The organism is Shinella sp. BE166 (assembly GCF_051201095.1).
Taxonomy (GTDB): Bacteria; Pseudomonadota; Alphaproteobacteria; order Rhizobiales; family Rhizobiaceae; genus Shinella; species Shinella lacus.
Window position 1 is genome coordinate 796,186 of sequence record NZ_JBPEHL010000001.1, and the last position, 56,725, is coordinate 852,910.

Annotated in this window: 51 protein-coding genes and 2 pseudogenes (2 of these 53 running past the window's edge); 25 read left to right on the plus strand and 28 right to left on the minus strand. The window is 64.9% G+C overall.

What is annotated here, in order from left to right; translation table 11 throughout:
* The 16 genes from J2Y63_RS03625 to J2Y63_RS03700 all read right to left on the minus strand — a co-directional run.
* Positions 1-2,205: the beginning of a glutamate synthase-related protein gene (locus tag J2Y63_RS03625; RefSeq protein WP_435264966.1), read on the minus strand. Its footprint begins 3,279 nt before the window's first position; only the first 2,205 of its 5,484 coding nucleotides appear in the window; it begins with the start codon at positions 2,203-2,205; its stop codon lies beyond the left edge, outside the window.
* Positions 2,206-2,361: 156 nt separating this feature from the next.
* Positions 2,362-2,643 carry a cupin domain-containing protein gene (locus J2Y63_RS03630; RefSeq protein ID WP_435264967.1) on the minus strand — a complete coding sequence of 94 codons (282 nt, stop codon included), beginning with the start codon at positions 2,641-2,643 and terminating at the stop codon, positions 2,362-2,364.
* Positions 2,636-3,271, minus strand: a complete 636-nt coding sequence (locus J2Y63_RS03635; RefSeq protein ID WP_435264968.1) for a class I SAM-dependent methyltransferase — start codon at positions 3,269-3,271, stop codon at positions 2,636-2,638. The genes J2Y63_RS03630 and J2Y63_RS03635 overlap by 8 nt, the downstream gene beginning before the upstream one ends.
* A 16-nt stretch (positions 3,272-3,287) precedes the next feature.
* On the minus strand, positions 3,288-4,544 hold the full coding sequence (locus J2Y63_RS03640; protein ID WP_435264969.1) for an MFS transporter: 1,257 nt from the start codon (positions 4,542-4,544) through the stop codon (positions 3,288-3,290).
* Positions 4,544-6,649, minus strand: a complete 2,106-nt coding sequence (locus J2Y63_RS03645) for a TonB-dependent receptor (RefSeq protein ID WP_435264970.1) — start codon at positions 6,647-6,649, stop codon at positions 4,544-4,546. Before J2Y63_RS03645 ends, J2Y63_RS03640 begins: the two co-directional genes overlap by 1 nt.
* A gap of 99 nt (positions 6,650-6,748) precedes the next feature.
* Positions 6,749-7,576 carry a helix-turn-helix transcriptional regulator gene (locus J2Y63_RS03650; protein WP_435264971.1) on the minus strand — a complete coding sequence of 276 codons (828 nt, stop codon included), beginning with the start codon at positions 7,574-7,576 and terminating at the stop codon, positions 6,749-6,751.
* 170 nt (positions 7,577-7,746) lie between these two features.
* Positions 7,747-9,348, minus strand: a complete 1,602-nt coding sequence (locus J2Y63_RS03655) for a 5-guanidino-2-oxopentanoate decarboxylase (protein ID WP_435264972.1) — start codon at positions 9,346-9,348, stop codon at positions 7,747-7,749.
* Between the two features lie 20 nt (positions 9,349-9,368).
* A complete protein-coding gene (locus tag J2Y63_RS03660; RefSeq protein WP_435264973.1) occupies positions 9,369-10,091 on the minus strand; it encodes an HpcH/HpaI aldolase family protein in 723 nt (240 codons plus the stop codon).
* Complete coding sequence (locus tag J2Y63_RS03665; protein WP_256114489.1) at positions 10,084-10,779, minus strand: RraA family protein; 696 nt, start codon at positions 10,777-10,779, stop codon at positions 10,084-10,086. Before J2Y63_RS03665 ends, J2Y63_RS03660 begins: the two co-directional genes overlap by 8 nt.
* Before the next feature lie 14 nt (positions 10,780-10,793).
* Positions 10,794-11,912, minus strand: coding sequence for an ABC transporter ATP-binding protein (locus tag J2Y63_RS03670; RefSeq protein ID WP_435264974.1), 1,119 nt, complete (start codon positions 11,910-11,912; stop codon positions 10,794-10,796).
* Between the two features lie 67 nt (positions 11,913-11,979).
* Complete coding sequence (locus J2Y63_RS03675; RefSeq protein WP_435264975.1) at positions 11,980-13,008, minus strand: ABC transporter substrate-binding protein; 1,029 nt, start codon at positions 13,006-13,008, stop codon at positions 11,980-11,982.
* Between the two features lie 31 nt (positions 13,009-13,039).
* Positions 13,040-13,828, minus strand: a complete 789-nt coding sequence (locus tag J2Y63_RS03680; protein WP_435264976.1) for an ABC transporter permease — start codon at positions 13,826-13,828, stop codon at positions 13,040-13,042.
* Complete coding sequence (locus tag J2Y63_RS03685) at positions 13,825-14,685, minus strand: ABC transporter permease (protein WP_435264977.1); 861 nt, start codon at positions 14,683-14,685, stop codon at positions 13,825-13,827. Before J2Y63_RS03685 ends, J2Y63_RS03680 begins: the two co-directional genes overlap by 4 nt.
* Positions 14,682-15,374: a GntR family transcriptional regulator gene (locus J2Y63_RS03690; RefSeq protein WP_256114483.1), complete on the minus strand. Its 693-nt coding sequence runs from the start codon at positions 15,372-15,374 to the stop codon at positions 14,682-14,684. Before J2Y63_RS03690 ends, J2Y63_RS03685 begins: the two co-directional genes overlap by 4 nt.
* A gap of 181 nt (positions 15,375-15,555) precedes the next feature.
* Positions 15,556-16,788 carry a DUF2325 domain-containing protein gene (locus J2Y63_RS03695; protein ID WP_435264978.1) on the minus strand — a complete coding sequence of 411 codons (1,233 nt, stop codon included), beginning with the start codon at positions 16,786-16,788 and terminating at the stop codon, positions 15,556-15,558.
* A 15-nt stretch (positions 16,789-16,803) separates the two neighbouring features.
* Positions 16,804-17,274: an NUDIX hydrolase gene (locus tag J2Y63_RS03700; RefSeq protein WP_435264979.1), complete on the minus strand. Its 471-nt coding sequence runs from the start codon at positions 17,272-17,274 to the stop codon at positions 16,804-16,806.
* Positions 17,275-17,414: 140 nt separating this feature from the next.
* Between J2Y63_RS03700 and J2Y63_RS03705 the strand changes: the two genes are divergently transcribed.
* The 4 genes from J2Y63_RS03705 (at position 17,415) to J2Y63_RS03720 (ending at position 20,810) form a co-directional block, all read left to right on the plus strand.
* Entirely contained in the window at positions 17,415-18,452 is a 1,038-nt protein-coding gene (locus J2Y63_RS03705) for an ABC transporter substrate-binding protein (RefSeq protein ID WP_435264980.1), read from the plus strand.
* A complete protein-coding gene (locus J2Y63_RS03710) occupies positions 18,453-19,481 on the plus strand; it encodes a FecCD family ABC transporter permease (protein ID WP_435264981.1) in 1,029 nt (342 codons plus the stop codon).
* Positions 19,478-20,248 carry an ABC transporter ATP-binding protein gene (locus tag J2Y63_RS03715; RefSeq protein WP_435264982.1) on the plus strand — a complete coding sequence of 257 codons (771 nt, stop codon included), beginning with the start codon at positions 19,478-19,480 and terminating at the stop codon, positions 20,246-20,248. Before J2Y63_RS03710 ends, J2Y63_RS03715 begins: the two co-directional genes overlap by 4 nt.
* A 70-nt stretch (positions 20,249-20,318) precedes the next feature.
* Entirely contained in the window at positions 20,319-20,810 is a 492-nt protein-coding gene (locus J2Y63_RS03720; RefSeq protein WP_435264983.1) for a GAF domain-containing protein, read from the plus strand.
* Positions 20,811-20,819: 9 nt separating this feature from the next.
* On the opposite strand, the gene J2Y63_RS03725 is transcribed toward J2Y63_RS03720, so the two are convergent.
* The 3 genes and pseudogenes from J2Y63_RS03725 to J2Y63_RS03735 form a co-directional block, all read right to left on the minus strand.
* Positions 20,820-22,172, minus strand: coding sequence for an aminotransferase class III-fold pyridoxal phosphate-dependent enzyme (locus J2Y63_RS03725; RefSeq protein ID WP_435264984.1), 1,353 nt, complete (start codon positions 22,170-22,172; stop codon positions 20,820-20,822).
* A gap of 3 nt (positions 22,173-22,175) precedes the next feature.
* Positions 22,176-22,855 (minus strand): annotated as a pseudogene (locus J2Y63_RS03730) (HAD family hydrolase).
* Positions 22,855-24,105 (minus strand): Tm-1-like ATP-binding domain-containing protein, encoded by a 1,251-nt coding sequence (locus tag J2Y63_RS03735; protein ID WP_435264985.1) that lies wholly within the window; start codon positions 24,103-24,105, stop codon positions 22,855-22,857. Before J2Y63_RS03735 ends, J2Y63_RS03730 begins: the two are co-directional and overlap by 1 nt.
* Before the next feature lie 154 nt (positions 24,106-24,259).
* Here J2Y63_RS03735 and J2Y63_RS03740 point away from each other — a divergent pair, with 154 nt between their 5' ends.
* From J2Y63_RS03740 to J2Y63_RS03755, 4 genes are read left to right on the plus strand one after another with little or no spacing between them, the layout of a single operon-like run.
* On the plus strand, positions 24,260-25,198 hold the full coding sequence (locus J2Y63_RS03740) for a tripartite tricarboxylate transporter substrate binding protein (RefSeq protein WP_435264986.1): 939 nt from the start codon (positions 24,260-24,262) through the stop codon (positions 25,196-25,198).
* Between the two features lie 44 nt (positions 25,199-25,242).
* Positions 25,243-25,800, plus strand: a complete 558-nt coding sequence (locus J2Y63_RS03745; RefSeq protein ID WP_435264987.1) for a tripartite tricarboxylate transporter TctB family protein — start codon at positions 25,243-25,245, stop codon at positions 25,798-25,800.
* 12 nt (positions 25,801-25,812) lie between these two features.
* Positions 25,813-27,315, plus strand: a complete 1,503-nt coding sequence (locus J2Y63_RS03750) for a tripartite tricarboxylate transporter permease (protein WP_435264988.1) — start codon at positions 25,813-25,815, stop codon at positions 27,313-27,315.
* Positions 27,316-27,325: 10 nt separating this feature from the next.
* Positions 27,326-28,813 (plus strand): aldehyde dehydrogenase, encoded by a 1,488-nt coding sequence (locus J2Y63_RS03755; protein WP_435264989.1) that lies wholly within the window; start codon positions 27,326-27,328, stop codon positions 28,811-28,813.
* On the opposite strand, the gene J2Y63_RS03760 is transcribed toward J2Y63_RS03755, so the two are convergent.
* Complete coding sequence (locus J2Y63_RS03760) at positions 28,785-29,558, minus strand: IclR family transcriptional regulator (RefSeq protein WP_435264990.1); 774 nt, start codon at positions 29,556-29,558, stop codon at positions 28,785-28,787. The genes J2Y63_RS03755 and J2Y63_RS03760 overlap by 29 nt on opposite strands.
* Before the next feature lie 155 nt (positions 29,559-29,713).
* Between J2Y63_RS03760 and J2Y63_RS03765 the strand changes: the two genes are divergently transcribed.
* The 3 genes from J2Y63_RS03765 to J2Y63_RS03775 are packed head-to-tail and all read left to right on the plus strand — an operon-like array spanning position 29,714 to position 32,648.
* Entirely contained in the window at positions 29,714-31,078 is a 1,365-nt protein-coding gene (locus J2Y63_RS03765) for a transaminase (RefSeq protein WP_435264991.1), read from the plus strand.
* A gap of 2 nt (positions 31,079-31,080) precedes the next feature.
* Positions 31,081-31,878, plus strand: a complete 798-nt coding sequence (locus J2Y63_RS03770; RefSeq protein WP_435264992.1) for an SDR family NAD(P)-dependent oxidoreductase — start codon at positions 31,081-31,083, stop codon at positions 31,876-31,878.
* Entirely contained in the window at positions 31,875-32,648 is a 774-nt protein-coding gene (locus J2Y63_RS03775; protein ID WP_435264993.1) for an SDR family NAD(P)-dependent oxidoreductase, read from the plus strand. Before J2Y63_RS03770 ends, J2Y63_RS03775 begins: the two co-directional genes overlap by 4 nt.
* Before the next feature lie 92 nt (positions 32,649-32,740).
* On the opposite strand, the gene J2Y63_RS03780 is transcribed toward J2Y63_RS03775, so the two are convergent.
* From J2Y63_RS03780 to J2Y63_RS03795, 4 genes are all read right to left on the minus strand, one after another.
* Positions 32,741-33,022, minus strand: coding sequence for an amphi-Trp domain-containing protein (locus tag J2Y63_RS03780; protein WP_435264994.1), 282 nt, complete (start codon positions 33,020-33,022; stop codon positions 32,741-32,743).
* A 135-nt stretch (positions 33,023-33,157) separates the two neighbouring features.
* Complete coding sequence (locus tag J2Y63_RS03785) at positions 33,158-34,330, minus strand: patatin-like phospholipase family protein (RefSeq protein WP_435265037.1); 1,173 nt, start codon at positions 34,328-34,330, stop codon at positions 33,158-33,160.
* Between the two features lie 11 nt (positions 34,331-34,341).
* Positions 34,342-35,085 (minus strand): acetoacetate decarboxylase, encoded by a 744-nt coding sequence (locus tag J2Y63_RS03790; RefSeq protein ID WP_435264995.1) that lies wholly within the window; start codon positions 35,083-35,085, stop codon positions 34,342-34,344.
* A gap of 43 nt (positions 35,086-35,128) precedes the next feature.
* Positions 35,129-35,935, minus strand: a complete 807-nt coding sequence (locus J2Y63_RS03795) for a 3-hydroxybutyrate dehydrogenase (RefSeq protein WP_435264996.1) — start codon at positions 35,933-35,935, stop codon at positions 35,129-35,131.
* Between the two features lie 293 nt (positions 35,936-36,228).
* On the opposite strand from J2Y63_RS03795, the gene pstS reads away from it, so the two are divergent.
* From pstS to J2Y63_RS03855, 12 genes are all read left to right on the plus strand, one after another.
* Entirely contained in the window at positions 36,229-37,305 is a 1,077-nt protein-coding gene (pstS, locus tag J2Y63_RS03800; RefSeq protein ID WP_435264997.1) for a phosphate ABC transporter substrate-binding protein PstS, read from the plus strand.
* A 43-nt stretch (positions 37,306-37,348) separates the two neighbouring features.
* Positions 37,349-39,079, plus strand: coding sequence for a Na/Pi cotransporter family protein (locus tag J2Y63_RS03805; RefSeq protein WP_435264998.1), 1,731 nt, complete (start codon positions 37,349-37,351; stop codon positions 39,077-39,079).
* Positions 39,080-39,201: 122 nt separating this feature from the next.
* Positions 39,202-40,659, plus strand: coding sequence for a CHAD domain-containing protein (locus J2Y63_RS03810; RefSeq protein WP_435264999.1), 1,458 nt, complete (start codon positions 39,202-39,204; stop codon positions 40,657-40,659).
* 32 nt (positions 40,660-40,691) lie between these two features.
* On the plus strand, positions 40,692-41,657 hold the full coding sequence (locus J2Y63_RS03815) for a magnesium and cobalt transport protein CorA (protein WP_435265000.1): 966 nt from the start codon (positions 40,692-40,694) through the stop codon (positions 41,655-41,657).
* Between the two features lie 66 nt (positions 41,658-41,723).
* Entirely contained in the window at positions 41,724-42,701 is a 978-nt protein-coding gene (locus tag J2Y63_RS03820) for an ABC transporter substrate-binding protein (protein ID WP_435265001.1), read from the plus strand.
* A gap of 19 nt (positions 42,702-42,720) precedes the next feature.
* Positions 42,721-44,415: an ABC transporter permease gene (locus J2Y63_RS03825; protein ID WP_435265002.1), complete on the plus strand. Its 1,695-nt coding sequence runs from the start codon at positions 42,721-42,723 to the stop codon at positions 44,413-44,415.
* The gene (locus tag J2Y63_RS03830; protein ID WP_435265003.1) at positions 44,403-45,428 is read left to right on the plus strand and encodes an ABC transporter ATP-binding protein; all 1,026 of its coding nucleotides are present in this window, start codon (positions 44,403-44,405) and stop codon (positions 45,426-45,428) included. Before J2Y63_RS03825 ends, J2Y63_RS03830 begins: the two co-directional genes overlap by 13 nt.
* Before the next feature lie 193 nt (positions 45,429-45,621).
* Positions 45,622-48,309: an ATP-binding protein gene (locus tag J2Y63_RS03835; protein WP_435265038.1), complete on the plus strand. Its 2,688-nt coding sequence runs from the start codon at positions 45,622-45,624 to the stop codon at positions 48,307-48,309.
* An 81-nt stretch (positions 48,310-48,390) separates the two neighbouring features.
* Entirely contained in the window at positions 48,391-48,933 is a 543-nt protein-coding gene (locus J2Y63_RS03840; RefSeq protein WP_435265004.1) for a transporter, read from the plus strand.
* Positions 48,934-49,227: 294 nt separating this feature from the next.
* Entirely contained in the window at positions 49,228-50,058 is an 831-nt protein-coding gene (locus J2Y63_RS03845) for an alpha/beta fold hydrolase (RefSeq protein WP_435265039.1), read from the plus strand.
* Between the two features lie 76 nt (positions 50,059-50,134).
* Positions 50,135-50,935, plus strand: coding sequence for an SDR family NAD(P)-dependent oxidoreductase (locus J2Y63_RS03850; protein WP_435265005.1), 801 nt, complete (start codon positions 50,135-50,137; stop codon positions 50,933-50,935).
* Between the two features lie 45 nt (positions 50,936-50,980).
* The gene (locus J2Y63_RS03855; RefSeq protein WP_435265006.1) at positions 50,981-51,922 is read left to right on the plus strand and encodes an MBL fold metallo-hydrolase; all 942 of its coding nucleotides are present in this window, start codon (positions 50,981-50,983) and stop codon (positions 51,920-51,922) included.
* 10 nt (positions 51,923-51,932) lie between these two features.
* On the opposite strand, the gene J2Y63_RS03860 is transcribed toward J2Y63_RS03855, so the two are convergent.
* From J2Y63_RS03860 to J2Y63_RS03870, 3 genes are all read right to left on the minus strand, one after another.
* Entirely contained in the window at positions 51,933-52,637 is a 705-nt protein-coding gene (locus J2Y63_RS03860; RefSeq protein WP_435265040.1) for a DUF599 domain-containing protein, read from the minus strand.
* A gap of 106 nt (positions 52,638-52,743) precedes the next feature.
* A complete protein-coding gene (locus J2Y63_RS03865) occupies positions 52,744-53,463 on the minus strand; it encodes a 2OG-Fe(II) oxygenase (RefSeq protein WP_435265007.1) in 720 nt (239 codons plus the stop codon).
* A complete protein-coding gene (locus J2Y63_RS03870) occupies positions 53,460-54,014 on the minus strand; it encodes a methylated-DNA--[protein]-cysteine S-methyltransferase (RefSeq protein WP_435265008.1) in 555 nt (184 codons plus the stop codon). Before J2Y63_RS03870 ends, J2Y63_RS03865 begins: the two co-directional genes overlap by 4 nt.
* A gap of 275 nt (positions 54,015-54,289) precedes the next feature.
* On the opposite strand from J2Y63_RS03870, the pseudogene J2Y63_RS03875 reads away from it, so the two are divergent.
* Positions 54,290-55,503 (plus strand): annotated as a pseudogene (locus tag J2Y63_RS03875) (multidrug effflux MFS transporter).
* 52 nt (positions 55,504-55,555) lie between these two features.
* Here the strand turns inward: J2Y63_RS03875 and J2Y63_RS03880 are convergent.
* The gene (locus J2Y63_RS03880) at positions 55,556-56,158 is read right to left on the minus strand and encodes a LuxR C-terminal-related transcriptional regulator (RefSeq protein WP_435265009.1); all 603 of its coding nucleotides are present in this window, start codon (positions 56,156-56,158) and stop codon (positions 55,556-55,558) included.
* 77 nt (positions 56,159-56,235) lie between these two features.
* Here J2Y63_RS03880 and J2Y63_RS03885 point away from each other — a divergent pair, with 77 nt between their 5' ends.
* Positions 56,236-56,725, plus strand: partial view of a CoA transferase subunit A gene (locus J2Y63_RS03885; RefSeq protein ID WP_256114438.1) — the 5' portion only. 227 nt of this gene lie beyond the right edge of the window; the window shows 490 of its 717 coding nt (coding positions 1-490); its start codon is at positions 56,236-56,238; its stop codon lies beyond the right edge, outside the window.

The window sequence follows — 56,725 nt, forward strand, 5'->3', positions numbered from 1 at the left end:
GAAGTTCGGCTCGAAGAACTCGCCGCCGATATAGCTTTCGGCGGTGCAGAGGCCGACCTTGCCCATGGTCTTCATCAGCGCCTTTTCGGCCGCCTTGGCGAAGCGCTTGAAGGCCTTGTCGGCCTCCGCCCCGAACTTTTCCTCAGCGCGGAACTGCACGCCGAGCGGATAGACCGCGGAGGCGCCGAAGCCAAGCACGGCAGCGACATGGTGCGAGGAGCAGATCTGCCCGCTTTCGACGACCAGCGAGAGCCGCAGCCGCAAGCCTTCCTCGATGAGCTTCTGGTTGACGGCGGAGACGACGAGGATCATCGGCAAGGCCGCACGGCCCTTTGCCACATGCCGGTCGGTGACGACGGCGATGCCGCCTTCCTCGCGGGCAAAGCCGGCAATCGCCTTGCAGAGGGTAGTGATCGCCTGTTCGAGTGCCTGCTCGTTTACCGCCGCTTCTTCGAGATCGGGCGTGAACAGCATTTCGAAGCGCCGGACCGGCGTTTCCGCCTGCTCGCGGATGCGCAGCATGTCGAGATGGGTGAGGATCGGCGAGGGCACGACGATCTGGCGGGCGGCCTTCGCGCCGATGTTCGGCTTGGCGCCGAGCGCCACGCGCAGCGTCATGCCGTCCGCCTCGCGGATCGAATCGAGCGGCGGGTTCGTCACCTGCGCAAAGCGCTGCGAGAAGTATTTTGCGACGCCGCCTTCCTGGTCGGAGAGCGCGTTGATGGCGTTGCCGTAGCCCATGGCGGAGATCTTCTCCGCCCCGGTCTGGAGCATCGGGTCCATCAGGAACTTGAAGCTTTCCTGGTTGAACGAATAGGCGACGTAGCGCTGCTGGCGTTCGAGATCGCCATTGTAGCGCAGCGGCGAGCCCTGCGCGTCGGCCGGGATTTCCGGCAGGTCGGCGAGATTCACGCGTGCATCGCGCAACAAGTCGCGATAGGGGCGGCGGGCGGCCAGCATTTCCAGCGCCTCGTTGGTGCCGAAGGCACGCTTGGCGGTGTGATCGTAGCAGAGCATGCCGCCGGCCTCGATACGGCCACGGCGCAGCACGGCTTCCGGCGGAAAGGCGATCTGGCCCGCTTCCGACATGACGCAGAGATAGTCCGCCGTCTCGACCGTGCGCAGCGGGCGCAGGCCCAGCCGGTCGAGCCGTGCACCGATAATGTCGCCGTCGCCGAAGATGAGGGCGGCGGGGCCGTCATTCTTCTCCTCGTAGAGCGAGAAGTATTCGAGCATCGCCACGACCTCGGGCGACAGCGTGTCGTCGTTCTCCCAGGCCGGCGGCATCATCGAGACGACGGCGGTGACGAGATCGAGCCCGTCTTCCAGCACGCGCGTCTGCAGCGTCTGGTCGAGGCGGCAACTATCCGACTGGCCCTTCGGCCGGATGATCGAGGCGTTTTTCGCCAGCGCGATCGCGGCCTCGGAGAGGCGGTTTTTGCGGTCGGTGTTGAGCTCGCCATTGTGCGCCATCAGCCGGAAAGGCTGGGCCATCGAGGGGTGCGGGTCGGTGTTGGTCGAAAACCGCGTGTGGAAATACATAGTGTTGACCGTGTGGTCCGGATCGACCAGGTCGCGGAAATAGGGCATCACCTCGTTGGAGTTCAACCGGCCCTTGAGCACTTGGGTCCTGGCGCTCATCGAGAGCGGATAGAGCCCGGCAAGGTGCGGCTCTATATAGGCGCGGGCCTCGATCGCCAGCAGGGCCTTGTGGATGCGGAAATCGAATTCCGCCTCGCTTGCCGTGGCGTCATGGCAGGCGAAGACCCATTGGCGGATCGGCAGCTGATAGCGCACCGCCGCCGGCCGGATGGCGCGTTCGTTGACCGGAACGGCGCGCTCCAGCAGCAGGGCAAAACCTTGCTCGGCGAGCGCATCGCCGATGATCTGCTCCGCTTCCGCGCGGCAGGCGGGGTCGCTCGGCAGGAAGAAGTTGCCGACGCCGAAGCGGCGCGGCTGGAGGTCGGGGCGTGCGGTCAGCTTGCGGAAGAAGCCGAGCGACAGATCGACCGAAACGCCGGCGCCATCGCCCACGCCTTCCGCCGACATGCCGCCGCGATGCGGCACGGCGCACAGCGCCTCGTGGCCCCTTTTGAGCACGTCATGCGTCTGGATGCCGTCTTTTCGCGTGATGAAGCCAACGCCGCAACTGCTCTTCTCTTGCGAGGGATCGTAAAGGCCGGTGGTGTCGCCACGGTGCTCCAAGTCGCATCCTCCTATATCGAATGTGTCAGTGATGCTGACCTATCTTAATAAGAGTAAGGGAGTCAAGTTTTTGCTAGAAAAATTCGCACAGACGCCACAGCGCGTAATTTATTGACGCGGATGCCGCGTTGCCGGCAAGTTTCCGCCGAGCGGTCGCTACATCCTGCCGATCAGCACGAGACGCCCGGGCTCGATGACGCGGATGGCGTGTTCCATGCCGGCTTCGACGACGAGGTGATCACCCGGGCCACAGGGCAGCGTTTTGCCGTTCATCGTCACCTCGAATCGGCCAGAGACGACGATTGCGAATTCCTCAGTGTCGGCGGCGTGCGCTGGGATATCCGCCTCCACCTCGGCGTCGATGACGAGCATGTCGCCGAGCCTGCCGGTGATGCGGCCGCGAAAGCCGGGGCCTTCGATGATCTGCGGATCACGCATGCGCCGCCTCCTTGCTGGCAATGAACACGAAACCCGCGGTCGCGACCTCGCGCGTCTCGATCGGCTTCAGGCCGGCGTCCTTCGCCCATTCGGCGAGCGTCTCCGGTGCGTCGAAGCGCATGTTTTCCGCCATACTTGGGGAGAACCGCGCGATCTGCTGGCGAAACGCAGGCGGCGAGGTGATCAACGCCAGCCGGCCGCCGGGTTTCAAGACGCGGGCCATTTCGCGCAGGCTTTCGGCCGGTTGCGGGAAGAAGAAGAAGGCGTTGAGGCAGTAGACCTTGTCGACCGCGCCTTCCGCCACCGGCAGGGCTGCGGCATCCGCCTGGTGCAGCACCAGCCGCCCTTCGGTGAGCGCCCGGGCGTTCAGCCTGCCGGAATTGGCCACCATGTCCGGGCTGTGGTCGATCGCGATGGCGCGACAGCCGCCGGCGAGCAGGCGGCGCAGAAAGACGCCGCCGCCGCAACCGACCTCGAGCACGAGGTCATTTTTTTCCGGCGGCAGACGATCGAAGGCCAGGTTGAAGCCGATCTTGTGGCCGAAGGGGAAGCGGTAGAGCAGGTAGCCAAGAAGGCCGCCCGGCCGCCGCGCGATGCGGTCGACCATGGTGGACGAGAGCGAAAGCATGGGTCGGATCCTCGATTTATCGGGTCACGGGGAGGGAGCGCGCGGCGCGCGAGACGAAGAGTGCGGCGAGGACAAGCGCCACGGTGGCGCCGGCAAAGGTGGCGGCATAGCCGGTGCGTCCGGCCACCCAGACGACGATACCGGCAATTGCCATTTCGCCGAGCACGTTGGCGCTTTGCAGCACGGTGACGTCCGTGCCGGCCTGTTTGCCAGACCCGCCGAAAGCCATGATGATGGTTGCCGCGGAGACGGCGATGAAGCCGCTTGCCACCGACAGGAGCCCGATCGCCAGCGATACCGAGAGCCAGCCGGAAGGCAGGACGCCACCGGCAATCAGCCCCCAGGCGGCAAACGAGGTGGCGGCGAGCAGCATGCCCGTGCCCATGGCGACCCAGCGGTTGCGTGCGGTCAGCGCGCTGCCGAGCGGGCAGCCGATGACGAGCATGACGAGGCCGCTGATCGTCGAGACGAGCCCGGTATCCTGGTTCGACCAGCCCTGGTCGACGAGAAAGATCTTGCTGACGCTGAGCCCGCCCGCATGCGCGCCGCCATAGATGAAGGCGAGCACGAGGAGGAGGGCCACGCCGGGCCGCCGGAACGTATCGGCAAGCCGCGCCCTGGTGTCTTCGCGTGCCGGCACCGGCCGCGGCGGTTCGCGCCAGGAGAGCGCGATGGCGACCGTCAGGGCCGGGAACAGCGCCAGCAGCAGGAACACGCCCCGCTGGCCGAGCGCATCGGCAACCATCAGCACGCCGCCGCCGCCGACCATGAAACCGGCCATCATGCCGCCGACCTGCAGCGCATTGGCATAGGCGAGCCCGCGCCCGGCCAGTTGTTCCGCCGCAAGACCGTCCGTCGCGGTGTCCTGCGTGGCGCTGGCGATCGTGCCGATGGCGAGCGCCGTCACCGCCATCCACAGGCCGCCGCCTTCGAGCGGCAGGAAGCCGAGCAGCAGCAGGCAGGCGGCGAGGATCGCCTGCATCGGCACGATCCAGCTCTTGCGCCGTCCGAGGCCGGCATGCCAGCGGTTGTCGACCATCGGCGCCCAGAGGAATTTGATGATCCAGGGCAGTCCTGCCAGCGGCACAAGCGCAATGACATCCATCGAGACGCCGGCCTGGCGCATCAGCACCGGCACGGCCTCCATGGAAAGGCCTACGGGCAGCCCTTGCGTGAAGTAGAGCGCGCCGATCAGCAGGAAGAAGCGGAGGCGCCCCGCTTCACTGGAAGTCTTGGCGGCGACGAGCGGCAGGGTGTCGGGGTTCACGCTCATCACCACACCTTCGCCAGCGTGATGCCGACGGTGCGGCCGGCTGCGGCGACGCCCATATCGGTGCCGCTATAGCTGAAATAATTCTTCAGGTAGCGCTCGTCCGTCAGGTTCTTGGCCCACAGGCTGGCGCTCCAGCCGTCCTTCTCGATGCCGATATAGGCGTCGACCAGATGGGTCGGATCCTGCCGGTACTTGTTGTCCGAGGTGAAGGCGTAGGAGCTGCGGAACGTGTAGTCGATGCCGGCCTTCAGCGTCGCGCCGGCTTCGAGCTCGCGGGCGAAATTCACACCGGCGCTAAAGCTATGGCGCGGTGCGAAGGGCAGATCGTTGCCGCTATAGTCCGCGCCCATCACAGTATCGACGAATTCGTCGTAGCGGGCATGGGTATAGCCGTAGCCGCCGCGAAGGCCGATCTCCTCGGTCAACTGCGCCGTCGCCTCGATCTCAAACCCCTTCGATGTGGCGGCGGCTGCATTGCGATAGACGCGCGTGAACGGGGTCGTGTAGATGACCGCCTGCTGGTCCTTCCAGTCGATGTAGAACAGCGACGCTGCCAGCGTGAACCGGCCGTCGTCCGACGTCGCCTTGGTGCCGAGTTCGTAGGACATGGTGGTTTCGGGATCGTAGCGGTTCGCCGAGCCGTCCTCCTCGATATAGGGGCTGATGCCGCCCGACTTGTAGCCGCGGCTGATCTTGGCATAGGCGATGTTGCCTTCCGAGACGTGGTAGGTGATGGCGGCTTCCGGCGAGAAGTTGGAGAAAGAGACGTCGCCTTCGGCCCGGCCCGGCGTGCCGAACATGAAGCTGCCGCTCGGCGAGGAAATCTCGCTCGTTGTCGACTTGCGGTCATAGGTGTAGCGCCCGCCGGCCGAAAGCTCCCATTGCGGCGTCACGAAATAGCTCGCCTCGCCGAAGACGGAGAACGTGTCGGCCGATTGCTCGAAGACGTCGCGGCTCCAGACGTTGCGCGGGAAGGAGACGAGGTCGAAAAACTGCGTGCCCTCGAAACGCTCGTGCATGTAGAACAGCCCGCCGCTCCAGCGGAAAACGTCGTCGTCGAGCGAGGAGAGGCGCAGTTCCTGGCTGAACTGGCGCTGGGTTTCTTCTTGCGCCTGGCCGATATAGGGCGTCGCGGTGAAATCGCCGTCGAGATAGCTGCTCATCTCATGGCCGCGGAAGGCCGTTACGGAGGTCAGGCGCACGGTCTCGAAATCGTGGTCGATGCGCACCGAGACGCCGCCGCTGTCGACGCTGTTGTCCGGCTCGAAATCATGCGTCGCCTTGTGGTCGAAGGCGAGCGGCAGCGGCGCATACCAGAGCCCGCCATCGCTGCGGTCGCGGGTGAAATCGCCGATGATCTTCACGCGGGTGCCGTCGCCAACCTCGCCGGTCGCCACGACGCGACCTCCGAACACGTCGGTATCGCTGACATCATCGCCGTTGACGAGGTTTTCGATGTAACCCCGATTGCCGCTCCAGGCGGCGGAGGTGCGCACGGCCCAGCCGGTGCCCTCGATCGGCGTTTCGAAGGCGGCCTTGAAACGGCTGTCGAGATCGGTGCCGATCGTCGCGGAGAATTCGCCGCCGGCCGTGTCGCCCGGTTCGCGCGAGATGAGGTTGACCGCGCCGCCGATGGTGTTCTTGCCGTAGAGGGTGGCCTGCGAGCCGCGCACGACCTCGACGCGTTCCAGGTCTTCCAGGATGAAGGGATAGCCCATCGGCCGGGCGATGTAGACGTCGTCGAGGAACATGCCGACGGCCGGCTGCCGATCGACGCCGCCGGAAATGCCGAGCGAGGTGACGCCGCGGATGCTGACCGGGCCGCCCTGGCCGTTGAACAGCACGTTCGGCGTCTTGAAGGCCACGTCCTCCATCGTATCCGTCCGGCCCTTGCCGAGGTCCTCGCCGGCAATGGCGGTGACGGCGACGGGCGCGTTCTGGATTTTTTCCTCACGACGGCGGGCGGTTACGACGATCTGCTCAAGCACCGTCGCACCTTCGGCGGGTTGCTCCTGCGCGGAAAGCCGGGCGGCATCGAAGAGAACGAAGCCCGCGGTGGCGAGAAGGGTGGCGGTGCGCAAGGCGGCGTGGCGTTTTTGATTCATGACGAATTCCCTCAGCTTTGCGTGGGTCTTCGCATGCGGCCTGCGGGGGCACAATCTGGCGCACGTTCGGGATTGCGCCAAAGGTGTTCGGGAACCGGACTACGTGCGCGCCCGGCCAGTGATGGTGGTAGGCGCCATGCCGAAGCGGCGGCGGAACTCGGTGGCGAAATGCTGCGGCTGATAGCCGACCTGCCGCGCGACATGGGCAATCGAGGTCTCGCCGCCTTCGAGGAGCAGCCGCGCGGCATCGAGCCGGCTCGTCTTGACGAAACCATAAACCGTGCTGCCGAACAGCGCCTGGAAACCCGCGCCGAGCTTCTTTGCATTCGTGCCCACCCGGCGGGCGAGTTCCGGCACGCTCGGCGGTGCGGCGAGTTCGGCAAGCAGGATGCTCCGCGCCTCGTGCAGGCGGGCGATATCGCGCGCCGGCCAGTTGGCCGCGCCGCCATGGTCGGGCACGGTCGCGTCGTCGAGAATATGCGCCACCATCTCCATGGCCTTGCCGGTCATGTAGAGGCGTCGGGCCGGGCCTTGCAGCGGGCAGCCAAGCATCTGCCAGGCGATCATGCGCGCGGCCTCCGGCAGCGTCAGGCGCGGGTCCGGCGTCTTGCGGGCGATCAGCGATAGCGTGTCGCTACCCATCAGCGGTTCGGCCATCTCCTCCTCGATCTGCACGAAGACCGCCGCGACGCCGCCGTCGCGCAGCACCACATGGCGCGTATGCACATGCTCGCTCGCGGAAAAGATCGTGCCGCCGCCGCTCTGCCAGAGATGCGAGCCAAAACCCTCCTGCTCCACCGAAAGGCTGCCTTCCAGCAGCGTGCCGATCCAGTGGCCGGGCGGCGTCACGCTTTCCCAGACCATCTCCCGGCGCACGGGCGAGGTTTCCAGAAAGATGTTGAGGCCGCAGGCGCGGATGATCTCCACGATAGTCTCCGGGGGAGAGGGTCTTTTCGTGGGAGACGATCACAATATATGAGTTTGCTAGTCAAGTTAAATCGTAATGCCGATGCCCTTATGGACCGATGTCGAGCGGCGGTTCCGCACTGTCGCTCGACGACCTCCACCGCGAAGTGGGCTTGATGCAGAGCTTCCGTTCAGGCGTTCAGGAAGGGGGCGTTTTCCCTGAGATGGATGACCGTCGGACCATCCGCGGCGAAGGCGGCTTTGACGGCGGCTTCCAGGTCCTCGAAGCTCGTCGGCTCGGCGGTCCGGCAGCCATAGGCTTCGGCGAGCTTGACGAAATCCGGATTGTGCTGGTTGACGCCGATGGTCGGGATGTTGCGCGCGATCATGCCGTCGCGGATCTGGGCGAGGCTGTCATTGTTCCACAGGATGATGGCGAGCGGCAGCTTGTTTTCCACCGCCGTGCCGAGTTCCTGGAGCGTGAACTGGAAACCGCCATCGCCGACGATGACGGCGACGGGCGTCTCAGGGCTGGCGATCTTGCCGCCGATCGCCGCCGGAAGCGCGTAACCCAACGTGCCGAAGCCGGCGGGGAAATGCCAGGTGCGCGGCAGGGCACTGCGGTAGAAGGCGTAGCCGGTATAGGCGAGCTGCGTCATGTCGGTATAGACCACGCCGTCATCGGGGATGGCGTTGCGCAGGCTGTCCAGCACGCGCACATGTTTCTGTTCGAGCGGCGTCAGCCCGTCGCGCTCGGTGGCGCGCAATTCGGCGATGGCGTTGCTGTCCTTGAAGCCGGTGGCCGCGGAGACTTTCTCCGCGATCGCCGCGACGGCCAGTTTCGAATCCGCTTCCATGGCGACATCCACGTCGTAGTCGCGTACCAGCGTCGCGGGGTCGATATCGATGCGGATGATCTTGCCGTTCATCGGCAGCGGGCCATCGAGCCAGATATCGGGCTCGGCAAGCTCGGTGCCGATGAGCAGCACCGCGTCGGCATCGCGCACGAAATCCTGCGTGGCGCCGCGGTCGACGGTCACTTCCAGGGCGAGCGGGTGGTCGTCGGGCAGAATGCCCTTGGCGGCGATGGTCGGCACCACGGCCGCACCGATCTTTTCCGCCAAGGCGCGGACCTCCGCGGCTGCGGAAACCGCGCCGCCGCCGGCGAGGATCACCGGCCGTTTTGCAGCGTTGAGGATGGCTGCCGCCGCCTCGACCTGTGCGGCATCGGGCGCGCGGCGCCGAGCGGTGGTGCGCCGGGTGGCGGGCTTGTCGTCCGGCGCCTTAAAGACGTCGAGCGGGATCGAGACATGCACCGGGCGCGGGCGGCCGCTGTCGAATAGGGCGAAGGCGCGGGCGATATATTCGCGCACCTGGTCGGGGCTCGTCGCGGTCTCGGAGAAGGCGGTGAGGGGGCGGGTGACGGCCGACTGGTCGGTGATCTCGTGCAGCATGCCGCGGCCCATGCCGAGATCCTTGTTGGCGGCGACGGAGGTGATGACCAGCATCGGCACGCTGTCGGAATAGGCCTGGCCGATCGGGGTCGCCGCATTGGTGACGCCGGGGCCGGAAATCAGCACGCAGACGCCGGGCTTGCCCGACATGCGGGCATAACCGTCGGCCATGAAGCCGGCGCCCTGTTCATGGCGCACGCCGATATGGCGGATGCCGGCGGCATCCATGCCGCGATAGGCTTCGAGCGTGTGCACGCCCGGCATGCCGAAGACGGTATCGACGCCATAGGCCTTCAAGATCTGCATCAGGCGGCTGCCGCAGGAAATGGTCTCGTTCATGATGAAATTCCGTTCGATTTTCAGGGTTTTGCGGCGTCTTCGAGGCCCGTCCAGATGGAGCCGTATTCGTCGGCAACCACCATGAGGCTCGCGCCAAGCTCCTTGGCGAAGGCTCGCTCGGCGCGCGACCAGGCGGGCATGATCCAGGGTTTCCCCGCTTTTTCAGCGGCTTGTGCGATCTTTTTAAGGTCCGCCTTGTCCGCATCCGTGTTGCGATAGGCGCCGCGGCCGGAATCCAGCGAGAGGTCGCTCGGGCCGACGAAGAGGCCGTCGACGGTGGGCAGCGCCAGGATCGCCTCGACATCCTTAAGGGCAGCGGCCGACTCGATCATCGGATAGCAGCGCGTCTTGGCGTTCTCGTTGTCATAGTATTCCGGCTTCACGCCGCCATAGCGGGCGGGGCGGGTGCCGGAAAAGCTGCGCGTGCCGAGTGTGGGATATTTGGCCGAAGCGGTGACGCGGCGCGCGTGTTCGATATCGCCGATATGCGGGATGATCACGCTGTCGGCGCCCATGTCGAGCGCCTGCTGGATCGGGATCGCCTCCGGTCCCAGCACCTTGGCGTGCATGGTCATGCCGAGCGCCTTGCCGAGGGCGAGGATGCGGTCCAGCGCTTCGAGGTCGAACAGGCCGTGTTCGATGTCGAGCACGATATGGCGATAGCCGATATCATGGGCGATCTCGATCATCGCCTGGTGCGGGGTCGAGAGCCAGACGGCGAGAGTGTCGAGCGTATCAGCCATGGGCGGCTCCATCCTTTTTCTGCCGGTCGGCGATCATGCCGGCGATATCGACCAGTTCCTGCAAGGTGGCGCCGGCATTGATGCGCGCCACCCAGCTTCCTTCGTCTTCCTGGTCGGCGAGCGCGATGTCGGCGATACCGGCCACCTGGTCCGGCGGCAGCACAAGGATGCCGCAGTCATCGGCAAGGATCGCGTCACCCGGATTGACGGTGACGCCGCCGCAGGAGACGGGAATGTTGTAGCCGCCGCCGAGATTGAGCAGCTTCGTGGTGATCGGCGAGACGCCGCGCGCCCAGGTCGGCACGCCGGCCTCGCGGATCGCGGCCGGGTCGGTGATCATGCCGTCGACGATGACGGCGGCGAGCTTGCGCTCCTTGGCGACGGCGGCCATGAAGCCGCCCCAGGCGGCGTGGCGCTCGTCGCCCGCCCGGTCGATCACGAGGATATCGCCGGGGCGTACCCGGTCCATGGCGTGATAGAGCAGGGTGGAATCGGGGCCGGGGATCGATACGGTCTGCGCGGTGCCCGCCACCCGCACGCCATCGATCAGCGGGCGCAGGTCATTGCGCATGAAGCGGTCGTGCAGGTAGTGGCCGACGGTCGCGGCCTCGACGCGGGCGAAGCGGGCGAGAAGGCCGGCGTCGAGCTGCGGCGCAGGGTCGGCGATCCGGTAGGATTTGATCGACATGATGAAAGAAAATCCTATTGCGTGAGGAGTCTGATGGCGGAGGGGGCGCAGGCGAGCGTGGCCGGTGCGCCGGCTTGCGGCATCGGCTGATCGCCGTTGCGCACGCGGGCATGCAGGCGGGTGCCGTCGGCGAGCGCGAGCGCGTAGACGGTGTCGGTGCCGATATAGACGGCCTCGCCGAGCGCGCCGGAAAAGCGGACCGACCCGCCGGCCTCGCCCTCGACGAAATGCAGCGCCTCCGGACGGATGGCGAGGGTGCACGCATCGCCGGGCTGCAAGGGCAGGGTGCAGGGGAAATCAATCCGGCTGCCGGCAGCGTCCAGAGTGAACTGATCGCCGGTGCGGGCGGCGACGCGCGCCTCGATGAGGTTCATGTCGCCGATGAAGCCGGCGGTGAAGCGGTTGGCCGGGCGCTCGTAGATCTCGACCGGCCCGCCGACCTGCTGGACGACGCCGTTGTTCATCACGGCGATGCGGTCCGACATTGTCAGCGCTTCTTCCTGGTCATGCGTGACGAAGATGAAGGTGATGCCAAGGCGGCGCTGCATCTCCTTGACTTCCATCTGCATCTCGCGGCGCAGTTTCAGGTCGAGTGCGCCGAAGGGTTCGTCGAGCAGCAGCACGGAGGGCCGGTTGATCAGCGCGCGGGCGAGCGCGATGCGCTGCTGCTGGCCACCGGACAGGGCCGATGGCTTCCGGTCGATGGCATGGGTCATGTACACGCTGTCGAGCGCGGCTTTTACGCGATCGCGGATCTCGTCCTTCGCGACACCCTTTACCGAGAGGCCGAAACCGACATTCTCGCCGACGTTCAGGTGCGGGAAGAGCGCATAGCTTTGGAACACGGTGTTGACGTTGCGCTGGTGCGCCGGCACGCCGGTCACGTCGCGGCCGTCGAGCAGCAGCCGGCCGGAGGTGGGCTCCTCGAAGCCCGCGATCATGCGCAGCGTCGTCGTCTTGCCGCAGCCCGACGGGCCGAGGAAGGTGAAGAACTCGCCCGCTTTTATCGTCAGGTTCAGGCGATCGACGGCATAGGCCGTCTCGGCTCCGGTGCCGAAGGCCTTGCGGATATCGATCAGTTCGATGGCGGCACGGCTCACGCCGGCCGGCTCTGTCGTGATGTCAGGCGGCATATCGTTCTGGAACTCGCTCAGGGAAAGGGGCGGCCGGCAAACCGGCCGCCGATGGTTTGGGCCGCCGTTACTGGGCGGTCTTCACCTTGGTCCAGCCATCCTGGTAGAGTTTTGTCGCATCGCCGACATCGAGGATGAAGTCGGCCTTCATCAGCTTGTCTTCCGGCGGATAGATGGCGGCGTTTCCTGCTGTTTCCTTCGGCAGCAGCGCCTTGGCCTTGTCGATGACGGTCGCCGATTTCGAGAGATCCGCCGCCTTGGCGGCGACGTCCGGCCGCATGATGTAGTCGATGAACTTGTAGGCTTCCTCGACATTCTTGGCCGATGTCGGAATGGCGAAACCATCGATCCACATCGAGCCGCCTTCATCCGGAATGACGTATTTCACCTTCGGATTGGTCACCATCACCTGTGCGATGGAACCGTTCCAGCCCTGCACGATGCAGGCTTCGCCCGAGGCGAGCAGGTCGCCGTAATTGGTGCTGTTGTAACCGCCAAGCACCTTCTTCTGCTCGATGAGGGACTGGGTCGCCTTCTCGATTTCCTCCGGCTTGGTGGTGCCGGCATCGAAGCCGTTGACCTGGAGGCCAGCGATATAGGCTGCCAGCATATTGTCGAGCATGTAGATGCGGCCTTCATACTGCGGGTCCCACAGCGCCTTCCAGCTCGTCGGCGGCGTCTTCACGCAGTCCTCGTTATAGGCAAAACCGGTGGTGCCCCAGATATAGGGTACCGACCATTTCTGGCCGGGATCGTAGGAGACCTCCTTGAAGGGTGCGCCGAGATTGCCGATGTTCGGGATCTTGGTGTGGTCCAGCTCCTGCAACAGGCCCTGCTTGGCGAGCACCTGCACGGTGTACTGGCTGGGTTCGATGAGGTCGTAGCCGCTGGCGCCGGCCGACAGCTTCGCCATCATCGTCTCGTTGGAATCATAGGTGTCGAAGGTCACCGTGATGCCGGTCTCCTTCGCGAAGTCGTCGACGATCTCCTGCGGCACTTCGCCCGACCAGGCGTAGATATTGAGTTCCGCGGCCGAGGCGCCGGACGCGATGGCGACCAGGCTGACCGATGCAAAAAGTGTTCTCCAGTTTTTCATTGCGCATTCCCCATTTCTTGGTTGGTGGTTCTTATGATTGTTTGCGGATCGTCTTGAGGTAGCGGCTCATGACGACGAGGATGACCAGCACGTTGACCGCGATCAGCATGGCGCCGAGCGCATTGATCTTCGGCGTGAGGCCGGATTTCAGCGTGGCGTAGATCTGGATCGGCAGCGGCGTGGAGCCGACGCCGGAGACGAAGGTCGAGACGACGAAATTGTCGAATGAGATCACCGCACACAGCAGGAAGGCCGAGAGGATGGCCGGCGCCAGCAGCGGCAGCGTCACGCGCAGGAAAGCCTGCTTGCCGTTGGCGCCGAGATCGGCGGCGGCCTCGTCGAGCCGCGGATCGAGACCGGAGGCGGCGGCGCGCACGATCAGGAAGCTGAACGGGATCGACACGAGCACATGGCCGGCGATCAGCGTGCCGTAGCCGAGGGGCACACCGGTCCAGACGGTCGCGACGAGCAGGCCGACGGCGAGCACGATCTCCGGCAGCACGAGCGGCGCGATGATGAGCGTCGAGAACAGGTTCTTGCCCGCAAAGGGGCGCTTGACCACGGCAAGTGCGGCACTTGTGCCGATCATCGTTGCGAGTGCGGCCGAGGCGATGGCGACGATGACGCTGACTTGCAGGCCGGCCCTGAGCCCGCGGTCGCGCAGCGCTTCCGCAAACCAGGCCAGCGAAAACCCTTCCCAGACCACGGTCGAACGGCCGGCATTGAAGGCGTAGATGACGAGGACCGACAGCGGCGCGAAGAGGAAGATATAGCCGATCAGCGTGGCGGCGGGCACGTAAAGCGCGATGAGCTTCCTCATGCCCGCGCCTCCTCGACGGAGCGCAGCACGCGCATGTAGCAGACGATGATGCCCGACGAGATGACCAGCAGCACGACGGAGACAGCCGCGCCGAGCGGCATGTTGCGGAAGTCGAGAAAGAGCTGGACGATCAGGTTGCCGAGAATGATGCTCTTGCCGCCGCCGAGCAGGACGGGGATGGCATAGACGCCCATGGCCGGCACGAAGACGAAGAGGATGGCGGCCATCACGCCCGGCAGTGACAGCGGGAAGGTGACCCGCCAGAAGGATTGCAGCGGCGTCGCGCCGAGATCGTCGGCGGCTTCCAGCAGCCGTTTGTCGAGGCCGTTCAGCGCGGCATGGATGGGCAGCACCGTGGTCGGCAGGAAGGCATAGAGCATGCCGACGAGCACGGCCGGATAGGTGCCGATCATGCGGATCGGCTGCTCGGTGAAGCCGAGGCCGAGGAGCGCGCTGTTGATCGTGCCGTTGCGGCCGAGCAGCACCATCCAGGCCGACATGCGCACGATGAAATCGATCCAGAAGGGAATGAGCAGCAGCGCCAGCAGCAGCCCGGCATGGCGCCCGGCGCGCAGCGCGATGAAATAGGCGATGGGATAGCCGACCAGCAGGCAGACGACGGTGGAGACCGCGGCAAGCTGGAGCGAATTCAGGAAGATCGGCAGATAGATCGCCTGGAAGAGTTCGCGGTAGCTCGCCAGCGTGAAGCCGAATTTCGCGCCGCCATAGGTGTCCTGCTCGGCGAAGGAAAAGGCGATGACGATAAGGATCGGGATAACGAGCAGGAGGATGGCGCTGAGGAGGGACGGGGCGAGAAGCGCCAGTGTCACGAGGTTGCCCCGGCGCGCGGCGATCATTTCCGTGTCTCCATGCGCGTCTGGCGGGAAGGCTCGACGGGCCGGATGAGGTTCGTCGCGCTGACCGAGAGGTGCCCCCGCATCGCCGCCTCCGCCCTGTCGGGATCGCGGCTGGCGAGCGCCTCGTGGATCACCACCATGTCGTTCAGGTCTTCGAAAAGCAGCGCGACAGGCATGCGCGAGACATAGAGGCTGCGCACCGACAGTGCATAGAGCCGCGTCAGCGCCTGCATCAGGTAGGTGTTGCCGGAGGCCTCGGCGATCAGCTTGTGCATCTCTTCGTCGATGCCGAGATGCCATTCGATCTCCATGCGCTTGGCTTCGACGCCGGCGCGCGCCTCCTCGATCAGCGCGGCCAGACGGTCGAGCTGCGCATCGCTGATGCGGGTGGCGGCAAGCCGCGCGGCCCAGAGCTCGGCCTGAAGGCGGAATTCTTGGAGCTGGAAGAAATCGGTGGCCGAGGTGGAGGAGACGAAATAGCCGCGCTGCGGCACCGCCAGCAGCAGGTCTTCCTGCGCCAGCCTTTGCAGCGCCTCGCGCAGCGGCGTGCGGCCGACCGCCAGCCGCTCCATGCATTCCTTCTCGTCGATCGGCGAGCCCGGCAGCAGTTCCGCCTTGATGATGGCGGTGCGCAGCCCGTGATAGGCGACGTCGCTCAGGCGCATTTTCTTGGTGGAGAGAGGCTGCACTTTGGGTCGCTCCATAAAATATATTTTCAAGATATCATCTGAATATTTGCTGTCAACGACGTCTTTGGGGGATCGCGAAAAACGCAAAGAGCCGCTCCATCGGCTGACGACCGATGGGCGGCGAGGCGCGCTTTTGCCTGCCAGCTGGCAGGTAAATCAGAAGTAGAGAGAGAAGAGGCGGCTACAGCCTGCCGTAGGTGCCGCCGGCTCCTGTAATGGCGGCGAGGAAGCTCGCGAGGCCGGCGGAGCGCAGTGGGAGGTAGGGTTTTCCCTGCGCGCGGCACAGGCGTTTTACCAGGCCGACGGCGCTGTGGCTGATGTGATCGACCGGAAACAGGATCGTCGATGCCTGTCCGACAAGTGCCGGCAGCAGCGTCGTGCTGTCCTCCATGCCGCCATCGTGCAGCAGGAGGTCGACATTGCGGCTTTCGGCATATGCGCGCAGGTGGTCGAAAAGATTGCGCCGGCCGCCGACATAGAGCACGGGGCCTGCCGGCTGCGGGCTCGCCTGGCTGCCGCCGGTCTGGAGCTGCGCGGTCACGGCCGCTTCGAGCGCCTCGTTCTCCCTGAGGATCAAATGGCTGTGGTCCTGCAACTGTTCGAGTTCGCGCTGCAAGGCGCGGCACCTGTCCTCGGCCTCGGCAAGCCGCTGGGAGAGCGCGTTGGCGCGCGCAGCCTCGGTTTCCACGCGTTCCGCTGGGCTGCCTTCGTCCGCGCGTGCGCGCTGGCCGAAGGGTGCGGCGGTCGCTTCCGCCTGCACGACCCGCTCTTCGAGCTGCCGGATGCGCTGCCGGAGCGCGACGCGCTCGTCGGCGGCGACGGCCAGCCGCTTTTCCTGGCGCTCGCCTTTGTCCTTCTCCTGCTCAAGGTCCTTCTCCAGCCGCGTCAGCCGGGCGAGATCGAGGCGGCTCGCGCTGCCGACGAGATGCGATAGCATGTGGACCTCGCCGAAAATATCGCGGATCAGCGCCGGCGGGCTCGCCGGATGGCTCATCAAGGCCCAGTAAGGGCCGGCAATGTCGCCGCGATCAAAACTTTCCCGCCAGATCCGGCGCAATTCCTGTTCGTCGGCCTGCAGCGGAATACGCTTGATGCTCACCTCATGGCGCTTGTCGAGCGCCTTGTTGAGGAGTTTTGCGGCATAATCCCGCTGTCCGGCGGTGCGCACGCCGCGGCCATGCAGCGTGTGGTCCGTGGCGCTACGCGCATCCTCCTGCCCGGCTTTGGCCAGAAGCTGGCGAAGCTCGCCTGTTGTCAGGCAGGTTCCGACGATCGAGCAGTGAAAGGTCGAGGGGATGTCCCAGGTCTTCAGGCGCTGCGACCCGGCCTTCACGGCAACCTCCTCCGGCGCGGCTTCGACGGGAAGCAGCAGCCTGGGGGAGGAGAGGGAGTGCGGGCGCGGCAAGGTCGGCATGGGATGTCCGGTTGGCTATTCTGACAGGGACAGGGTAGGTGTTTCGGCGCTCCAGGGCTGGCCGTAATGCAGTTCCGTCGAAAACTGCATCTGACAGAACAGCGGCAGGATGTGATCGCGCGTCAGCGGGGCAAGCGGCAGCGCACCCGCCGCATGGACCGGCACCCAGACCGCCTCCTCGATTTCCGCAGCCGGCGCGACGGCTTCGTGCCGAAGCTCGACTTGGAAGACATGGGCGGTGACGATGTGATCCGGCTCGTTGGCCGCCGCCGCCTCGAAGCGGCCGAACGGCGCCATGCGCGACGGTGCAATGTCGAGGCCGATCTCCTCGCGCAGCTCGCGCGCCAGCGCTGCCTTCGGCGTTTCTCCGGGCTCGATCTTTCCGCCGGGCTGCATGAAGGCGCCCGTGCCGCGCTTGCGGACCAGGAGCGTTTCACCGTTCTCCCGAAGGACGAGTGCGGCGGCGATCCAGATTTCTGCTTGCATGGGGTCCTCGGCAAATCCTTCCTTCGTTATATTTCATAAAACATAACGTTTTGGAAGAGTGCAGGGGAAGGACGGCGGGTGTTGCCTTGCTGTCAGGAACCGACGATATATTTGCCTCACTATATCGCGGGAGAGAGTCCATGCCGGTCTTGCGCTGCCTTTTTGTCTTCGTCGTCTTCCTCGCATCGGTCCTGCCGGCCGGGGCGCGCACGATCACCGATGCGGCCGGGCGAACCGTCGAAGTGCCGGACAAGATCGAGCGGGTGCTGGCCGCGGGTCCCCCGGCCTCGGTGCTCGTCTATGTGCTCGCGCCGGAAAAGCTCGCCGGCTGGGTGCGTGAGCCGAAGGGCGAGGAGAAGGCCTTCCTTCTGCCCTCCGTCCGCGACCTGGCGACCTTCGGGCAGCTGACGGGCAAGGGCGGGACGGCGAATATGGAGGCGGTGCTGGCGGCCAAGCCCGACATCATCATCGATGTCGGCACGGTCAACCCGACCTATGCCTCGCTTGCCGACAAGGTGCAGGCACAGACCGGCATCCCCTATATCCTGATCGACGGCGCCTTTGCGAAGAGCGCCGAAACGCTGCGGGAAACCGGCGCCATCCTCGGCGTCTCTGAGCGGGCGGAGACCCTTGCGGCCTATGCCGAAGCCAGGCTCGCCGCGCTGGAGAAGGGCCTCGCCGGAATTCCCGAGGACAAGCGCCCGGCGGTCTATTATGGCCGCGGCGCGGAGGGGCTGGAAACGGGCCTCGCCGGCTCGATCAACATGGAGATTCTCGAAGCGGCCGGTGCCAGGAACGTCGCCGCCGCCGCCGGCAAGGGCGGCCTCACCCAGGTGTCGCTGGAACAGATCCTGTCGTGGAAGCCGGATGTCATCCTCGCCGCCTCGCCGAAATTTGCGGCGAGCGTGAAGAGCGACCCGCTCTGGGCGGAGCTCGAAGCGGTCAAGGCGGCCCGCATCCATGTCACGCCCAGCCTGCCTTTCGGCTGGATCGATTCCCCGCCCGGCATCAACCGCCTGATCGGCATCGCCTGGCTCGAACACACGCTCTATCCCGAGGCTTTCCCGGGCGCGCTCGATCAGGAAGTGCGGGAGTTCTTCAAGCTGTTCTACCAGGTCGAACTCGACGACGCCCAGCTTGAGACCTTGCTGGGGCCTGGCAAGGCGGCTGCGAAGTAGATGCGCGACACGGCCGCCCTGCCGAAAGGGCAGGGCAGGCTCTTCATCGGTGCGGGCCTGATTGCCGTGCTGCTGCTTGCCGCCCTCTCCATGATGGTCGGCAAATATGGCAGCGGGCCGCGCCCGGTGTTCGATGCGCTGAGGCAGCTGGTGACGGGCGAGGGCGCCGACTCTGTTCTCTCGACGGTTCTGTGGAATGTGCGCCTGCCGCGCGTGGCGGCGGCGGTCATCGTCGGTGCGTCGCTTGCCGCCGCAGGGGCGACCTATCAGGGGCTGTTTCGCAACCCGCTGGTCTCGCCGGACCTGCTCGGCGTGTCGGTTGGCGCAAGCCTCGGCGCGGTTCTGGGCATCTTCCTGTCGCTGCCCGTGCTTGCCATCCAGCTTGCCGCCTTCGCCGGCGGGCTTGTCGCCGTGCTCGCGGTCTCGGCGATCGGCGCGCTGGTGCGCGAGCGGGATCCGGTGCTGACCCTGGTGCTGGCCGGCATCGCCATCCAGGCGCTGATCGGCGCCGGCATCTCGCTGATCAAGGTTCTCGCCGATCCCTACGACCAACTGCCGGCGATCACCTACTGGCTGCTCGGCAGCCTGACGGCGATCACGCGGTTCGACGTGCTGTCGATCCTGCCGGCCGTCGTGCTCGGCCTCGTGCCGCTCGTGCTGCTGCGCTGGCGCATGAATGTCATGACGCTTGGCGAGGAGGAGGCGCAGACGCTCGGCATCGATACGCTGAAGACGCGCATCGCGCTGATCGCCGGTGCCACGCTGGTGACGGCGGCGACGGTCTCCGTTACCGGAATCGTCGGCTGGATCGGGCTCATCATCCCGCATGTCGCGCGCATGCTGGTCGGTCCGGATTTCCGCCGCCTGCTGCCGGCCGCCATGCTGCTCGGCGCTGCCTATCTCATCGTCGTCGACATGCTGGCGCGCTCGATCGCGACAATCGAGGTGCCGCTCGGCATCCTGACGGCGGTGGTCGGCGCGCCGTTTTTCCTCTGGCTGCTCATTGCCGGAAAGCGGGGCTGGTCATGACGCTCGCGCTGAAATCACTCGCCTTCGGTTACCGGGATCGTGAGATCGGCCACGCGGTCAGCCTGTCGCTGGCCGAGGGCGAGGTGCTGGCGCTTCTCGGTGCGAACGGCGCCGGCAAGACCACGCTGTTCAAGACCATGCTCGGCCTCCTGCCGGTGAAGGCCGGGGCGGTCACGCTCGATGGGAAGCCACTGTCGGCGTGTTCGCGGCGCGAGCGGGCACTGCGCATCGCCTATGTGCCGCAGGCCCATGCCGCACCCTTTCCGTTCACGGTTCGCGATGTCGTGCTGATGGGCCGCGCCGCGCATCTCAAGGCCTTTGCGATGCCGGGCGAGCGGGACCGGGCAATTGCGGATGCCGCACTCGAAAGTCTTGGCATAACCGGGCTCGCCGACACGCCCTGCACCGAGATCAGCGGCGGCGAGCGGCGGCTTGCCCTCATCGCCCGGGCGCTCGCGCAGCAGGCGCGTATCATCGTGATGGACGAGCCAACGGCCAATCTCGACTATGGCAACCAAATTCGGCTGCTCGCCCATATTCGCACGCTCGCCAGCCAGGGCCTCGCTATCGTGCTCTCCACGCACAATCCCGATCACGCCTTGCAGGTCGCCGACCGCGTGGCGCTCTTGAAGGACGGCACGTTGATGGCGCTCGGCGCGCCGGCGGAGACCCTGACGCCGCAGAGGCTGAAGGACATCTACGGCATTGACGTGGTGATCGGCCGGGTCGAAGGCAGCGAGGCGCTCGTCTGCGCGCCGCGCGCCTGAACGAAGCATGCTTGCCAGCCGCGGTTCCCGGGGCTATCGACGAAGCTCGTACCCAGCCGAGGGAACTGCCATGCACGACATCCGGAAAATCGAGGCGACGGACAAGTTGAGCTTCTACCGTGACCTCATCGCGCAGGCCGAGGGCCTGCTGCATGGCGAACGCGACGCCATCGCCAATGCGGCGAACCTCTCCGCGCTGATCTACGATGCGGTCGCCGATCTCAACTGGGCCGGCTTCTACTTCCTGAAATCCGCTGACGAACTGGTGCTCGGCCCCTTCCAGGGCAAGGTCGCCTGCGTGCGCATCCCGGTCGGCAAGGGCGTGTGCGGCAGCGCGGTCGCCGAGGCGCGCAGCCAGCTCCTGCCGGACGTGCACGCCTTCCCCGGTCACATCGCCTGCGATGCCGCCTCGCGCGCCGAACTCGTCGTGCCGCTCGCCCGGGACGGCCGGATTTTTGGCGTGCTCGATCTCGACAGCCCGCTGCCGGGCCGCTTCACTGAGGAGGACCAAGCGGGTTTCGAGGCGCTTGCCGCCCTTTACGTCAACGCCAGCGATTTCTGACGGCAGGACTCAACCCGCCGCCGCCAGCCCCGCGTCCAGCCCTTCAGCGATCGTGGCGATATCCTTCGCCGTGACGATCAGCGGCGGGGAGAGGATGATCATGTTGCCGGACACGCGCAACATGACGCCGGCATCGTAGGCGGCATCGGCGATCCTTGCCATGGTCTTCTTGTCGACCGGCTTTTTCGTTACGCGGTCGACGACGATTTCGAGCGCCGCCATCAGCCCCTTGCCGCGCACGTCGCCGACAGACGCGCGTTTCGTCTTGAGGGCTTCCAGCGCCGTCGCCAGTTCCGCACCACGCGCGGTGGCGTTTTCGTTCAGTGCGAGGCGCTTGGTTTCAGCGAGCGCCGCAAGACCGGCGGCGCAGCCAACGGGGTGACCGGAATATGTGTAGCCGTGGCCGATGGCGCCAAAACTGGTCTTGTCGGCCTCGAACACCTCGGCCACCTTGGCGGAGATCAGCGTGGCGCCGAGCGGGAAATAGCCCGACGTGATGGCCTTGGCGATGGTCATGAAATCCGGCTTGACGCCCGTCAGCCGCGAACCCGACCAGGCGCCGGTGCGCCCGAACCCGGTCACCACCTCGTCGGCGATCAGCAGAATTTCGTGGCGGTCGCAGATGTCGCGGACCAGTGGCATGAAGCTCTCATGCGGGACGATGACGCCGCCGGCGCCGAGGATGGGCTCCATGATGAAGGCGGCGATGGTGTCGGCGCCCTGGAAGCTGATCTCCTCCTCGATGGCACGGGCGCACAGGGCGGCGAGTTTTTCCGGGTCCGTCTCGTCGAAGGGATTGCGGTAGGTCCAGGGGGCGGGCGTGTGGAAGACGCCGGGCATCAGCGGTTCGTAGTTGCGGCGGAAATTGGCATTGCCGTTGACCGAGGCGCCGCCGAAATGCGTGCCGTGATAGCTCTTCTTCAGCGCGAGGAATTTCGTGCGGTCGGCCTGGCCGCGGATCTTCCAATATTGCCGCGCGAGCCTCAGCGCCGTCTCGACCGAATCCGAACCGCCCGACGTGAAAAAGCTGCGCACCATACCTTCGGGCTCGAACCATTGCGCCAGTTCGTAGGCGAGCTCGATCGAGGGGCCGGTGGAGGTGCCGCGGAAGCCGGAATAATAGGGCAGGGCGTCGAGCTGCCTAGCGATCGCCTGCTTGATGGGGTCGCAGCTATAGCCGAGATTGACGTTCCACAGGCCACCGACGGCATCGAGCACGGTGCGGCCGTCGATATCGGTCACCATCGCGCCTTCGCCCTGCATGATGACACGCGGCGGCGAGGCGCGCATTTCAGCCGGATGCGCCATCGGGTGCCAGATCGGCTTTGCATTGTTCTCACTGAGGAAATTGATGTCGCGCATGGCTCAGATACTCTCGTGACGGATTTCGGGTGAAGGCAGGCCGAACAGGGCGAGCGCTGCGGCATAGGAACGGGCGGGCTCTGCGACGTCGAACCATACCGTGCGCATGCCGGCGGCGACAGCGCCATCCACATTGCGCTTCTGGTCGTCGACGAAGACGCAGGCTTCGGCCCGCAGCGCCAGTGCTTCACAAACGGCGGCATAGGCGCGGGCGTCCGGCTTGAGGATGCCGGTATAGGTGGCGTCGACGATAGTTTCGAACAGCGAAAGCAGGGGCAGGCGTTGCCGGAAATCTTTGCCGTAGAACAGGTCGAGCTCGTTGGAGAGGATGGCGAGGCGGATGCCGCTTTCGTGTGCCGTGCGGATGGCCTGCACCGCCTCCGGGCGGATGACGGCCTCAGGATCAGCGCCGCGGCGCGGCGCACGAAGGTCGACATGTCGTTCCAGTCCTCGCCGACCAGCCGACCGACCTCGCTTGTGCGGATCTTCCAATAGTCACGCTCGCTGATCTCATCGGCCTGCATGGCACGCCAGAGCGGATCAGACGCCGGATCGAACGGCCCGCGCCAGGCGAGCGTGCCGGGCGGCAGGCCGATGGCCTGCTCGCTGAGCGCATGCGTCTCGAACAGCGTCTTGGTGATGACGCCGCCGAAATCGAGCACCAGTGCCGCCGGTTTCGTCATCATGCCACCCCCGGCCGAACGATGCCCTCGGCCACCCAGCGGTCGAAGATTTCCAGCGCCTTGGCGCAGAAGGCATCGTCATTGATGTGGCCGGCGATCTCGTGCAACTCGACACTATCCGGAATGCTTTCGCGCATTTCGTCGACGAAGGCGGCAAGCGCGTCGGGCTCGTGCAGCGGTTCGCCCTCCTGGTCCCATTGCTGGAGGCCGCCGGCAGGCAGGATGAAGGCGGTGGCGCCGGTCGCGGTCGCCAGCTTTCCGGCGATGGCGCGGGCGATCTCCCGGCGCGTCTCGCCATCTGAGGTGACCGAGGCGAGCAGGCGGTTGTGCGCGTGGTAGGGACGCTCGGCAAAACGCGCCGGCACCGGCTGCCAGGTCGGGAAATCCACCATGTCGATGGCGCCGGGCGCGACGATCTGCGGAATGCCGCTGCGGCTGGCATTTTCCAGGCGGTCGGGGCCGGAATTCACCACCGAGCCCATATGCTGGTTGGCGACCTCCTGCAGGGAAAAATCGAGCACGGCGGCAAAGCCGCGTTGTGCGGCGATCGCCTCCAGCGCGCGGCCACCCATGCCGGTCGTGTGGAACACGACGACCTCGTAGCCGCGCCGCTCCAGCGCCGGCTTCAGCGTCACCATATATTTCAGGCAGCTTTTGCCGAGCGAACTCATGCCGACGATCGGCCGCTCCGCCTGCGGACGCACCACGGCCCTTGCGGCGCCGACCACCGCGCCGCAGGCCTGCGAGAGCACGGCCTTGCAGGTGCTGTTCAGGCCATAGAGGCCGCCCGCCCACAGGATCATCATCAGGTCGGTCGCGATGCGGTCCGGCGGCACCAGATGGGAATAGGCGATGGTCGAGACGACGAATTTCGGCACGCCGAGCGGCAGGGCCAGCGCCACGTCGAGGGCAAGGTCAGTGCCCATCGTGCCGCCGAGCGCGATGACGCCGTCGATCTCGCCGCGGTCGTAGAGGCTGCGGGCAAGCCGCGCAGCGCCGAGCGCCATCAGCGTCATGGCACTGTTTTCGTCGCCGCTGTTGGCGATGGCGTCGATCGTCGTGCCGGCGGCTTCTGCGACGGCATGGCGGTCATGTTCGGGCCGGTAGGGCGGGTCGCAGAGCACGCTGACATCCATCATGACGGCGCGGCCATCGACCGCTTCGATGCGCTCGCGCATGAAGCTCAGTTCGTCGGCCTTGGTGTCTCCGGTGCCGATCACCAGGATGCGTGGACGTCCCTCTCTGACCATGCCGATGCCTCCTCCAAGGCGCCACTTACTTCACATGTGAATTAACTTGACAGCAAGCCGGTTCGTTTGCAAGTCTATAGTCAAAATGATGGTTCAATAAATGAACCGATGGGAACGCGGATATCCTGTCCGCACTGTATGGGAGAAAAGCAGCATGACTCGATTTCTCACCCTTGCGCTCGCCACGACGACGCTAGCCGCCGCCCTGGCAGTGCCGGCGCACGCGGAATATCCCGAGCGCCCGGTCACCTTCATCGTTCCTTGGCCTCCGGGCGACCTGGAAGACCAGTTGACCCGCATCATCGCCGACACGTTTACCGCCAGCGCGGGCGCGCCGGCCAAGGTCGTCAACCGACCGGGCGGCGGTGCGGTGGAAGGCGCGACCGCCGTCGCCCAGTCCGATCCGGACGGCTATACGGTCGGCTCGCTGGTCATCGACGTCCCGACCATGCATGTCATCCAGGGCAACGCGCCCTATGGCCGCGACGCCTTCGAGCCGGTCGGCATCTTCCTGACCTATCCCTTCGCGCTCGTCGCCAGGAAGGATGCGCCCTATGACGATCTTGCCGGCCTTGCCGCCTATGCCAAGGCGAACCCGGTGAAGCTCGGCCATTTCGGCTACGACCTGATCCCCACCATGGCGACCTTCGCCGCCGCCAAGAAGCTCGGCTTCACCTTTGGCGCCGACGCGGCGTTCAACTCGCTGGATTGCTCGACGCTCGCCAATGGCGACGCCGACGTGATGAACACGACCATGGCGACGGTGCTGTCCTGCCTCGACGACGTCAAGGTGCTGGCGGCCTATACGGACGCGCCGCTCTCCATCAAGCCGGAAGCGAGACTGCTGTCCGATCAGGTGCCGGGCCTGAATATCACGCTGTGGAACGGCCTTTTCGTGCCGAAGGGCACGCCGCAGGAAATCAAGGACAAGATCGCGACGATAGCCGAAGAAGCAATGAAGAGCGACCGGGCCAAGGCCGTCTCCGAGGCGACCGGCGCCGGCGTCTACTGGATGAATGCGGCGGATGCCGTCGCGCGCATCGACAAGGACTATGCCGCGGCCGAAGAACTGGTGAAGGACCTGAAGAAGTAGGTCGGCCCTTCCAATCCATCTGAAAATCGCGGGGGACAACGAGCATGGACGAGCAGGGCCAGAACCAGGAATTTCCGCCGGGCGAAGCGGTGGCGGCGGTGGGGCTTGCCTGCCTCGTCATCGCCTTGGGGCTTGCGCTCCTTCTGCCCTTCGCCACCCATGTGCAGCCGGCCGACAAGGCCTGGTTCCTCTCGCCGCGCAACATTCCCATCCTCGGCATCGCCATGATCGGCCTGCCGGGGCTGGTGCTGGCGCTGCGGCTCCTGCGCGGCTGGCGGCTTTCGCCCGATCCGCACGCCTATCTCGGCCGCGCGCTCTCTGCATTCGGCGATCTGCTGCCGGCCTTCGGCTACACCGCCCTGTTCTGCCTCTACATGGCGGCGATCCCGATCCTCGGTTTCGCGATCTCTACCCTGCTGTTCGGCCAGGCGTGCCTTTGGGCCTGCGGCCTTCGCAGCCGGCGCTGGATGGCGTGGAACCTCGCCTTCACCGTGGTCATCGTGGTGCTGCTGCGCGGCGTCATGGGCCTGTGGTTCCTTCACGCGTCGATCTTCACCTGGCTTCCGGGCGGCATCGGCAACCTCATCGGCCCCTATCTGTAGGAACCCGCCGTCATGGACTCCATCATTCTCGGCTTCGAGAACATCGCGCATTTCAACGTCCTCCTGGCGCTGGTCGCCGGCGCCTTCATCGGCATCCTGATCGGCGCGGTGCCGGGCCTGGAGCCTGCCGGCGCCATGGCGATCCTGCTGCCCTTCACGCTCGGCATGGAGCCTCTTGCCGGCGTCACCCTGCTGCTCGGCACCTATGGCGGTGCCTGGTACGGCGGCGCGATACCGGCCATCCTGATCAAGGTGCCGGGAACGCCCGTCAACGTGCTGACCACCTATGACGGCTACCCCATGGCGCAGCGCGGCGAGGCGCATCGTGCCCTGTCGCTGGCCTATTCCTCCTCCTTCATCGGCGGCACGATCAGCGTCGTCGCGCTGGTGGTGCTGGCGCCCTACCTCGCCACCATCGCCGCCCATTTTGGTGCGGTGGAATATGCCATGGTCGCGTTGGTCGCGATCGTCTCGGTGCTTCTGGCGCACCAGCACCAGGGGCTGCTGGCGATCATCTCGCTCGGCTTCGGCATCCTGCTCGGCACGGTCGGCTTCGAGCGCTTCTTCAACACGCAGCGCTTCACCTTCGGCGAGCCGTTCCTGATGGGCGGCATTCCGCTGGTGCCGACGGTGATCGGCCTCTTCGCCATGTCGCAGGCCTTCGTGCTGCTGCGCACGCCCGGCTACAAGCAGGCGCCGCCTTCCGCCGTCTATCACAACCGGTTTCGCGGCCTTTTGGAGGCGCTGCGCTATCCGCGCACGCTGGGGCGCTCCGCCGGGCTCGGCGTAACGATGGGCCTGCTGCCCGGCGTGGGCGAGTTCGGTGCGCAGTTCCTGTCCTATTCGCTGACCAAGCGCGCCTCGAAGACGCCGGAACAGTTCGGCAAGGGTTCGCCGGAAGGGCTGATCGCATCCGAGGCGTCGATCAGCGCCTGCACTTCCACCACGCTGGTGCCACTGCTGGCGCTTGGCATCCCGGTCGATCCGCTGATGGCGATGATCCTGTCGGTCTTCATGATCCACAATTACATTCCGGGTCCGCAGCTGTTCGCCCAGCATCCGGAATTCATCTCCGGCCTCTATATCTCGCTGTTCCTGCTCAACATCGTCATCCTCGGCATCCTGCTCTTCGCCACGAAACCGATCATGAAGCTCGCGCGCATCGAACCGCGTTTCATCGGCATGACCGTTCTCGTGCTCTCGCTGGTCGGTTGCTACACGCAGAATTACCGTATCTCGGATGCCTTGATCGCCGTCTTCTTCGCCATCATCGGCAAGATCATGCTGCGCAACGATATTCCTGGTTTCCCGCTCGTCATCGGCCTCGTTCTCGGCCCGCTTTTCGAAAACCGCATGATGCAGTCGCTGGCGCTGTCCAACGGGGACCTGAGCATCTTCATCACGCGGCCGATCGCCGCCGTGCTGCTCGCCATCTCACTGCTCGGCCTCGCCATCTTCGCCATCGGCCTGTGGCGCGCGCGCCCCGTGGTGGCTGCCGCGCCCGCCAATCCATAGGACAGGACCCATGAACCAAGCCGAGATCGACGCGCTGCGCGGCAGACCCGTCGCCCCGCAGGGCCTGTTCATCGCCGGAGCCTGGGCGGCGCCTTTGAACGGCGGGCATCTCGACGTGCTCTCGCCGATCGACGGCACGGTGCTCACCACCATCGCCGACGCCGGTCGCGAGGATGTCGACCGCGCCGTCCGTGCCGCCCGCGCCGCCTTCGAAAAGGGGTCCTGGTCGCGCATGGCGCCGGCCGGGCGCAAGAAGGTGCTCTTGAAACTCGCCGACCTCATCGAGGCGCATGCGCTGGAACTCGCGGTGCTTGGCGTGCGCGACAACGGCACCGAGATTTCGATGGCCTACAAGGCGGAGCCGCTCTCGGCCGCCGGCACCTTCCGCTATTATGCGGAGGCGATCGACAAGGTCTATGGCGAGATCGCGCCGACGCAGGCCGATGTGCTGGGGCTCATCCACCGCGAGCCGCTCGGCGTGGTGGCGGCCATCGTGCCTTGGAATTTCCCGATGATGATCGGCGCCTGGAAGGTGGCGCCAGCGCTGGCCGCCGGCAATTCGGTCGTGCTGAAGCCGGCGGAGGTGGCGTCGTTGACGCTCCTTCGCCTTGGCGAGCTTGCGGCGGAAGCCGGCCTTCCGGAGGGCGTGTTCAACGTGGTCACCGGGCGGGGCAGCGTCACCGGCGAGGCGCTCGGCCTGCATAGGGATGTCGATGCCATCGCCTTTACCGGCTCGGGCGGCGTCGGGCGCCGGCTGCTCGAATATTCCGCCCGCTCGAACCTCAAGCGCGTGCATCTCGAACTGGGCGGCAAGTCGCCGAATATCGTCTTCGCCGATGCGCCGGATCTGGACCAGGCGGCAAAAGTCTCCGCCTTTGGCATCTTCCGCAATTCCGGCCAGGTCTGCGTCGCGGGCTCGCGCCTCCTAGTGCAGTCCTCGGTCTATGACCGGTTTATCGAGAGGCTGGTGGCGGTGACACGCGGCATGAGGGTCGGCGATCCGCTCGACCTCGCCTCGGATGCTGGGGCCGTCAGCAGCGCCGAACAGCTTGCCAAGAATCTTGGCCATGTCGCGGCGGCGGAGGAGGACGGCGCGCGCCTGGTCACCGGCGGCAACCGCTTGAGGGAGGAAACGGGCGGCTACTACATGGCGCCGACCATTTTCGACGAGGTGACGCCGGCAATGCGGCTTGCGCGCGAAGAAGTGTTCGGCCCCGTGCTCGCCGTCTCGCGCTTTGAGGACGAGGCGGAGGCCGTGCGGCTTGCCAACGCGACCGTCTACGGCCTGGCGTCCGCGGTGTGGACGACGAACCTCGCGACTGCCCACCGCATGGTGCGCGCGGTCCGCGCCGGCGTCGTGCATGTCAACACCTATGGCGGCGCCGATATCACCGTGCCGCTCGGCGGCTTTGGCCAGTCCGGTTTCGGCCGCGACAAGTCGCTGCACGCCTTCGACAAATATACCGATCTCAAGACGGCCTGGATCTCGCTCGGGTGAGGGGCTCGCCATTGAGACGCGCCGCGATCTCGCGTGCCGCCCGCATGACGGCCTCGCCCTGGGCGGCCGCGACCGCATCATCGACCCGCGACAGCGGTGCCGCGACCGACAGTGCCCCCACCGCATGACCATCCGGGCCGAGCACCGGCGCGGCGATGCTGTGCACGCCCTCGGAGTAGCCCTGCGCGCTGACGGAATAGCCGCGTTCTGCGGCAAGCCGCACCTGTTCGGCGACTTTTTCCCGGGCGGTAAGCGTGTGGGGTGTGAACGCTTCCAGGCGTTTTGCCAGATAGGCCGCAACGAAATCCGGCGCCGTGAAGGCGAGGAAGGCGATGCCCGAGGCGGTGCCGTGCAGCGGCAGGATCTGGCCGGCATCGACATTGACGCGGTTCGCCTGCGCGGAAAGCTCCACGCCGACGGTAAACAGTGCCCCGCCGCTGAATTCGGACAGATGCACGGTCTCGCCGGTCGCCGCAGCGAGGTCCTGCAGGACAGGCGTTGCGATGCGCGCGAAGGGGAAATTCGCATCGCGGATGCGGGCGAGCCGCGAGAGGCCGGCGCCCAGCCGGTAATGGCGAGTGCCCGCGGCCTGCTCCACCAGCCGGTGCTCCGCGAGCGCCACCAGCAGACGCCGCGTCGTCGCCTTGTTGAGGTTTGCGCGGCGGGCTAGTTCGGACAGGCCGATTTCCGGCTCGGCCATGCTGAAGAGTTCCAGGAGCGACGCGGCTTTTCCAACAGTGCTCATGCGGCATCCTCTCAGGCATCGACAAGATAGTTCGCATGTGAAGTATCTTGACAGGCCGGGTCCGGCCCGGCAATCTGGTTTTATATACAAAATGATGGTTCATATAATGAACCATCTGGAGGCGACTTTCAACCGCTGACTGGAGGAGATCGGCCGTGACGGTGATCGACCGCTTGCTCGACCGCGAGCAGGACCGCTTCAAGCGTGAGCATCCGCGTTCCTTCGCCGATTGGCAGGAGGGGCAGCGCCATTTCCTCTACGGCGGGCCGTCCCACTGGATGCGCCGTTGGGCCGGCGGATTTCCCATTTACGTCGATGAGGCGAGCGGCGCCCATATCCGCGATGTCGACGGCCGAGACTATGTCGATTTCTGCCTCGGCGATACCGGCGGCATGTGCGGCCACGCGCCGGAGGCGGTGACGAATGCCGCCATGCGCCAGCTTCGCCGCGGCGTCACCACGATGCTGCCGACGGAAGACAGCCTGTGGGTCGGTGCGGAACTCACCCGCCGCTTCGGCCTGCCGTACTGGACGCTGACCACCTCGGCCACCGACGCGAACCGCGGCGCCATCCGCATCGCCCGCATGATCACCGGCCGGCCGAAGGTGCTTGTCTTTTCCGGCTGTTATCATGGCGGCGTGGAGGAGGCGCATGTCGAACTTCGCGACGGCCGCGTCGGTATGCGCAACATGATCCACCCGAACGGCGTCGATCATTCCGCCGTTTCGAAGGTGGTGGAGTTCAACGACGTGGAGGCGCTGGAACGCGCGCTTTCGGACCACGACGTCGCCTGCGTGTTGACCGAACCGCTGATGACGAATTTCGGCATGATTCCGGTTGCGGACGGGTTTCTTGAGGCTTTGCGGGACCTTACCCGGCACACCGGCACGGTGCTGATCATCGACGAGACGCACACGATTTCCAGCGGTCCCGGCGGCTATGCGCGCCTCAACGGCCTGGAGCCGGACATGCTGGTGGCGGGCAAGGCGATTGCCGGCGGCATACCGGCGGGCATTTTCGGCGTCTCGCAGGAGATCGCCGAGCGGCTCTGGGTGATCGTGCCGAAGGTCGACCCGCGCGTGCGCCAGTCCGCCCATCTCGGCATCGGCGGCACGCTGGCCGGCAATGCACTCACCATCGCCACCATGCGCGCGGTGCTGGAAGAGGTGCTGACGCCGGAGAATTTCGAGCGGATGATCGCCAATGCCTCGCGGCTGGCGGAGGGTGCCCGCGCCATCATCGCGGAAAACCGTCTGCCCTGGCACGTCACGCAGATCGGCGCGCGGGCGGAAATCATGTTCATGCCCGAGCTGCCGCGCAACGGCGCAGACGTCATTGCCGCCCGGCGCGGCGACCTGGAGACGCTGCTGCACGCCTTCTACATGAACGAGGGCATCCTGGTGACGCCCTTTCACACGATGTTCCTGATGTGTCCGGCAACGACCGCCGAGGATGTCGACCGCCACACCGCGGTGTTCGGCCGCTTCGTGTCGCTGTTGCGCGAAGCAGGGTTGGTTTGATCATGGTGCGACCCTTCGATCTCTCGGGCAGGGTGGCACTCGTGACCGGCGGTGGGCGTGGCATCGGTGCGGCGATCGTCACGCGCCTCGCTGAGGCCGGCGCCAAGGTCGTCATCGCCAATCGCACGGTCGAGGCGGGGCAGGCGCTTGCGGCCGATCTCTTGGCATGCGGGCTTGCGGCTAGCGCCGTGCCGCTCGGAGATCTCGGCCGGAGCGGTGTTGCCCGACTAATCACCGAGACGGCGGAGGAGGCGGGCCGCCTCGATATCGTCGTGCACAATGCCGGCGGCTGCCCCTGGGCCAATATCGCGGATCTCGACGAAGACAAGCTGGAAGAGGCACTGTCGCTCAACCTGAAGGCCTGCTTCTGGCTGGCGCAGGCGGCGGCACCCGTCATGCGCGCCAACGGTTTCGGCCGCATCCTCGTCACCTCGTCCGTCTCTGCACGGATGGCGATGGCCGGGGGCGCGCATTATTCGGCGGCGAAGGCCGGAGTGAATGCCTTCATCCGGGGTGCCGCCTTCGAACTGGCGCGCGACGGGATCACCGTCAACGGCGTCGAGCCCGGCTTCATCGAAAAACCGGGGCGCGGCACGATGAGTCAGCCCGAGACGATGAAGAAGGCGAGCTGCTTCATCCCGATGGGCCGCTATGGCGAGGCCGACGACATTGCCTGCGCCATGCTCTACCTCGCCTCCGAACAGGCGAAATATACGACCGGCCAGACGATCGTCGTCGATGGCGGCTCCAGCCTGCCGGAAACCGGCTTCGCCGTCGAACGGCAGTGGGGGCTCGAATGAGCGGCCGCCTGCAAGGCCGCAAGGCGCTGGTGACCGGAGCCGCGACCGGCATGGGCCGCGCCAACGCCGAGCGATTTGCCCGCGAGGGCGCTGACGTCGTGCTGTTCGGTCTCGGCAGTGCCGCGCTCGATGCGGTAGCCGAGGCTTGCGGCGGCGCGGCGGTGCATGGCGACGTTACCGATGCCGGGGATATTGCGGCGGCGATCGCGGCTTGCGGGGACCGGCTCGACATTCTCGTCAATGCCGCCGGCATCCTCATTCCCGACGAGCCGGCGAGTCTCACCGATGATGTCTGGCAAAAGACCTTCGCCATCAATGTGACAGGCGCGATGATGACCTGTCGGGCAGCACTGCCGCTCTTGAAACGGCAAGGCGGCGCAATCGTCAACATCGCCTCCGTCGGTGCCTTCAATGCCAGCGGCCAGAACGCCGCCTATTCGGCGAGCAAGGCCGCGTTGGTCTCCTATACGCGCAGCCTCGCCTATGCGCACGGGCCGGACGGCATCCGCGCCAATGCGGTCGCGCCGGGCTGGGTGCGCACGCCGATGAGCGAAGAGGAAATGCGCGAGGCGGCCCGGCTGAACGGCACGACGGCGGAGGCGGAATTTGCCGCGCTGACGGGCCGCATCGCGCTGAGGCGCGTCGCCGAACCTGAGGAAATCGCCGCCTGCTGCCTGTTCCTCGCCTCCGAGGAGGCCTCCTTCGTCACTGGCGCCGTGCTGGTGGCGGACGGTGGCGGGCGGGCGCCGGTGCAGAACAGGGCGGTGTGAAGCCACCGCTTCGCGGGCAGAAGCTCTGCGGCGGAGGCTTCGCCGCAGAACCCGGCAGCCTCCAAGGCTACCCCTGTGCCGGCCGATGCGGTTTAAGCGGCGGCTTCTTCTTCTTTTTCTTCGGCGTCGTCCTGCTCGTCGTCTTCGCCTTCGGCTTCACCGGCTTCCCAGGTCAGCTGGAATTCGATTTCGGCGCGGCCGTCTTCAATCTCGAAGGCGATCGAGGCAGTGGCGTGCTCGGGAACGAGGACTTCTTCTTCGTCGATCTGGATCGAGAAACGCTCGTTCGATTCCAGCGTGTCTGCCAGCCGGCGGAGTTCAGCAACGAACTCCATCAGCGAATAATCCTTCTCGATTTCACGGTTGGCTTCCATGTCTCTCTCTCCTGTTTAAGAGTTGGCCTCTTCATAGAAACGTGGAATTGTAATGCCGTGATGACCGTATAATATTAAGTCTGTGACAGTGAAATCTTGAGTTTTATTTTATCGCAATAGTATTTCCGGTATGGATCAGCTTGGGTCGTCCCGATGCACATCATGCACGGTCATGCCGACGGATTCCGGCGGTTTTTCCAGCCAGCGGCGGTGTTTCAGGGTCTTGCGCGTGTCCTGGTAGCCGGAATCCCAGTGTTCGCGCATCGAGGTGCCGGAGAATTCGTAGTCCTTGGCATCGCTTTCGTAGATCTTCTGCTGGTAGATCAGGTGCACGATGTTGATCTGCGGCACATCCTCCATGGCGGTGAGGAACTCCCGGTCCGCATCCGTCAACGCTTCCGGCGGCACACGCAGCAGCGCCTGGTGCAATTTCAGGCGCAGATTGTGGATGCGCCGGAACGTGTCCGTGTTGTTGCGGGTGCGGCTGGAATACATGATGTCCTTGTGCCGGGCGAGCACATCCGCCATGTCGCGGGGCAGGATGCCGCGCGCGCTGAACAGGTCGACCTGGAAGACCAGCGTGTCGCGCACGTCCTCCTGTTCGAGCAGGTATTGCAGTGGCGTGTTGGAGACGATGCCGCCGTCCCAGTAATATTCGTTCTCGATGAGGACCGCGGGGAAGGCTGGCGGAAGCGCGCCCGAAGCCATCACGTGCTCGGCCCCGAGCACTTCGATGTGGCTGTCGAAATAGCGGTAGTTGCCGGTCTGCACATTGACCGCGCCGACGCTGAGCCGCTGGCGGCGATCGTTCAGCACATCCCAGTTGATCAGGCGGTCGAGCGTCGACTTGAGTTCTGCCGTGTCGTAGAAACTGGTCGCCGTGGAGGCGCCGGGCGGCTGGAACCACGGGTTGATGCGGTGCGGCGCGAAGAAGCCGGGAAGGCCCGACGTCATCGTCATCATGGCGCTTGCCTGGTTGCGTAGCTTGCGGAAGACGTCACCTTCCGGCGTGAAGTGCCATACCTTGCGGGCGGAGATCGTCTCCCAGAAGTCGCGCAGCCGGTCGAGCCGGTTGCCCTTGGTGTTGCCGGCGATGATCGCGGCATTCACGGCGCCGATCGAGACGCCGGACAGCCAATTCGCCTCGATGCCGGCTTCGTCGAGCGCCTGGAACACGCCAGCCTGGTAGGCACCGAGCGCGCCGCCGCCCTGGAAGACGAGGCCGACCGCCGGATAGCCGCCGACGATGTCGGCGATATCCGGCGTTTCGGATTTGCGCTTGGGCTGCAACCTGACCTGTTCGTCCATAATCGTGTCCTTCACTCCGGTTCGCCCATGTAATCATGCACCACTTCGCCAAGCCCCAGCGTGAGGTCGGCGACAAAATGCACGGCCGAGACGATCTCCAGCACCGGCAGGCGGGCGACATCGGCAATGACGTGGCGGAAGAGTTGCAGATCGGCCGGGCCGGTCCAAGCACCCTTCACGGTGATGTCTTCGAGATGATAGCGCACCAGCTCGCAGATGCGTGGGCTCGCGTCGACATGCGGGATGATCTTGACGAGGAAATTCGGCTTGGCAAGCGAATGGGCGATCTCATCGGCATCCACCGAGCGGTGCTTGTAGCCCATGGACGCGCTGGCGCAGAGCACGGAGCCGTAATGCAGGGTGCCGACGATCACCTCGCCCTCATGCACGAGCTTCGGAAAAGCGAGCTTCTTCGGAAAACCCCAGATCTCGCGTCCGCCGGCAATCGGCGCGTCGTCGTCGAGATACATGGCGTGCACATAGACGCCTTCTTCACCCTCGAAGCGGACGGGGATCACCTGTCCGGATTCCGTGTAGTCGCCGAAACCGGTCGAGTCCGGCATCTTGATGAACTCGTATTTGACGATCGGATCGACGATTTCCAGCGGCTCCGGCACCACGGCGCGCAGCGCTTCCGGGTCCGTGCGGTAGCTGATGATGACATATTCCCGGTCAATGAAGCGGTAAGGCCCCGGCGGATAGGCAGGGTTGGTCAGCGGCATGGCATAGGCGTTGCGAACGTCTTCGGCTTTCATCTTTTCCGTTCCTGATCGTGAGTAATCCGGCTTGCCGGTCGTATCAATGGGCCGTCCAGCCGCCATCGAGGGAGAGGATCGCGCCGGTCATCGAGGCCGCCTCGGCGCTCGTCAGGAACAGCGCGAGGCCCGCAACCTGCTCAACCGTCACGAACTCCTTCGTCGGTTGCGCTTCGAGCAGCACGTCGTGGATGACCTGCTCCTTGGTCAGGTCGCGCGCCGCCATCGTATCGGGGATCTGCTTTTCGACGAGCGGCGTCCAGACATAACCGGGGCAGATGGCGTTGACGGTGACGCCGTTGGTGGCGGCTTCGAGCGCCACGGTCTTGGTGAGGCCGGCAATGCCGTGTTTGGCCGCGACATAGGCGGATTTGTAGGGCGAGGCGACGAGCGCGTGGGCGGAGGCGATGTTGATGATGCGGCCGTAGCCGCGCTCTTTCATTGCCGGAAGGGCTGCCTTGATCGAGTGGAAGGCGGCGATCAGGTTGATCTGGATGATCGCCTGCCATTTCTCGTCCGGAAAATCCTCGATGGGGGCGACATGCTGGATGCCCGCATTGTTGACGAGGATGTCGCAGCTGCCGAAGGTTTCGAGCGCCAGCGCGACCATTTCGGCGATCTCGGCGCCGGAAAGCATGTTGGCCGGGGAATAGACGCAGCGCACGCCAAAGTCCGCTTCGATCGCTACGCGTTCCGCCTCGATGGCGCCCGCATCGCCGAGCCCGTTGATGACGACATTGGCACCGGCCGCTGCAAAGCGGCGGGCGATGGCGAGGCCAATGCCGCTCGTGGAGCCGGTGACGATGGCGGTTCGGGTGTCGAGGGCTTTCGGCTGTGTCGCGTCGTTCATCGGGTTCTCCATCGTCGCGTGGGAGCAGGTCCGCTCTTGCTGCGTGGTTTTGGATCACACCGACATTTCACTGAGATGACAGCGGGTTTTTCGGCAATTGTGACGGAGATTTCCCAATGCCGCCAATATTGTCATCCGCGCGTCAAGCAAGGTTACTAGTAAAGAAATGTCGAATACGCCGACGATAATTTGACGTCTTGATCTTTAGCGCGTTTCCGCGCCCGGCAGTCTGCAAGGACCTGCCGGGGCAGCAACGCTTTGTCTTGGTAGTGCGTATTCATGAGGGGCGATTCATGAGGAATTTTCTCAGGCCTCCCGCCTGTAATGCCTGGTGCAGGATCGGGTTTCTACTCGGCGCCTTCACGCTTTTTTCCGCAAACGCCCAAGCCGAACCGATCCGCGGCGCCGGCTCCACCTTTGCAGCACCGATCATCCATCTCTGGTCGCGCGACTATGAGGCACTCCGTACGGACGGCGGCGAATTCACCTCGCCGGACTGGCGCGTCGATTACGAGCCGGTCGGTTCGCTTGCGGGCGTTATGCGCCTCGACCAGCCGGAGACGGATTTTGCCGCGACCGATGCACCTTTGACGGCGGAGGAACTGGCGAAGCGGGGGCTCGCGCAGTTCCCGGTCGTCATGGGCGGCATCGTCGTCGTCGCAAACCTGGACAATGTCGGGGCAGGGGAACTGCGCCTCACCGGTCCGGTCATCGCCGATATCTATCTCGGCAAGGTCACCAAATGGTCCGATCCGGCCATCAAGGCGATCAACCCCGATCTTGCGCTTCCGGATGCGACGATCGAGGTGCTGCGCCGCGAGGACGGTTCCGGCTCGACCTTCACCTTCACGAGCTTCCTGTCCAAGGTCAGCCCGGAATGGAAGGAAAAGGTCGGCGCCGACACGCTCGTCAAATGGCCGATGGGCCGTGGCGAGAAGGGCACCGGCGGTCTGGCAAGCCTGACCACGGCGACGAAGAACAGCATCTCCTATCTCGAATATGGCCAGGTTGTCCGCCTCGGTCTTCCCTTCGCAGCCCTCCAAAACCAGTCCGGCGCCTTCATCCGCCCGGCACCGGAAGCCTTCGAGGCGGGCCTTGCGACGGTCGCCTGGGATGGCGCGAAAGGCTTTTCGGCCGACACGACCAATCTCGCGGGTGAAAAAGCCTATCCGATGGCAGTGGTGACCTATGCGGTCGTGCCGAAGGATCGCGGCGAGGGACGCATCAACCGGGTGCTCGATCTCTTCCGCGTCGCCTTTAGCCGCGGTGCGGACGAGGCGAGCGCGCTCGGCTACATCCCCGTGCCGTCAGCACTGGCCGGCCAGATCGAAGCGTACTGGACCGCGAACCTGGGCGCCGTGAACAACTAGGCCCCGGCACGCCGTATTTGCTCCAATAGAAACGAGTATTCCCATGGAAATAGATATCTTCAAGGACGTTCTTGTGCCGGTCATCGGCGGGTTGGGCATCTTCATGCTCGGCCTGGAATTCATGGCCAACGGCATTCAGGCCCTCTCCGTCAATAAAATGCGCGAATTCCTCGCCAAAGCGGCGGGCACCCCGGTCAAGGGTGTGCTCGCCGGCACCTTCATCACCGGCGTCATCCAGTCGTCGACCGCAATGACCGTCATGGTGGTCGGCCTCGTCAATGCCGGGGTGGTGGGCTTGAGACCCGCCATCAGCGTCATCATGGGCGCCAATATCGGCACGACGCTCGGCAACGGCCTTATCGCGCTGCCGCTCGGGCCGCTCGGCCTGATCCTCGGCGGCATCTTCGCGCTGATCTATTGCTTCGCGAAGAACGAGAAGGTGCGCAACATCGCGCTCGCCTGCATGGGCTTCGCGCTGATCTTCTACGGCCTCAACCTGATGACCGGCGGCCTGCGTCCGCTGCGCAACCTGCCCGAGGTCATGGAACTCCTGCAGACCCTGAAGGCCGACTCCTACTTCAACCTCATCAAGTGCGTGCTGATCGCCGCCGGCGTGACCGCGATGATCCACTCGTCCTCCGCGACGATCGGTATCGTCATGGGCCTCGGTGCTGCCGGTATCCTCGACTGGACGACCGCCGTCGCCTTCTCGCTCGGCGCCGACCTCGGCACGACCATCACCTCATGGATGGCTTCGCTCAACCTCTCCAAGAACGCCAAGCGCGCTGCCTACGCCCACATCTCCTTCAACATCATCGGCGTCTGCATCACCGTTCCCCTGTTCTTCGTCTCCATCGGCATCCTGGAATGGGCCATGCAGTGGTTCGGCGGCGACCCGGCCGTGCCGGTGCTGGTCGACGGCAAGGAAACCTTCCCGCTCGTGCCTGTCGCCGTCGGCCTCTACTCGACCTTCTTCAACCTCTTCAACACGCTTCTCCTTTTCCCCTTCATCGGCGTGTTCGAGCGCGTGCTGTCGCGCGTCGGCCGCACCGACGAAGAGGACATCGAGGATTATTCGACCCCGCGCTTCCTCGATCGCAAGCTCGCCAACGACTTCGCCCAGGCCGTGCCGGCGATCCAGAAGGAAACCGCGCGTCACCTCCAGGCGGGTGCGATGTTCCTCAACATCGCCCGCGGCGACAAGAAGGCGCCGTCCGATCCGGGCGAGCACTATCTCGCGACCGATATCCTCAGCCGCGACATCCGCCTCTACACGTCGAACCTGATGAAGGAAGACCTGCCCTACGACCAGCTCGACCTTATCGCGAGCCTGATCGAGGAGGCCGACTTCACCGCTGCGCTGACGGAATCGATGCACCAGGTCGCCCGTCGCGTCAGACGTGAAAAGTTCGGCGCCGAAGCCCAGCCGATCGTCGACGCCGCGCTCAACAAGCTCGATGCCACGCTGCGCAGCATCATGCCGGATTACGGCCTGGCCGATCCGCAGATGCCGGCAGGCCATGTCAACCATCCGGCCGTCGAGGAGCTGCGCGCGCGCACCCTCTCGCTCGGTCCGAATGCGGGCGCCGCCGAACGTGGCACGATCCTCGCTCTGCTCGGCTCTATCGAGCGTGCGGAAATCCTGATCCAGCGCATCGATGCCGAACGCAAGTCGGTCAACCGGCAGAGCGTGCTGGCCCGTGCGTCCGTTCGCAAGGAAACCCGCGACCAGTCGATGGGCTCGGGCGGCTTCAGCCCGGTTCCCGCCGAGTGATTTTATGAGGAGGCGCCGCGGCTTTGGGTCGCGGCGCCTCTTGTCTTGCATGGCTTCCGGGTTGATCTTGTCCACGGGTGCGGTAGCTCTTGCGTCGGCCGGTTTAGTCTGGAGAACGGCATTTGGGACAGGAAATCGAACTGAAGCTCGATCTTGCGTCGGACGCGGCGGATGATTTTCTGGCATCCGGGCTTCTGCCCGGCGACCCGTTGGTGATCGAACGGCGCGCCGTCTATTTCGATACGCCGGGCGAGGATCTGCGCGCCGCCGGCTTTTCCCTGCGCATTCGCAACGATGCCGAAGGACGCGTGCAGATCGTAAAGGCGGTCGGCGCCAGTGCCGCCAGCCTGTTTGCCCGCCCGAAATGGGAGCAGAAGGTCGAGGGTGACGACCCCGTGCTCGACGACACGACGCCGATCCGCGCCTTCCTCGGCCGGCGCATCGATGCGCTGGAGCCGGCCTTCGAGGTCGCCGTCGAACGGCGCCGCTGGTCGGTGGAGTGGGAGGACGCAAGGATCGAGGTGGCGCTGGATCGCGGCGATATCATTGCCGGCGACCGCCGCACGCCGATCAGCGAAATCGAGTTGGAACTGGTGGAAGGCACGCCGGAAGCGCTGTTTTCCTTCGCCCGCAAGCTTGATGCCGTCGCCCCTGTCCGCCTCGGCGTGCTCAGCAAGGCGGAGCGCGGCTACCGGCTGCTCGCCCCCGCGGCGCGTTCCGTCAAATCCCAGCCCATTGCGCTCACCGTCGACATGACCGTTCCCGGCATCTTCCGGGTGATTGCCGATGCGTGCCTGCGCCAATTCCGCTTGAACGAGATGCTGCTCGATATCCGCGGCGAGGAGGCCGTGCACCAGGCGCGTATCGCGCTACGCCGGCTGCGCTCGGCGCTTTCGGTGTTCAAGGCGGTGCTGGAGGACGAGGCTTTTGCGCATCTTAAGGAAGAGCTGAAATGGCTCGCCGGCCTTCTCGGCGAGGTGCGGGACATCGACGTGCTGATTGCCCGCTGCAAGGACGACGCGCTTGGCGAAAGACTGGCGCAGGCCCGCCAACGCGCCTTCGACGAGGCGATCCAAGCGCTCGCTTCCGAGCGTGCGCGAAAACTGATGCTGGATTTCTCCTATTGGCTTGCCTGCGGCGATTGGCTCAGCCTTGCCCATACGCGTGAAATCCGCGAGCGGCCGGTCGGCGACTTTGCCGCCGGCGCGCTCGATCGGCTGCGCCGGAAGGTCAAGAAGGGCGGCCGCGATCTCGTCGATCTCGACGACGAGGCTCGCCATGAGGTGAGGAAGGACGCCAAGAAATTGCGCTATGCCACCGAATTCTTCGCCTCGCTGTTCGACCGCAAGCGCCAGAAGCGCCGCCATGGCCGCTTCCTCGCTGCGCTGGAAGGGCTTCAGGACCAACTCGGCACGCTGAACGATGCGGCCGCGATGCCGGAGGTGCTGGCACGGCTCGGCTTCGATGGCGATGCGGCGACGGCCTTTCTCTCCAATGCCATCGAAAACAGGCAGGCCGTGATCAAGGCGGCGGCGGATGCGCATGACGCGCTCATCGACACCAAGCGTTTCTGGCGCTAAAGCCGCAGTCTTTCTGCCCGCAAGGAGCCCCCATGACCGTCGTTGCCTCCTATCTCTACCGCGACGGACGGCGCTTGCAGGAAGTCCCGCTCGAAACCGTCGCGATACCGACGGAGAAGACCGACTTCATCTGGATCGGCCTGCACGAGCCGACGGTCGAGGAACTCTCCGTGCTGAAAGAGCGGTTCGGCCTGCACGAGCTGTCGGTCAGTGATGCGCTGAACCCGTTGCAGACCCCGAAAGTCAGCGCCTATGACGACCAGATCTTCGTGCTGACCCAGACCGCGAAGCTTGACAGCGACCGCATCACCTATGGTCGCACGGCGATCTTCGTCGGTGACCGCTACATCATCACCGTTCGCCACGGTTCGGAGCGCGGGCATGGCGAGTTGCGCGGCCGGCTGGAGACTTCGCCGCACACGCTGCGCCACGGCACCGACTATATTCTGCATGCCATCATCGATTTCGTCGTCGATGGCTATCTGCCGATCGTGCGCACGATCGAGGATTCCGTGCTCGACATGGAACGCAAGATGCTGGATTCCTTCCTCGATCGCGCCCAGATCAAGCGCATCTTTCGGCTGCGCCGCGAGGTCATCCTGTTCCAGCGCGTGCTGGATGCCATGCTGGACCTCTGCGGCAAGCTGGTGCATCTCGACCTGCCATGCCTGGATGTCGAAGCGAAACCCTATTTCCGTGACGCGCTGCAGCACATGCATCGCGTCGAGCAGATGGTGGGCGGCCTGCGCGACGTCATCACCTCGGTCTTCGAGGCAAGCAACCTCTTGGAACAGCAGCGCCAGGGGGTCATCACCCGCCAGCTCGCCTCCTGGGCCGCAATCCTCGCCGTACCGACGGCGATCGCGGGTCTTTACGGCATGAATTTCGACAATATGCCGGAGTTGAAGACCGAATACGGCTATTTCGTCGTGCTCGGGGTCATCACCGTCTTCTGCGTGGGGCTCTACTGGCGGTTCAAGCGCGCCAAGTGGCTGTAGGAGTGTCACACAGGTGTCAAGCGAGGGGGGTAGGGAGCGATGACTTTCCCGGAAGGATGCTCCCCCATGAAAAATCTCGTTTCCGCCGTCGCCCTCCTCGCAGTTGGCTTTGCCGCCCTCCCGGCCTCTGCCGCAAACCTCGTGCTCTATACCAGCCAGCCGAACGAGGACGCGCAGGCGACCGTCGACGGCTTCATGGCCGCCAATCCCGACATCAAGGTGGATTGGGTGCGCGACGGCACGCCGAAGATCATGGCAAAACTCCAGGCCGAGATCGCGGCCGGCAACCCGGTTGCCGACGTGCTGCTGATCGCCGACACCGTCACGCTCGAGCGCCTCAAGCATGACGGCAAGCTGCTCGCCTACAAATCGCCGGAAGCCGCGAACTACGACGCCGCCCTTTACGACAAGGACGGCCACTACTATTCGACCAAGCTGATCACCACCGGCATCGTCTACAACACGTCGGCCGGCCTCAAGCCTGCAAGCTGGCAGGACCTCGCCAAGCCAGAAGCCAAGGGCCTCGTCACCATGCCGAGCCCGCTGACCTCGGGCGCCGCCCTCATCCACGCCCAAACGCTGACGGCCGTCGACGGCCTCGGCTGGGACTACTACAAGGCGCTCGCCGAAAACGGCACGACGGCGGCCGGCGGCAACGGTGCGATCCTCAAGGCCGTCGCCTCGGGCGAAAAGGCCTATGGCATGGTCGTCGATTACATGCCGATCCGCGAGAAGGCGAAGGGCGCGCCGGTCGAGTTCGTCTTCCCGAGCGAAGGCGTTTCCGCCGTCACCGAGCCGGTCGGCATCCTCGCTTCTTCGAAGAACGTCGAGGCCGCCCAGAAGTTCGTCGACTACGTTCTGTCGGTCGAGGGCCAGGAAGGTTTCGTCAAGCTCGGTTACATCCCGGCCCGCAACGGCGTTGCCATGCCGGAAGGCTTTCCGGCGCGTGACACCATCCGCGTGCTGCCGCTCGACGCCGCCACGGCGCTGAAGAACACCGATGCCGACCTGAAGACCTTCTCCGGTTACTTCGGCTCTAACTAAGGCTCGACGCGGCCTTAACATGCACGGTTACGTTCGCCCGGGAAACAGCCAGCCAGCCTGGCTGTTTCCTTTCATCGTCAGCGTGGTTGTCGTCCTCAGCGTGCTGCCGCTCGCCCGCCTTGCCGTGACCGGCATTGCGGCCTTCGCCGATGGCGGGGCCGTCGCGGTGCTGACGGATCGCGCGCTCTGGCAGGCGACCTATTACACGCTGGTGACCGCCGTCTTCGGAACCGTCATCTCGGTCCTGATCGGTTCGCTCTTCGCTTTCCTGCTGACGCTCACCGACATTCCGGCCAAGGGTCCGCTCAGCTTCCTCTTCGTGTTGCCGATGATGATCCCGCCGCAGGTGACGGCGCTTGCCTGGGTGCAGATGTCCGGCCCGTCCAGTCTGCTCTTGAAAGCGCTCGGCATCGCCCCGCCGCTCGGCTCGCCACAGCCGCTTTATTCGCTGGGCGGCATCGCGCTGCTCTACGGCGTGCAGCATGCGCCGCTGGTGTATCTTGCGCTCAGAGCCGGACTGCTCGGCGTGCCGCGCGACGGCATCGAGGCGGCGCGACTTTCCGGTGCCCCAGCCTTGCGCACGTTCCGCGATATCGTGCTGCCGCTGGCGCTGCCCGGCATGATCGCCGGTGCCGCCATCGCCTTCGTGTCCTGCATCGGTAATTTCGGTATTCCGGCGATCCTCGGCATTCCGGCTTCGATCTACACGCTGGCGACACTGATCTTCACCAAGTTCGCCGCCTTCACCGACCGCACCTTCGGCGAGGTCGCCGTGCTCTCCGGCGTCATCGCGCTCATCTCTGTGGCGGGGCTTGCGGTGCAGGAGCGCGCGCTTGGTGGGCGCGACTACCGCATTCTCGGACAGGCGGGCGCCGCGACGAGCTTTCAGGTCGGATGGTGGAAGTTTCTCTTCGTGCCCGTGCTGCTGTTCGTGCTCTTCTTCATGCTCGTCGCACCGTTCTTCGCGCTGCTGGCGGGTGCGCTGGTGCCAGCCTATGGCGTGCCGCTGACACTTGAGACCGTGTCGTTCAACGCCTTCCAGGAAGTGCTGCTGCGCCAGGCGGTGACGCGCACGGCCTTTGCCAATTCGCTCTTCCTCGCCACCGTCACCGCGGTCGGCCTGCTCGGCCTCTCGGTGCTGGCCGGCTACGTGCTGACGCGACGGCGGGATATCTTTGCCCGCATCGTCGCGAGCCTCATCGAAATTCCCTATGCGCTGCCGGGCATCATCGTCGCAGTCGCCTTCATCCTCGTCTTCGCGGCACCCCTGCCGGTTTTCAACGTCACGCTCTACGGCACGATCTGGATCATCCTGCTCGCCTATTTCGCAAGCTTCTTTGCCGTCAGCCTGAAACCCGTGGTGAGCGCCTACCGCCAACTCGATCCCGCGCTGGAAGAGGCTGCGCGGCTTGCCGGGGCCGGCTTCTTCCGGCGGCTGAACGATATTCTAATGCCGCTCGTGGCGCCGGCCGCCGGCGCCTCCGTCATCCTGGTCTTCCTCATTGCCTGCAACGAACTCACGGTCTCGGCCCTTCTCTGGTCTGCCGGCACCCAGACGCTCGGCGTCGTTATCTACAATCTCGATGACAGCGGCGGTTCCGATCTCGCCTCGGCGCTCTCCGTGCTCGTCGTCCTCATGGTCGTCATTATGATGCTGCTGCTCGAATGGCTGGCAAAACGCCTGCCGAAGGGGGTGGTGCCGTGGCGAAGCTGATCCTCAACCATGTCAGCAAGCAGTTCGGCACCGGGAGGCCCGCTGTGAGCGGCCTGTCGCTCGACGTTCGCGAGGGCGGTTTCCTCGCGCTGCTCGGCCCGTCGGGCTGCGGCAAGACGACGGTGCTGCGCATGATCGCCGGTTTCGAGGCCCCGAGCGACGGGGCGATCTTCCTCGGTGAGCGGTTGCTTGCGAATGCCGCACAATCCCTGCCGCCCGAGCGGCGCAATATGGCGATGGTCTTCCAGTCCTACGCGCTTTGGCCGCATATGAGCGTCGCCGACAATGTTGGTTATCCGCTGAAGGTGCGCGGCGTCTCGCGGGAGGTCTATCGCAACCGCATTCGCGAGGCGCTGGATACGGTGCGGCTCACCGACCATGCGGAACGCCGGCCGGCAGAACTTTCCGGCGGCCAGCGGCAGCGGGTGGCGCTGGCGCGCTGCCTCGTCACGGAGCCGGATGTCGTGCTGCTCGACGAGCCGCTCGCCAATCTCGACCGTCACCTGCGCCAGGAGATGGAGGAGACCTTTCGCGAATTCCACCAGCGCTCCGGCGCCACGATGGTCTATGTCACGCACGACCAGAGCGAGGCCATGGCGCTGGCGACCGACGTCGCCGTCATGTCGCAGGGAAAACTACTGCAGGTGGCGCCGCCGGAAGAGATTTACGCCCGCCCCGAAGGCCGCCTCGTCGGCAGCCTGATCGGCCGGGGCGCAGTGCTCTCGCTCAACCTGCCAGACGGCCTGCCGCGAAAGCTAACATGGGATAGCCTGCGCCCGGCCCTCAGGTTCCCCGCACCTGGATTGGCGGCTGATGTCCTCGTACGGCCGGAGGATATTGCGCTTTCGGAGGAGGGCGTCGCGGCCCGGGTGCGCTCCGCGCTGTACGAAGGCGAGCGCTATAGCCTGGTGTTGGAACTCGACGACGGCCAGATTCTGCGCGCCTTCAGCCGCCACCGGCCGCAGGTCGGCGACATCGTGCATGTGACGATCCACTCGGCCTGGCGGCTTTAGCGCTGGCCGGCAGTGCGAAGACGTGAGGCTAATACCACCATGAGAGGCCGACGCGAAGGCGGTTGCAACCGGCTTGCGTTTTTGCCGGCCTTCGCTCAAGTTCCGCATCCGAAGCCATGACGCAGGCGGTGGCATGGCGTCGTGTTTCCGGTATGCGGACGGATGGTGGGAAGTGATCAATGCCGTGAGCGACATGCAATTCGGACCGTTCACGATCGCGCCAGGCCGGCGGGCGCTGCTGCGGGATGGAAAGCTCGTGCCGCTCGGAAGCCGCGCCGCCGATATTCTCATCTTCCTCGCCTCCCATCCGGGTGAACTGAAGACCAATGCGGAGATCGTCCGGCATGTCTGGCCGAACACGTTTGTCGAGGAGGCCAATCTTCGGGTCCATATTTCCGCACTCCGCAAGGCGCTGGACGATACCCAGAAGGAACCGAAGTTCATCACGAACGTGCCGGGGCGGGGGTATACGTTTATCGCCAATCTTGCGTCGCCCGCCTCGCAACCGCCACACCCCGCGCCTGTGTCGGCAGGCCTTCCCGCCGGACCACGGATATTTGGCCGCGAACAGTCGATTGCGCTGATCGCGTCGCAACTCGTGCGCTCCCGCCTGCTGACGATTGTCGGGCCGGGCGGCATCGGCAAATCCACCGTCGCGCGGGCCGTAGCCGCGGGCGAGGGACTGGGGGCGGAGGTCTTGTGGGTCGATCTTTCCGAGGTCGCACAGTCCGGCCTGGTCGCGACGTCAATTGCCTCGGCGCTCGGAATCCTCTCGCGGACCGATGATCTTGCCGGGGATATCGCCCGCCACCTTACTGAGCGCGATATCCTGCTGGTGCTCGATAGCTGCGAGCAGGTGGTCGACGGCGCTGCGGCTCTCGCGGAGGCGATTTTGCGCGGCGCGCCGGCCACCCGCATCCTGGCGACGAGCCGCGAACCGTTGCGGGCGGATGGCGAACGCGTGCACAGGCTGCCGGCACTCGAACTGCCCACCACGACAAGCGGCGCCCGGGAAGCGATGATGTCGCCGGCGGTGCAATTGTTCGTCGAACGCGCCGATGCCTGCCTCGGCAGCTACGAATTGTCCGACGCGGACGCGCGCCATGTCGTCGATATCTGCGCGCGGCTCGACGGCATCGCGCTGGCGATCGAGCTTGCGGCCGGGCGGCTGGAAACGATCAGCATTCCGGGCCTCGCGTCGTCCCTGTCCGACTGTTTTCGCGTGCTGACGCGCGGCCGGCGCACTGCTTTGCCCCGGCACCAGACGCTGCGGGCCACGCTCGACTGGAGCTACACCATCCTGTCGGCGCAGGAAAAGACGGCACTGGCGGAACTCTCGGTCCTGCGCGGCTGGTTTAGCGGCGATGCCGGCATGGCCGTGCTTTCGGGAACCGAGGCGGAGGATCACCTGGCCTCCCTCGTCGCAAAGTCTCTCGTGGCGGCCGATCCTCACGCGATCGGCACGCGCTATCGCCTGCTCGACACGACGCGCATCTATGCAGCCGAGAAGCTTGCGGCAGAAAACGGGACGGACGCGGCGATGGCACGGCTCGCGGCCTATCTTCAGATGCGTTTCGAGCGCGCCGAGCAGGAGCTGTATTCCGCCGCCATGGCGGAGTGGTCGGAGGATTTTGCGTCGCCGATGGCGAACCTGCGCGCCGCGCTCGACTGGGCCTTCTCGCCGACCGGCGATCCGTTGCTTGGCGTTCGGCTGACGGTGGCGAGCCTGCCGCTGTTCTTCCGCCTTTCGCTGCTCGATGAATGCCTGGTGGCCGTCACGCGGGCGATCGCCTATCTCGAAGACCGGCCCGGCCTGGACGAGCGCAGCCGCATGAAGCTCTATGCGGCACTCGGCTGGCCCCAGATGCGCGCCACCGATGCGCCCGAGCATGGCATCGCGGCCTGGTCGACGACGCTCAGGATCGCCGAGGAGATCGGCGATGCCGACCATCAGTTGCGGGCGACCTGGGCATTGTGGGTCGATGCCATCAATCGTGCAGAACCGCGGCTCGGTATGACGTTTGCCGAGAAATTCGGCGCGCTCGCCCACGCATCGGCAGATCCGATGGACGCCATCATCGGCAAGCGGATGCATGGCGCCACGCTCCACTGGCTGGGCCGCCACGGGGAATCCCGCGATGAACTGCGGCAGATGCTGCGCGACTATACGAGTCTACGGGCCGGGCAGCATTCCATCCGCTTTCAGTTCGACCAACGCGTCACCGCCCGCATCATCCTCGCCCGGGCGATGTGGTTGTTGGGAGATGAGGATGGCTCGCTGCGGGAGGTGCAGGAGACCGTCGATTACGCCAGCGATATCCGGCACACGCTTTCGCTCTCCAACGTGCTGGCCGAAGCGGCATGCCCGCTGGCGCTGCTCTCTGGCCGGGATAACCTCGCGACCGGCTACATTGCGTCGTTGCGGGAGCACACCAAGGCGCTGTCGCTGGATGTGTGGCACGCCTATGCCGATTGTTTTGAGGCGGAACTCTTGCTGCGGGCAGGGCAGGCGGAGGAGAGCAGCCGGCAACTCCGCGCGGCAATGTCTACGCTTGAAGGCGCAGGCTTCACCCTGTTCCAGACCTACTTCCAGTCCGTCGCCGCGCTGGCCTTGAGTGAACAGGCCCAGCATTCCGAAGCCGTGCGGCTTGTGGAGACGGCCTTCGAACATTGCCGCCTATCCGGCGAGCGCTGGTGCCTGCCGGAGCTTTTCCGGGTGAAGGCGCGCGTTGCGTTTGCTGCGGGTGGGGAAGGGGCGCTTGCCCGTGCCATGGAAAATCTCGACCTTGCCGCAGCCACGGCCAGCGAGGACGATGCGGTTGCCTGGATGCGCCGCATCGACCGGGATCGGCACGCGCTTGATGCCGTAATCGGCGACTGAGCGGATTTGCACCGATTTACAACTCTCAACTCGTTCTCCTCCCGCAAAGCCACGATGATGCGGCGAGAATGGGAGAGTGGAATGACCGAAATGCCCTTCATCCCGCGTTTTGTGATCCTGATCGTCGAGGATGAGGGAGAGCGGCCTGATGTTGGCCTGCCGTGGATCGCGCCGGCCTATTATGCCTTCCGGGACATGGGCGTCGAGGTTGCCATCGCCACACCGCTCGGCGGCCCGCCGATCCTCACGACCATGAGGACAACAGCGGACGAAACTGCCGCGGTGGAGCGGTTCAAGGCGGACAGGAACGCCCGCGACGAGCTCGCCGACACGCTGAGCCTCGACCAGATCGTCGTGGAAGACTTCGACGCGGCCTTCTGCATCGGCTTTTCTGGGCGAATCTGGGGGGAAGACGGCGCGGTTTCCGCTTTCGTGCGTGCCTTCCTGTCCGCGGGAAAGCCGGTCGCCCTTGTTCCCGGAAAATATGCGCTGGTCAAGCCCGAAGGGGCCGGCGCCGGGCTGCTGATCCTCGGTGACAGCGAGGCCTCGCCGCTCCATGCAGCGCGCGCGCTGGTCCATCTGGTCGGTGAGATGCACGCATCCCCTGATATTCAACGGCTTTAAGGACGCCGGGAACGACGCTAGACTGCGCTTTCTGCACGTCGCCTTTGCATCGATTTACGACGCTTTACTCGTGTTGCGGCTTCGTCTGCGTCACCTTGATTTTCGTCAACGAGACGCGGGCAAAGTCCGCACAGGAGGGAAGCCATGAATGAATGGGCCACCGCCTTTCCGGTCGCAGCCATGCGCCGCGATCTTCTTCTTGGAGCCGCGGCCACCATCGCGGCGCTTGCACTTCCGACATATGCCGACGCGCAGACATCGAACACCAATCAGGACGAAACGAAGGACACCGCCATGCCTTTCATCAAAATCGCCGACGACGTCGAAATCTATTACAAGGACTGGGGTCCGAAGGACGCGCAGCCCGTTGTCTTCCATCACGGCTGGCCGCTTTCGGCCGACGACTGGGACAACCAGATGATGTTCTTCCTCGAAAACGGCTACCGCGTCATCGCCCATGACCGCCGGGGCCATGGCCGCTCCAGCCAGACCTGGACCGGCAACGAGATGGACACCTACGCCGCCGATGTCGCGGCGCTCACCGATGCACTCGACCTCAAGGACGCCATCCATGTCGGCCATTCGACGGGCGGCGGCGAAGTCGTGCACTATGTCGCCCGCGCCAAGAAGGGACGCGTCGCCAAGGCGGTCATCATCGGCGCGGTGCCGCCGATCATGGTCAAGTCCGAGACGAATCCGGGCGGCCTGCCGATCGAGGTTTTCGACGGTTTTCGCGCAGCACTCGTCGCCAACCGCGCCCAGTTCTTCCTGGATGTGCCCTCCGGCCCGTTCTACGGCTTCAACCGGCCCGGCGCGAAGATTTCCGAGGGCGTCATCAACAATTGGTGGCGGCAGGGCATGATGGGCGGCGCCAAGGCGCATTACGATTGCATCAAGGCATTCTCCGAGACCGACTTCACGGAGGACCTCAAGGCGATCGACCTGCCCGTGCTCGTCATGCATGGCGAGGACGACCAGATCGTGCCGATTGCCGACTCCGCGCCGCTCTCGGCGAAACTGCTGAAGAACAGCACGCTCAAGACTTACAAAGACCTGCCGCACGGCATGTGCACGACCCATCCGGAGATCATCAATCCTGACCTGCTGGCATTCATCAAGAGCTAGTCCACTGATCGTCATGCGCGCCGGGCCCCTGGCCCGGCGTGCGCTTTGCCATAATATGAGGAAGAGGGGATTTCGAATGCCAAGGAAAACCGCAATGGTGACCGGAGCCTCCTCAGGGATCGGCGCCATCTATGCCGATCGCCTCGCCGGGCGCGGCTTCGACCTGTTGACCGTCGCCCGCGACCGCGGTCGTTTGGAGGAGCAAGCGGCGCGCCTTGCCGCAAGCCATGGCGTTAACGTGACGCCGCTTCCGGCGGACCTTTCCGGTCGCGAGGGGCTGGAGCTGGTACTCGCGAAACTTCGGGAAGACACGGGGATCACCATGCTCGTCAACTGCGCGGGGAGCGGGCCGAAAGGTCCGGTGCTGCAATCCGAAACCACGGGCCTTGCCGCCATGGTTCATCTCAATGTCGATGTTCTGCATGCCCTGACGGTGGAGGCGGCGAAGGCCTTTGCGGCGCGCGGCGAGGGGGCGATCATCAACATTGCCTCGGTCGTGGCGCTGATGCCCGAGCGGTTCAACGCGACCTATGTCGCCAGCAAGGCCTTCGTGCTGGCCTTCACCCAGGCGATGTCGGAGGAGTTGAAGGGGCAGGGCACCCAAATCCAGGCGGTGCTGCCCGGCTTCACGCGCACGGAAATCTTCGAGCGCGCCGGCATCGACATCAACGTCATCCCCGCCGACATGATCATGGGAGCGGAAGAGATGGTGGATGCCGCATTGGCGGGTTTCGATCGCGGAGAACTCGTCACCATCCCGTCGCTCGCCGATGACGGGCTCTGGCAGGCTCTGGAAAATGCGCGCCATGCACTCGGCCCGCACCTGTCGTTGAAACACGCGGCACCGCGATACGGTATCCACTCCGAAGCCGTGTGATGCTTCGGAGTGGATGACGGACCGGTTTTTCAAGGGAGATTTGTCATGTCCGCCTTCGAGGTTGGAAATATCCAGGCCACCCGTAGACAGGTGCTCGCCGGCGCGGCGGCCGCGGGCGTTTCGCTCGCCTTGCCGCGGAATGTCCTGGCCGCTCCGGTCCATACATTCTCGCACGGCGCGTTCGACATCTCGGTCGTCAGCGACGGCCTTATCATGCTGCCGCCCGAAGTTCTCCTGCCCGATGCGTCGGCCGAGGAGCGCGCCGATTTCCTGAAGCGTCTCCGCGGTGACGCGAAAGGGGCCGCGGTGCAGGCAAATATTCCGTTGATCCGGCACGGGCAGGATCTCATCCTGATCGACAATGGTTCGGGAACCAATTTCCAGCCGAGCGCGGGGCGCCTGGCGGAAAACCTGAAGACACTCGGCGTGCTGCCGGAGCAGATCACCAAGGTGGTGTTCACCCATGTGCATCCCGATCATTCCGGCGCGACGACCACGGCCGATGGCAAGGTGCTCTATCCGAACGCGCACTATTATGTCAGCGATGCGGAATGGGCCTTCTGGATGGCAGGCGATTTCGAAGCCCGCCAGCCATCGGCGCTTCACGGCTTCGCCAAGGGCGCAAGGCGCGACCTTTCCGCTGTCGAAGATCGCCTGACGCGGGTGAAGCCAGGCGATGAAATCCTGTCCGGCATGGCCATGGTGTCAACGCCGGGTCATACGCCCGGCCATATGTCGGTGGAGATCGCCGGCGACGGAAACCTGCTGATCACGGGCGATGCCTGCACCAGCGATACGATCTTCTTCGAACGGCCGGACTGGCATTTCGGCTTCGACACCGAGCCGGACATCGCTTTGAAGAGCAGGCAGATGCTGCTCGACCGCGCATCTTCGGAAAAAGTGAAGATGCTCGGCTATCATTGGAGCTATCCGGGTGTCGGATTTGCGGAGCCCGCCGGGCAGGCCTACCGGTTCGTGCCGGCATAGTGCCGAGCGGTCAGGATTTGCTCTTCTGCGCCTCGATGAGGTCATGGATGCGGCTCAGGCCATGGGCGGTGCGCGAGGATGTATGCCGCCACACCATGAGGGATGCGGATAGGAGCGTGCCCGCGCAGAACACCCACGGACCCAGGAACCAGAGGATGGCGGCGAAGGTGAAATAATAGGACCGAACGCCCTTGGAGAAGGTCCGCAGCGCCGGATTGACGACGGAGGTCAGGGCATCCGTCCAGGCATCGAGGTCGCGGTCCTCATTCTTGGACGGGCTGCTGCCGATCGCCGCCAGGCAGTAATTCAACTGGCGGACGGCCCAGACGAAATCCGAAAGCCCGCGCAGGAGCGTCCCGAAGACCAGCAGGATTTTCGTCTGGAGAAGCCAGGCCGGCGTGTCGCCCGCAAAGGTCGCGATCAGCCCCGTTTTGCTGAACGATGCGGGATCGATAGACAACGAGCCCACCACCGCCATGATAACCAGCAGGTTGGCCGAGGCGAAGAACGAGGCCGAGTTGATCGTGTGCCCGAGAATGGCGGCATCCCCGATGAAGTTGGTATCGCGCGTCAGCACTTCCCGCATCCAGGCCCGCCGGATCGCCTCCATGTTGCGGGGAATGCTGTTCTTGCGCTTGGTGTATTCCAGCCATGGTTCCAGGGAGACCCAGACCAGCAAGAAAAACGCGATCGCGCCTATGTCCTCGAGCGGCATCTCTGGTCGGTCGTTGCCGCCCCCTGTTTCCCCGATGCCGACTGTGGCAAAGAATTGCCGATTGCTCAATCCTCGCTCCACAGTTCGGCGGGCAGGGCGGCGGCCGTCAGCGGGCGTCGTGGAAGATGATGCCGACGGTGTGGCGTTTGCCGGAGCGCACGCGGCTGACACCGTGGCGGAGATTGACACGATAATTCCCCTTCGTTCCCTGCACCGGGCGGTTATGCACCGCGAAGGCCACTGCATCGCCCTGGCGCAGCGGTACGACCTCCACCCGGCTTTGCATGCGCGGCCGCTGTTCGGTCAGCACGAATTCGCCGCCGGTAAAGTCGCTGCCGGGCTCCGAAAGTAGGATTGCCACCTGGATTGGAAAGGCGAGATCGCCGTAGAGATCCTGATGCAGGCAGTTGAAATCACCGGGGCCATATTGCAGCAGCAACGGCGTCGGCCGCATTTGGCCGGCGTCATGGCACTGTTGAAGGAACGGCGCGTGCTCTCCGGGATAACGCTCCGCGATCCCCATGCGCTCGTTCCAGACATTGGCGACGCTCGCAAGGTGGGGATAGAGCGCCGTGCGCAGGCTGCCGAGAAGGTCGGGCAGGGGATATTTGAAATAGCGGTATTCGCCCTTGCCGAAACCGTGCCGCGCCATGACGATGTGGCTGCGGAAATGGCTTTCATCGGGATAGAGCGCCGCAATCCCGCGGCACTCCTCCAGTGTCAGCAGCTTTGGAAGGACCGCACAGCCGAAACCATCCAGCTCGCCGGCAAGCGCTTTCCAATCATAGGCGGCGACCCGTGCTTCGGCAGACGTCGCGACACTCATGCCATGGCCTCCTTCCGGAGGAGTTCGCGCTTGCGCTCGATGCCCCAGCGGTAGCCGGCGAGTTCACCGTTTGCACGCAGGACCCGGTGGCACGGAATGGCGAGCGCAATCGGATTGGCGGCGCAGGCAGTGCCGACGGCTCGCGGGCTTGCGAGCGGGCTGATCCAGCCGGCCACTTCCCGGTAGCTGACCGTTCGGCCCGCGGGGATCGTCCGCAGCCTTTCCCAAACGCGCCGTTGGAACGGCGTCCCGCGCATGTCGAGCGTGAGAGGGAGACCCACAGCAGGCTCCGCGATGAAACGCAGCACCGCCTCCATGGCCGCTTTCGCCGCAGCTTCGCCCGGGACGAGCATCGCCTGCGGGAAACGACGGGCGAGATCCGCCATCAGGTCTTCGGCACTGTCGCCGATGAGGATCGCGCAAACGCCCTTGTTGCTCTGCGCCAGCAAAACCTTGCCGAGCGTGCAATCGGCGACGGCGAAGGAAAGAATGTCGGCCGTCTTCACCCTTGGTGCGGCCCGTAACGCCTTGTTGGCGATCATGATGTTCATCGTCGTAACTCCTTGTTTGTCTTGGAGATCGACACTAGGCCGCACGATGCCGCACCAAACTCCGATCCTTGCTCTCAAATCGAGAAATTCCGCCAAGGTGTGGCGAGGCGTTTGGCAGGCCGGGTATAGATAGGCTGTTGCATCTCTCATATGCCGCGCTGAGAATAGGGCATACCCAGATACAGATAGAAATCGTGTAATCTATCTTATGGAACTAATCGATTTCACGCTCTCGGGCACTTGAGGCTGCGGCAAATACGTTTCACACACGGCGCATGACATCCTCGATCAGTTTTCGCGAACGCATCGCGCTCTATGCGCTTCTGACCTCACTGACCTCGCTCAGCATCGATGCGCTGTTGCCGGGGTTGCGGGAGATTGGCGCGGATGTCGGTGTCGCGCCGCCGCTTTCGACGCAGCACGTCATATCGCTTTTCATCTTCGGCATGGCGTTCGGTGAACTGCTGCTTGGTCCGCTGTCCGACGCGATCGGACGGAAGAAGGCGCTTGTGCTCGGTCTCTGTGTCTATGCCGCCGGAACCATCATCGCCATGCTGGCGGGAACGCTGGAGATGGTGATCCTCGGCCGGTTCCTTCAGGGCGTCGGCGTCTCCGGCCCGAAGATTGCGACGCGGGCCATGATCCGCGACCAGTTCGAGGGCGATGCGATGGCCCGCGTCATGTCCTTCATGTTCACCCTGTTCATTCTCGTGCCGATGCTGGCGCCGGCCCTGGCGCGGGCTTGATCGCCCTTACCGGCTGGCGCAGCGTCTTTGTGGCTTATCTGGTCATTGCGGGTCTTCTTGGCCTGTGGCTGGCGGTTCGCCAGCCGGAAACTTTGCCCGCAGAAAAGCGCATTCCGTTTCGGCCAGGCCTGCTGTTCCTGAATGGCCGCCGCATCCTTTCCAACCGTCGCGTGACGTTGCTGATCATGGCGACCGGGCTCGTTTTCGGCGCACAACTCCTTTATCTCAGCACGGCGGTGGATCTGTTCTTTGACGCCTATGCAATCCGGGAAACCTTTCCCTTCTATTTTGCGGCGCTGGCCACGGCGGTGGGACTTGCTTCATTCACCAATGCTAGGCTCGTGCAGCGGTTCGGCATGGATAGAATGGCGCGCGCCGCCCTCCTGGGATTGGCGTCGACCGGCTTTCTGATGCTGGTTGTATCCACGCTGTGCGGAGGCCGCCTGCCGCTTGCCGCTTTCATGGCATTCGGGTTTGCGGCCTTCTTCGCCATCGGCATCCTCTTCGGCAACCTGAACGCCATGGTCATGCGCTCCCTTGGCCAGGTTGCCGGTTTGGGCGCCTCCTTGCTCGCGTCCGGATCGAGCCTCGTTGCAACTCTGTTTGCTGTCGGCATGGGTAGTTTCTACGACGGTACGACTGTCAATTTGTCCGCAGGCTTCTTCGTCGCTGGTGTCGGCTCGCTCATTCTGGCGCAAGTGGCGCAAGGCGGCGATGTATCACCCGTCGAGGCTGCTCGATAAACGGAAGCAGAAGTCGACGCGATCGGCCATGATGGCCGCCCCAACTTGTTCCCTACCCTGCCCCATCCGGGCCTGGCGCATGAGCGAACCAAGAGGTCAACTGGGCGGAATTGGTACAGCCGGTGATCTTCATCAGTCGGGCGCGGTGCGATTCGACGGTGCGGACCGACAGGTCCAGCTCGTCCGCAATGCGCGCATTGGTCTTTCCTTGCGATACCAGCGTCAGGATCTGGCGCTGGCGCTCCGTCAGGGAAAGCTGCGGACTGGTCGTCGGGCGGTTGAGCCGCTGGAAGCAGTAGAGCGCATGAGCGAAGGGGTCGTCGTGCTGAAAGCTCTTTCCGGTGACCTGGCACCAGAAACGCTGCCCGGTCACCGACATCATGATCCGCTCGTCATAATAGCTGCGCCCCCCTGGCAGGTGTTCCAGCCACATTTTTCCGGTATGGATGAAGTCGGCGATCTTCGGATAAAGCACCGCGAAACTGCGGTCGATCAGGTCCGGGCGGGCATAGCCGAAGAGTTCGGCGAAGGCGTCGTTGCAATCGCGGATGATACGGTGGGTCGCGTAGACCATCGGCACGGGAATTTCGTTCAGGGAGAAGCGTAAGTCCCCTTCCCTGCTGAAGCCTTCGATTGAGCCGGCACGTCGCGTCATGCCGTATAAATACGGCTAACGCCTGCCGCCGTTCAAGCCGTAATGTCTCGCCCGGAACGTTTTCTATGGGAGGAACCATGCGGAAAATCCACGACGATGCGACGGCGGCCCTGGCGGGTCTGCTCAAGGATGGCATGACCATCATGGCCGGCGGTTTCGGGCTTTGCGGTATTCCCGAAGCCCTGATCGAAGCAGTGCGCGAATCTGGCGTGCGCGGCCTGACGGTCATTTCCAACAATGCGGGCGTCGATGGCATCGGCCTCGGCCGGCTGCTGGAAACCCGCCAGATCGACAAGATGATCTCGTCCTATGTCGGCGAGAACGCGCTCTTCGCGCAGCAATATCTCGCGAAGGAACTGGAGATCGAGTTCAACCCGCAGGGCACGCTCGCCGAGCGCATCCGCGCCGGCGGCGCCGGCATTCCCGCCTTCTTCACCCGCACCGGCGTCGGCACGGCCGTTGGCGAAGGCAAGGAAGTGCGTGAATTCGACGGGCAGCTCTATCTCATGGAGACGGCGCTCTTTGCAGACCTCGCTATCGTCCACGCCTGGCGCGGCGATACGGACG

Excerpts from the sequence above, each read along its gene's own strand:
- J2Y63_RS03630 (WP_435264967.1), bottom strand. The coding sequence starts at position 2,643 with ATGCGTGATCCGCAGATCATCGAAGGCCCCGGCTTTCGCGGCCGCATC.
- J2Y63_RS03635 (WP_435264968.1), bottom strand. The coding sequence starts at position 3,271 with ATGCTTTCGCTCTCGTCCACCATGGTCGACCGCATCGCGCGGCGGCCG.
- J2Y63_RS03640 (WP_435264969.1), bottom strand. The coding sequence starts at position 4,544 with ATGAGCGTGAACCCCGACACCCTGCCGCTCGTCGCCGCCAAGACTTCC.
- J2Y63_RS03645 (WP_435264970.1), bottom strand. The coding sequence starts at position 6,649 with ATGAATCAAAAACGCCACGCCGCCTTGCGCACCGCCACCCTTCTCGCC.
- J2Y63_RS03655 (WP_435264972.1), bottom strand. The coding sequence starts at position 9,348 with ATGAACGAGACCATTTCCTGCGGCAGCCGCCTGATGCAGATCTTGAAG.
- J2Y63_RS03660 (WP_435264973.1), bottom strand. The coding sequence starts at position 10,091 with ATGGCTGATACGCTCGACACTCTCGCCGTCTGGCTCTCGACCCCGCAC.
- J2Y63_RS03665 (WP_256114489.1), bottom strand. The coding sequence starts at position 10,779 with ATGTCGATCAAATCCTACCGGATCGCCGACCCTGCGCCGCAGCTCGAC.
- J2Y63_RS03670 (WP_435264974.1), bottom strand. The coding sequence starts at position 11,912 with ATGCCGCCTGACATCACGACAGAGCCGGCCGGCGTGAGCCGTGCCGCC.
- J2Y63_RS03675 (WP_435264975.1), bottom strand. The coding sequence starts at position 13,008 with ATGAAAAACTGGAGAACACTTTTTGCATCGGTCAGCCTGGTCGCCATC.
- J2Y63_RS03680 (WP_435264976.1), bottom strand. The coding sequence starts at position 13,828 with ATGAGGAAGCTCATCGCGCTTTACGTGCCCGCCGCCACGCTGATCGGC.
- J2Y63_RS03685 (WP_435264977.1), bottom strand. The coding sequence starts at position 14,685 with ATGATCGCCGCGCGCCGGGGCAACCTCGTGACACTGGCGCTTCTCGCC.
- J2Y63_RS03695 (WP_435264978.1), bottom strand. The coding sequence starts at position 16,788 with ATGCCGACCTTGCCGCGCCCGCACTCCCTCTCCTCCCCCAGGCTGCTG.
- J2Y63_RS03700 (WP_435264979.1), bottom strand. The coding sequence starts at position 17,274 with ATGCAAGCAGAAATCTGGATCGCCGCCGCACTCGTCCTTCGGGAGAAC.
- J2Y63_RS03705 (WP_435264980.1), top strand. The coding sequence starts at position 17,415 with ATGCCGGTCTTGCGCTGCCTTTTTGTCTTCGTCGTCTTCCTCGCATCG.
- J2Y63_RS03710 (WP_435264981.1), top strand. The coding sequence starts at position 18,453 with ATGCGCGACACGGCCGCCCTGCCGAAAGGGCAGGGCAGGCTCTTCATC.
- J2Y63_RS03715 (WP_435264982.1), top strand. The coding sequence starts at position 19,478 with ATGACGCTCGCGCTGAAATCACTCGCCTTCGGTTACCGGGATCGTGAG.
- J2Y63_RS03720 (WP_435264983.1), top strand. The coding sequence starts at position 20,319 with ATGCACGACATCCGGAAAATCGAGGCGACGGACAAGTTGAGCTTCTAC.
- J2Y63_RS03725 (WP_435264984.1), bottom strand. The coding sequence starts at position 22,172 with ATGCGCGACATCAATTTCCTCAGTGAGAACAATGCAAAGCCGATCTGG.
- J2Y63_RS03735 (WP_435264985.1), bottom strand. The coding sequence starts at position 24,105 with ATGGTCAGAGAGGGACGTCCACGCATCCTGGTGATCGGCACCGGAGAC.
- J2Y63_RS03740 (WP_435264986.1), top strand. The coding sequence starts at position 24,260 with ATGACTCGATTTCTCACCCTTGCGCTCGCCACGACGACGCTAGCCGCC.
- J2Y63_RS03745 (WP_435264987.1), top strand. The coding sequence starts at position 25,243 with ATGGACGAGCAGGGCCAGAACCAGGAATTTCCGCCGGGCGAAGCGGTG.
- J2Y63_RS03750 (WP_435264988.1), top strand. The coding sequence starts at position 25,813 with ATGGACTCCATCATTCTCGGCTTCGAGAACATCGCGCATTTCAACGTC.
- J2Y63_RS03755 (WP_435264989.1), top strand. The coding sequence starts at position 27,326 with ATGAACCAAGCCGAGATCGACGCGCTGCGCGGCAGACCCGTCGCCCCG.
- J2Y63_RS03760 (WP_435264990.1), bottom strand. The coding sequence starts at position 29,558 with ATGAGCACTGTTGGAAAAGCCGCGTCGCTCCTGGAACTCTTCAGCATG.
- J2Y63_RS03770 (WP_435264992.1), top strand. The coding sequence starts at position 31,081 with ATGGTGCGACCCTTCGATCTCTCGGGCAGGGTGGCACTCGTGACCGGC.
- J2Y63_RS03775 (WP_435264993.1), top strand. The coding sequence starts at position 31,875 with ATGAGCGGCCGCCTGCAAGGCCGCAAGGCGCTGGTGACCGGAGCCGCG.
- J2Y63_RS03780 (WP_435264994.1), bottom strand. The coding sequence starts at position 33,022 with ATGGAAGCCAACCGTGAAATCGAGAAGGATTATTCGCTGATGGAGTTC.
- J2Y63_RS03785 (WP_435265037.1), bottom strand. The coding sequence starts at position 34,330 with ATGGACGAACAGGTCAGGTTGCAGCCCAAGCGCAAATCCGAAACGCCG.
- J2Y63_RS03790 (WP_435264995.1), bottom strand. The coding sequence starts at position 35,085 with ATGAAAGCCGAAGACGTTCGCAACGCCTATGCCATGCCGCTGACCAAC.
- J2Y63_RS03795 (WP_435264996.1), bottom strand. The coding sequence starts at position 35,935 with ATGAACGACGCGACACAGCCGAAAGCCCTCGACACCCGAACCGCCATC.
- pstS (WP_435264997.1), top strand. The coding sequence starts at position 36,229 with ATGAGGAATTTTCTCAGGCCTCCCGCCTGTAATGCCTGGTGCAGGATC.
- J2Y63_RS03805 (WP_435264998.1), top strand. The coding sequence starts at position 37,349 with ATGGAAATAGATATCTTCAAGGACGTTCTTGTGCCGGTCATCGGCGGG.
- J2Y63_RS03815 (WP_435265000.1), top strand. The coding sequence starts at position 40,692 with ATGACCGTCGTTGCCTCCTATCTCTACCGCGACGGACGGCGCTTGCAG.
- J2Y63_RS03820 (WP_435265001.1), top strand. The coding sequence starts at position 41,724 with ATGAAAAATCTCGTTTCCGCCGTCGCCCTCCTCGCAGTTGGCTTTGCC.
- J2Y63_RS03825 (WP_435265002.1), top strand. The coding sequence starts at position 42,721 with ATGCACGGTTACGTTCGCCCGGGAAACAGCCAGCCAGCCTGGCTGTTT.
- J2Y63_RS03835 (WP_435265038.1), top strand. The coding sequence starts at position 45,622 with ATGCAATTCGGACCGTTCACGATCGCGCCAGGCCGGCGGGCGCTGCTG.
- J2Y63_RS03840 (WP_435265004.1), top strand. The coding sequence starts at position 48,391 with ATGACCGAAATGCCCTTCATCCCGCGTTTTGTGATCCTGATCGTCGAG.
- J2Y63_RS03845 (WP_435265039.1), top strand. The coding sequence starts at position 49,228 with ATGCCTTTCATCAAAATCGCCGACGACGTCGAAATCTATTACAAGGAC.
- J2Y63_RS03850 (WP_435265005.1), top strand. The coding sequence starts at position 50,135 with ATGCCAAGGAAAACCGCAATGGTGACCGGAGCCTCCTCAGGGATCGGC.
- J2Y63_RS03855 (WP_435265006.1), top strand. The coding sequence starts at position 50,981 with ATGTCCGCCTTCGAGGTTGGAAATATCCAGGCCACCCGTAGACAGGTG.
- J2Y63_RS03860 (WP_435265040.1), bottom strand. The coding sequence starts at position 52,637 with ATGCCGCTCGAGGACATAGGCGCGATCGCGTTTTTCTTGCTGGTCTGG.
- J2Y63_RS03865 (WP_435265007.1), bottom strand. The coding sequence starts at position 53,463 with ATGAGTGTCGCGACGTCTGCCGAAGCACGGGTCGCCGCCTATGATTGG.
- J2Y63_RS03870 (WP_435265008.1), bottom strand. The coding sequence starts at position 54,014 with ATGAACATCATGATCGCCAACAAGGCGTTACGGGCCGCACCAAGGGTG.
- J2Y63_RS03880 (WP_435265009.1), bottom strand. The coding sequence starts at position 56,158 with ATGACGCGACGTGCCGGCTCAATCGAAGGCTTCAGCAGGGAAGGGGAC.